Source organism: Oceanobacillus iheyensis HTE831, from assembly GCF_000011245.1.
Taxonomy (GTDB): domain Bacteria; phylum Bacillota; class Bacilli; order Bacillales; family Amphibacillaceae; genus Oceanobacillus; species Oceanobacillus iheyensis.
The window spans coordinates 2,294,015-2,351,685 of record NC_004193.1; the positions used below are offsets into that span (position 1 = coordinate 2,294,015).

The 57,671-nt window shown below is 35.0% G+C and carries 57 protein-coding genes and 2 rRNA genes (2 of these 59 running past the window's edge); 20 read left to right on the forward strand and 39 right to left on the reverse strand.

The annotated features are described in order from the left end of the window. Together OB_RS11570 and OB_RS11575 are read right to left on the reverse strand one after the other, a co-directional pair. Window positions 1–166, reverse strand: the beginning of a protein-coding gene (locus tag OB_RS11570) for an exonuclease SbcCD subunit D (RefSeq protein WP_011066643.1). Its footprint begins 1,001 nt before the window's first position; the window shows 166 of its 1,167 coding nt (coding positions 1–166); its start codon is at window positions 164–166; its stop codon lies off the left edge, out of view. Window positions 167–248: 82 nt separating this feature from the next. Beyond that, window positions 249–1,466, reverse strand: coding sequence for an EAL domain-containing protein (locus OB_RS11575; RefSeq protein ID WP_011066644.1), 1,218 nt, complete (start codon window positions 1,464–1,466; stop codon window positions 249–251). 254 nt (window positions 1,467–1,720) lie between these two features. On the opposite strand from OB_RS11575, the gene qoxA reads away from it, so the two are divergent. The 4 genes from qoxA to qoxD are packed head-to-tail and all read left to right on the forward strand — an operon-like array spanning window position 1,721 to window position 5,487. Further along, window positions 1,721–2,605: a cytochrome aa3 quinol oxidase subunit II gene (gene qoxA, locus OB_RS11580; protein WP_011066645.1), complete on the forward strand. Its 885-nt coding sequence runs from the start codon at window positions 1,721–1,723 to the stop codon at window positions 2,603–2,605. A gap of 47 nt (window positions 2,606–2,652) precedes the next feature. Next, a complete protein-coding gene (gene qoxB / locus OB_RS11585; RefSeq protein ID WP_011066646.1) occupies window positions 2,653–4,605 on the forward strand; it encodes a cytochrome aa3 quinol oxidase subunit I in 1,953 nt (650 codons plus the stop codon). Continuing rightward, window positions 4,602–5,201: a cytochrome aa3 quinol oxidase subunit III gene (gene qoxC, locus OB_RS11590; RefSeq protein ID WP_011066647.1), complete on the forward strand. Its 600-nt coding sequence runs from the start codon at window positions 4,602–4,604 to the stop codon at window positions 5,199–5,201. The genes qoxB and qoxC overlap by 4 nt, the downstream gene beginning before the upstream one ends. Window position 5,202: 1 nt before the next feature. Continuing rightward, on the forward strand, window positions 5,203–5,487 hold the full coding sequence (gene qoxD, locus OB_RS11595; RefSeq protein ID WP_011066648.1) for a cytochrome aa3 quinol oxidase subunit IV: 285 nt from the start codon (window positions 5,203–5,205) through the stop codon (window positions 5,485–5,487). 50 nt (window positions 5,488–5,537) lie between these two features. Here qoxD and OB_RS11600 read toward each other — a convergent pair whose 3' ends face one another. After that, complete coding sequence (locus tag OB_RS11600) at window positions 5,538–5,771, reverse strand: hypothetical protein (RefSeq protein WP_011066649.1); 234 nt, start codon at window positions 5,769–5,771, stop codon at window positions 5,538–5,540. 202 nt (window positions 5,772–5,973) lie between these two features. On the opposite strand from OB_RS11600, the gene OB_RS11605 reads away from it, so the two are divergent. Further along, window positions 5,974–6,699 (forward strand): processed acidic surface protein, encoded by a 726-nt coding sequence (locus tag OB_RS11605; RefSeq protein ID WP_011066650.1) that lies wholly within the window; start codon window positions 5,974–5,976, stop codon window positions 6,697–6,699. A 147-nt stretch (window positions 6,700–6,846) separates the two neighbouring features. On the opposite strand, the gene OB_RS11610 is transcribed toward OB_RS11605, so the two are convergent. From OB_RS11610 to OB_RS11640, 7 genes are all read right to left on the reverse strand, one after another. After that, the gene (locus tag OB_RS11610) at window positions 6,847–7,578 is read right to left on the reverse strand and encodes a YkgJ family cysteine cluster protein (protein WP_011066651.1); all 732 of its coding nucleotides are present in this window, start codon (window positions 7,576–7,578) and stop codon (window positions 6,847–6,849) included. Window positions 7,579–7,707: 129 nt separating this feature from the next. Then, window positions 7,708–8,631, reverse strand: coding sequence for an oligopeptide ABC transporter permease (opp4C, locus tag OB_RS11615; RefSeq protein WP_041544232.1), 924 nt, complete (start codon window positions 8,629–8,631; stop codon window positions 7,708–7,710). An 11-nt stretch (window positions 8,632–8,642) separates the two neighbouring features. Then, window positions 8,643–9,611 carry an ABC transporter permease gene (locus OB_RS11620; protein ID WP_011066653.1) on the reverse strand — a complete coding sequence of 323 codons (969 nt, stop codon included), beginning with the start codon at window positions 9,609–9,611 and terminating at the stop codon, window positions 8,643–8,645. A gap of 76 nt (window positions 9,612–9,687) precedes the next feature. After that, window positions 9,688–11,487 (reverse strand): peptide-binding protein, encoded by a 1,800-nt coding sequence (locus OB_RS11625; protein ID WP_011066654.1) that lies wholly within the window; start codon window positions 11,485–11,487, stop codon window positions 9,688–9,690. 93 nt (window positions 11,488–11,580) lie between these two features. Then, window positions 11,581–12,573, reverse strand: coding sequence for an ABC transporter ATP-binding protein (locus OB_RS11630; RefSeq protein ID WP_011066655.1), 993 nt, complete (start codon window positions 12,571–12,573; stop codon window positions 11,581–11,583). After that, window positions 12,570–13,556: an ABC transporter ATP-binding protein gene (locus OB_RS11635; RefSeq protein ID WP_011066656.1), complete on the reverse strand. Its 987-nt coding sequence runs from the start codon at window positions 13,554–13,556 to the stop codon at window positions 12,570–12,572. Before OB_RS11635 ends, OB_RS11630 begins: the two co-directional genes overlap by 4 nt. Window positions 13,557–13,765: 209 nt before the next feature. Then, window positions 13,766–14,407 carry a PAQR family membrane homeostasis protein TrhA gene (locus OB_RS11640; protein WP_011066657.1) on the reverse strand — a complete coding sequence of 214 codons (642 nt, stop codon included), beginning with the start codon at window positions 14,405–14,407 and terminating at the stop codon, window positions 13,766–13,768. A gap of 157 nt (window positions 14,408–14,564) precedes the next feature. On the opposite strand from OB_RS11640, the gene OB_RS11645 reads away from it, so the two are divergent. Both OB_RS11645 and OB_RS11650 read left to right on the forward strand, forming a co-directional pair. Continuing rightward, entirely contained in the window at window positions 14,565–14,786 is a 222-nt protein-coding gene (locus OB_RS11645) for a hypothetical protein (protein WP_041544235.1), read from the forward strand. Window position 14,787: 1 nt separating this feature from the next. Next, window positions 14,788–15,111 carry a YolD-like family protein gene (locus OB_RS11650; protein WP_011066658.1) on the forward strand — a complete coding sequence of 108 codons (324 nt, stop codon included), beginning with the start codon at window positions 14,788–14,790 and terminating at the stop codon, window positions 15,109–15,111. Window positions 15,112–15,312: 201 nt separating this feature from the next. Here OB_RS11650 and OB_RS11655 read toward each other — a convergent pair whose 3' ends face one another. The 4 genes from OB_RS11655 to mmgD all read right to left on the reverse strand — a co-directional run bounded on the left by OB_RS11655 (window position 15,313) and on the right by mmgD (window position 19,224). Continuing rightward, complete coding sequence (locus tag OB_RS11655; RefSeq protein ID WP_041544237.1) at window positions 15,313–15,543, reverse strand: hypothetical protein; 231 nt, start codon at window positions 15,541–15,543, stop codon at window positions 15,313–15,315. A 188-nt stretch (window positions 15,544–15,731) separates the two neighbouring features. Further along, window positions 15,732–16,637: a methylisocitrate lyase gene (prpB, locus tag OB_RS11660; protein WP_011066659.1), complete on the reverse strand. Its 906-nt coding sequence runs from the start codon at window positions 16,635–16,637 to the stop codon at window positions 15,732–15,734. A 13-nt stretch (window positions 16,638–16,650) separates the two neighbouring features. Beyond that, on the reverse strand, window positions 16,651–18,087 hold the full coding sequence (locus OB_RS11665) for a bifunctional 2-methylcitrate dehydratase/aconitate hydratase (RefSeq protein ID WP_011066660.1): 1,437 nt from the start codon (window positions 18,085–18,087) through the stop codon (window positions 16,651–16,653). Between the two features lie 24 nt (window positions 18,088–18,111). Then, window positions 18,112–19,224, reverse strand: coding sequence for a citrate synthase (gene mmgD, locus OB_RS11670; RefSeq protein WP_173338117.1), 1,113 nt, complete (start codon window positions 19,222–19,224; stop codon window positions 18,112–18,114). A 159-nt stretch (window positions 19,225–19,383) separates the two neighbouring features. On the opposite strand from mmgD, the gene OB_RS11675 reads away from it, so the two are divergent. Then, on the forward strand, window positions 19,384–20,253 hold the full coding sequence (locus OB_RS11675) for a LysR family transcriptional regulator (RefSeq protein WP_011066662.1): 870 nt from the start codon (window positions 19,384–19,386) through the stop codon (window positions 20,251–20,253). 171 nt (window positions 20,254–20,424) lie between these two features. Here OB_RS11675 and chbG read toward each other — a convergent pair whose 3' ends face one another. Both chbG and OB_RS11685 read right to left on the reverse strand, forming a co-directional pair. Further along, on the reverse strand, window positions 20,425–21,117 hold the full coding sequence (gene chbG, locus OB_RS11680; protein ID WP_011066663.1) for a chitin disaccharide deacetylase: 693 nt from the start codon (window positions 21,115–21,117) through the stop codon (window positions 20,425–20,427). Window positions 21,118–21,134: 17 nt separating this feature from the next. Then, entirely contained in the window at window positions 21,135–21,863 is a 729-nt protein-coding gene (locus OB_RS11685; RefSeq protein WP_011066664.1) for a GntR family transcriptional regulator, read from the reverse strand. A gap of 187 nt (window positions 21,864–22,050) precedes the next feature. On the opposite strand from OB_RS11685, the gene OB_RS11690 reads away from it, so the two are divergent. The 6 genes from OB_RS11690 (at window position 22,051) to OB_RS11715 (ending at window position 26,446) form a co-directional block, all read left to right on the forward strand. Next, window positions 22,051–23,361 (forward strand): 6-phospho-beta-glucosidase, encoded by a 1,311-nt coding sequence (locus OB_RS11690; protein WP_011066665.1) that lies wholly within the window; start codon window positions 22,051–22,053, stop codon window positions 23,359–23,361. Window positions 23,362–23,373: 12 nt separating this feature from the next. Next, window positions 23,374–24,666, forward strand: coding sequence for a PTS sugar transporter subunit IIC (locus OB_RS11695; RefSeq protein WP_011066666.1), 1,293 nt, complete (start codon window positions 23,374–23,376; stop codon window positions 24,664–24,666). Further along, entirely contained in the window at window positions 24,666–25,001 is a 336-nt protein-coding gene (locus OB_RS11700) for a PTS lactose/cellobiose transporter subunit IIA (RefSeq protein ID WP_011066667.1), read from the forward strand. Before OB_RS11695 ends, OB_RS11700 begins: the two co-directional genes overlap by 1 nt. Window position 25,002: 1 nt before the next feature. After that, entirely contained in the window at window positions 25,003–25,308 is a 306-nt protein-coding gene (locus OB_RS11705; RefSeq protein ID WP_011066668.1) for a PTS sugar transporter subunit IIB, read from the forward strand. A 198-nt stretch (window positions 25,309–25,506) separates the two neighbouring features. After that, window positions 25,507–25,950: a DinB family protein gene (locus OB_RS11710; protein WP_231846944.1), complete on the forward strand. Its 444-nt coding sequence runs from the start codon at window positions 25,507–25,509 to the stop codon at window positions 25,948–25,950. 85 nt (window positions 25,951–26,035) lie between these two features. Further along, complete coding sequence (locus tag OB_RS11715; protein WP_011066670.1) at window positions 26,036–26,446, forward strand: thiol-disulfide oxidoreductase DCC family protein; 411 nt, start codon at window positions 26,036–26,038, stop codon at window positions 26,444–26,446. 255 nt (window positions 26,447–26,701) lie between these two features. Here OB_RS11715 and OB_RS11720 read toward each other — a convergent pair whose 3' ends face one another. The 12 genes from OB_RS11720 to OB_RS11770 all read right to left on the reverse strand — a co-directional run bounded on the left by OB_RS11720 (window position 26,702) and on the right by OB_RS11770 (window position 40,364). Continuing rightward, window positions 26,702–27,148 (reverse strand): hypothetical protein, encoded by a 447-nt coding sequence (locus tag OB_RS11720; protein ID WP_011066671.1) that lies wholly within the window; start codon window positions 27,146–27,148, stop codon window positions 26,702–26,704. Between the two features lie 100 nt (window positions 27,149–27,248). Beyond that, window positions 27,249–28,673 carry a carbon starvation CstA family protein gene (locus OB_RS11725; RefSeq protein ID WP_011066672.1) on the reverse strand — a complete coding sequence of 475 codons (1,425 nt, stop codon included), beginning with the start codon at window positions 28,671–28,673 and terminating at the stop codon, window positions 27,249–27,251. A gap of 195 nt (window positions 28,674–28,868) precedes the next feature. After that, the gene (locus OB_RS11730) at window positions 28,869–30,539 is read right to left on the reverse strand and encodes a thiamine pyrophosphate-binding protein (protein WP_011066673.1); all 1,671 of its coding nucleotides are present in this window, start codon (window positions 30,537–30,539) and stop codon (window positions 28,869–28,871) included. A 1-nt stretch (window position 30,540) separates the two neighbouring features. Continuing rightward, entirely contained in the window at window positions 30,541–31,719 is a 1,179-nt protein-coding gene (locus tag OB_RS11735; RefSeq protein WP_011066674.1) for an aminotransferase class I/II-fold pyridoxal phosphate-dependent enzyme, read from the reverse strand. Window positions 31,720–31,895: 176 nt separating this feature from the next. Further along, the gene (locus tag OB_RS11740) at window positions 31,896–32,183 is read right to left on the reverse strand and encodes a DUF378 domain-containing protein (protein ID WP_011066675.1); all 288 of its coding nucleotides are present in this window, start codon (window positions 32,181–32,183) and stop codon (window positions 31,896–31,898) included. A gap of 126 nt (window positions 32,184–32,309) precedes the next feature. Next, window positions 32,310–33,338 carry a spore photoproduct lyase gene (gene splB / locus OB_RS11745; RefSeq protein WP_011066676.1) on the reverse strand — a complete coding sequence of 343 codons (1,029 nt, stop codon included), beginning with the start codon at window positions 33,336–33,338 and terminating at the stop codon, window positions 32,310–32,312. Then, window positions 33,331–33,588 carry a transcriptional regulator SplA domain-containing protein gene (locus tag OB_RS11750; protein WP_011066677.1) on the reverse strand — a complete coding sequence of 86 codons (258 nt, stop codon included), beginning with the start codon at window positions 33,586–33,588 and terminating at the stop codon, window positions 33,331–33,333. The genes splB and OB_RS11750 overlap by 8 nt, the downstream gene beginning before the upstream one ends. Before the next feature lie 17 nt (window positions 33,589–33,605). Then, window positions 33,606–33,764 carry a hypothetical protein gene (locus tag OB_RS18490; protein WP_011066678.1) on the reverse strand — a complete coding sequence of 53 codons (159 nt, stop codon included), beginning with the start codon at window positions 33,762–33,764 and terminating at the stop codon, window positions 33,606–33,608. A 404-nt stretch (window positions 33,765–34,168) separates the two neighbouring features. Then, the gene (locus tag OB_RS11755) at window positions 34,169–35,113 is read right to left on the reverse strand and encodes a phosphoglycerate dehydrogenase (protein ID WP_011066679.1); all 945 of its coding nucleotides are present in this window, start codon (window positions 35,111–35,113) and stop codon (window positions 34,169–34,171) included. Window positions 35,114–35,174: 61 nt separating this feature from the next. Beyond that, window positions 35,175–36,371, reverse strand: a complete 1,197-nt coding sequence (locus tag OB_RS11760) for an ornithine--oxo-acid transaminase (protein WP_011066680.1) — start codon at window positions 36,369–36,371, stop codon at window positions 35,175–35,177. 267 nt (window positions 36,372–36,638) lie between these two features. Continuing rightward, window positions 36,639–37,196 (reverse strand): O-acetyl-ADP-ribose deacetylase, encoded by a 558-nt coding sequence (locus tag OB_RS11765; RefSeq protein WP_011066681.1) that lies wholly within the window; start codon window positions 37,194–37,196, stop codon window positions 36,639–36,641. Between the two features lie 12 nt (window positions 37,197–37,208). Continuing rightward, on the reverse strand, window positions 37,209–40,364 hold the full coding sequence (locus OB_RS11770) for a DEAD/DEAH box helicase (RefSeq protein ID WP_011066682.1): 3,156 nt from the start codon (window positions 40,362–40,364) through the stop codon (window positions 37,209–37,211). Between the two features lie 141 nt (window positions 40,365–40,505). Here OB_RS11770 and OB_RS11775 point away from each other — a divergent pair, with 141 nt between their 5' ends. Continuing rightward, a complete protein-coding gene (locus OB_RS11775) occupies window positions 40,506–42,077 on the forward strand; it encodes a peptide chain release factor 3 (RefSeq protein WP_011066683.1) in 1,572 nt (523 codons plus the stop codon). Between the two features lie 94 nt (window positions 42,078–42,171). Next, complete coding sequence (locus tag OB_RS11780) at window positions 42,172–42,372, forward strand: YjzC family protein (protein WP_011066684.1); 201 nt, start codon at window positions 42,172–42,174, stop codon at window positions 42,370–42,372. A gap of 86 nt (window positions 42,373–42,458) precedes the next feature. Here the strand turns inward: OB_RS11780 and helD are convergent, their stop codons facing one another. The 3 genes from helD to trmB all read right to left on the reverse strand — a co-directional run bounded on the left by helD (window position 42,459) and on the right by trmB (window position 47,091). Beyond that, window positions 42,459–44,774, reverse strand: coding sequence for an RNA polymerase recycling motor HelD (gene helD / locus OB_RS11785; protein ID WP_011066685.1), 2,316 nt, complete (start codon window positions 44,772–44,774; stop codon window positions 42,459–42,461). 198 nt (window positions 44,775–44,972) lie between these two features. Next, complete coding sequence (gene uraA / locus OB_RS11790) at window positions 44,973–46,232, reverse strand: uracil permease (RefSeq protein WP_011066686.1); 1,260 nt, start codon at window positions 46,230–46,232, stop codon at window positions 44,973–44,975. Window positions 46,233–46,449: 217 nt separating this feature from the next. Further along, a complete protein-coding gene (gene trmB / locus OB_RS11795; RefSeq protein WP_011066687.1) occupies window positions 46,450–47,091 on the reverse strand; it encodes a tRNA (guanosine(46)-N7)-methyltransferase TrmB in 642 nt (213 codons plus the stop codon). Between the two features lie 76 nt (window positions 47,092–47,167). Between trmB and OB_RS11800 the strand changes: the two genes are divergently transcribed. Next, entirely contained in the window at window positions 47,168–47,455 is a 288-nt protein-coding gene (locus OB_RS11800) for a YtzH-like family protein (protein ID WP_011066688.1), read from the forward strand. Here OB_RS11800 and OB_RS11805 read toward each other — a convergent pair. The 5 genes from OB_RS11805 to OB_RS11825 form a co-directional block, all read right to left on the reverse strand. Beyond that, window positions 47,447–48,259: a phosphotransferase family protein gene (locus OB_RS11805; RefSeq protein WP_011066689.1), complete on the reverse strand. Its 813-nt coding sequence runs from the start codon at window positions 48,257–48,259 to the stop codon at window positions 47,447–47,449. The two genes, OB_RS11800 and OB_RS11805, sit on opposite strands and share 9 nt — an antisense overlap. A gap of 254 nt (window positions 48,260–48,513) precedes the next feature. Next, window positions 48,514–49,434, reverse strand: coding sequence for an NERD domain-containing protein (locus OB_RS11810; protein WP_011066690.1), 921 nt, complete (start codon window positions 49,432–49,434; stop codon window positions 48,514–48,516). 12 nt (window positions 49,435–49,446) lie between these two features. Continuing rightward, window positions 49,447–50,016 (reverse strand): RNA 2',3'-cyclic phosphodiesterase, encoded by a 570-nt coding sequence (gene thpR, locus OB_RS11815; RefSeq protein WP_011066691.1) that lies wholly within the window; start codon window positions 50,014–50,016, stop codon window positions 49,447–49,449. Window positions 50,017–50,032: 16 nt separating this feature from the next. Beyond that, complete coding sequence (locus OB_RS11820; protein ID WP_041544244.1) at window positions 50,033–50,743, reverse strand: pseudouridine synthase; 711 nt, start codon at window positions 50,741–50,743, stop codon at window positions 50,033–50,035. Between the two features lie 11 nt (window positions 50,744–50,754). Next, the gene (locus OB_RS11825; protein ID WP_011066693.1) at window positions 50,755–52,374 is read right to left on the reverse strand and encodes a putative polysaccharide biosynthesis protein; all 1,620 of its coding nucleotides are present in this window, start codon (window positions 52,372–52,374) and stop codon (window positions 50,755–50,757) included. Between the two features lie 201 nt (window positions 52,375–52,575). Here OB_RS11825 and OB_RS11830 point away from each other — a divergent pair, with 201 nt between their 5' ends. From OB_RS11830 to OB_RS11840, 3 genes are all read left to right on the forward strand, one after another. Then, complete coding sequence (locus OB_RS11830; RefSeq protein ID WP_011066694.1) at window positions 52,576–53,841, forward strand: NAD(P)/FAD-dependent oxidoreductase; 1,266 nt, start codon at window positions 52,576–52,578, stop codon at window positions 53,839–53,841. Continuing rightward, entirely contained in the window at window positions 53,810–54,100 is a 291-nt protein-coding gene (locus tag OB_RS18655; protein ID WP_011066695.1) for a hypothetical protein, read from the forward strand. The genes OB_RS11830 and OB_RS18655 overlap by 32 nt, the downstream gene beginning before the upstream one ends. A gap of 133 nt (window positions 54,101–54,233) precedes the next feature. Further along, on the forward strand, window positions 54,234–55,412 hold the full coding sequence (locus OB_RS11840; RefSeq protein WP_011066696.1) for a dicarboxylate/amino acid:cation symporter: 1,179 nt from the start codon (window positions 54,234–54,236) through the stop codon (window positions 55,410–55,412). A gap of 276 nt (window positions 55,413–55,688) precedes the next feature. On the opposite strand, the gene OB_RS18660 is transcribed toward OB_RS11840, so the two are convergent. From OB_RS18660 to OB_RS11850, 3 genes are all read right to left on the reverse strand, one after another. Continuing rightward, complete coding sequence (locus OB_RS18660; protein WP_160162354.1) at window positions 55,689–55,829, reverse strand: hypothetical protein; 141 nt, start codon at window positions 55,827–55,829, stop codon at window positions 55,689–55,691. A gap of 159 nt (window positions 55,830–55,988) precedes the next feature. Beyond that, window positions 55,989–56,104, reverse strand: a 5S ribosomal RNA gene (gene rrf, locus OB_RS11845). Window positions 56,105–56,376: 272 nt separating this feature from the next. Further along, window positions 56,377–57,671, reverse strand: a 23S ribosomal RNA gene (locus tag OB_RS11850) (it continues 1,627 nt past the right edge of the window).

A 57,671-nucleotide genomic window follows, 5' to 3' on the forward strand; every position in this document is an offset into this window, starting at 1 on the left:
GGGGAACTGCCCGATCATATAGATCTCCGGCAATAATTACTACATCCGGTTGTTCCCTTTCAACTTCTGCAACAAATTGATTTAGTATATAATTTTGGTCTTCTGTCATATATATTCCTTGAACCAGCTTCCCCAGATGCCAATCTGCAGTATGGAATATTTTCATTATTTCACCCCTTGTACGTGCTTTTTATTCCGATTATTAAACTCTCAGTTAAAAATATTTAACTACTAATTTTAGCTTTCTCTTATAACAGTCCCTCTTGTTCAAATAAATAACGATAAGGGATATCTAAAAATATATAACGTCCATTTGTAAGTGGATATGAATATGTACGAATTAATTCCGATTTATCTATATCCGTATACAAATCAGAAAGCAAACCTTTCTTCTCTAAGTTCATCCGCATCACATTTTCAAAAAAATATGGTCGCCAACTCCAGTTTTTATTTAACCCCTCTTTTACGAGATTCCACCTATCTTCCTGATCTTTTTCTGCGTTGGAAGATAGTTGAATTCCTTCACCATTACAAATATAAACACGAAACGCGAATTCCTTACACGCTTTACCTACATTTAATATAAATTCGTCATAGTTATCTGTTAGTGTAGATTGTGTTAATATACTGGTAAATGTAGCATGAATTTTTTCAAGAAGTTCAAGTTGAGCCTTACCTTTTTTTCGTTCATATGTAATGAATTGTTTAAAACTATCTTGAATGATAGATTTACAGCTATCAACTTCTACAAAATCAGGTTGGGGTTGTATTAAATACCTGCCTTGATAATATTGGCCACCACTTCTCCAAGCATAATTAAATTGATTATAATTATTTATCCCTTTAAATAAAAGAGACGCACCAATTTTACGTGACAACATGGAGATTGCATAGTATACATCTTTGTACAGATGAGGTAGTAAATCATCCTTTAGAAAACTCGTATCCACTTTTAATACGTTTGGATGTAAGGTAGCTAGTTGGTCTAGGATACCATTGGGATTTTCCAGGTGAATACTTACTTTAACACCTAATGTTTTTAAATATTTTATCAGGTTGGCTAGTTGGTCCAAATCCTTCGGAAAATCAGTGTCTTTCACTTCTAATATAATTTCATTTAATTTTAATCCTTTTAATTGATATTCTTCAAGTATTTCAAGTAACTGTTCACCATTATTGCGAACTAGTAAATCAGCGTCATAATAAAAAGATAGAAAACTATTATTTTTCTTTTCCAGTTTATTCTCTATCGCTTTGCGTTGAAGATACGTATTTACTTCTAAACGAAATTCATCTGGAATGGATACATCATCAAAAAACCAATCCATTCGTTGTAACTTTCCATTCTTATTTTGAAAATAAGCAATCACTTCATATCCAATAATCATTTGCGTATCTGCACTGACGATCGGCTTATAATAAGGAAGTAATTGGTCCATATCTAACATAACATCTAACGGATCCATATCTAATCCCCCTTTCGGCTATTATATCACAGCAAACAATTACCTCACTTCCTTTTTATTTAAAAAAGATGTCAAGCATTCTGTTACAACTTTTTTTGTTATCCATATAAATTCCACATATTCATGAACATTTTGTGAAGCATTTCTCAAACTCTTGTTATTTTAGTTTACGAGTATTAAGATTGTCTCTGACATGTTAACTTGATAGGATTTTACAAACTATCCATAAACATACCGATGAAAGGGGTATCTACATGAAGAAAAAGTGGGCCTATATAATGTTATTAACAGCAACAGCTATGTTCTTAGCGGGTTGTGAACCATTACTCGTACTTGATCCTAAGGGGCCACAAGCAGCAACGACCGCAAATGTTATATGGATTTCAATTATAACAATGGCAGTAATTGTAATTGTTGTAATAACAATGCTAGCAGTTGTTTTGTTTAAGTATAGAGCTTCAAAACAAAGTGACGATTATGAGCCACCACACATAGAAGGAAGTCCTATTGTAGAAGGAATTATTGTAGGGGTTCCAGTATTAATTGTAACATTCTTAGCAGTTGTTTCTGTTATTTCTACGTATCAAGTAGAATCAGTACCTGAAGGGTATGAAGATGAAGAGCCTTTAGTTATTTATGCATCGTCTTCTAACTGGAAATGGCACTTTAGTTATCCAGAACAAGATATTGAAACTGTAAACTATGTATTTATACCACAGGATAGAAATGTTGAATTTAGATTATATTCTCATAGTACAATCTCTAGTTTCTGGGTTCCTCAACTAGCTGGTCAGAAATATGCAATGGCTGACATGGTAAATACATTGAACGTAGTTGCAGATCACCCAGGCGATTTTGTAGGAAGAAACTCTAACTTTAATGGTGAAGGTTTTGCAGAAAATATGTTTAATGTAACCGTTATGCCTCATGACGAATTTGACACTTGGATAGAGGAAATTCATGCTACAGCAGATCCTCTTACAGAAGATAAGTTTGAAGAGTTACTAGAACCAGGCCATCTTGGTCAAATGACATTCACAGGAACACATCAAGAATTCAAACCTGCTCCTGAAGGTGAGAATAGTCCTCATAATCATGGACCATCTGAGTCTGAAGATGAAGGGCACGATCACCACTAATTTTTAAGATTCATGCAACAAGAGCATCGAAAGGAGATTCATAAAATATGAATATATTAGAAAGATTTGCCATTCCTCCGCATGACGATCCGATGCTTTATGCATCCTTAGTTGCCATTGCACTTGTTTCTATTGCGGTTGTTGTAGGCATTACCTACTTCAAAAAATGGGGATACCTTTGGAATGAATGGTTGACTACCGTTGACCATAAACGTATAGGAATTATGTATATAATTTCAGCACTTCTCATGCTTTTCCGCGGTGGTGCTGATGGAGTTATGATGCGTCTACAAACTTCAGTACCTGACAACAGTTTCTTAGATGCACAGCATTATAATGAAGTATTTACTACCCATGGTGTGGTTATGATTTTCTTCATGGCCATGGCATTTATTATAGGTTTAATGAACTATGTTATTCCATTGCAAATTGGTGCGCGAGATGTTGCATTCCCTCGCTTAAACGCACTAAGTTTCTGGCTATATTTTGCTGGTGCAATGTTGTTCAATATTTCATTCGTTGTTGGAGGATCACCAGATGCTGGTTGGACCAACTATTATCCTCTAGCAGGACCAGAATTTAGTGAACATGTTGGTGTTAACTACTACAACTGGGCATTACAGATATCCGGTATTGGTACACTGATGACTGGTATTAACTTTGTAGTCACGATAATGAAAATGCGTGCACCAGGTATGAAATTGATGAAAATGCCGATGTTCACTTGGTCTGCTTTAATTACCAATATTATTATTGTATTTGCATTCCCTGTATTAACAATCGCCCTATTAATGGGTACGCTTGACCGTCAGTTCTTTACGAATTTCTTTACAACATCCGACGGCGGTATGGATATGATGTGGGCAAACTTATTCTGGATATGGGGACATCCGGAAGTATATATCTTGATATTACCTGCATTTGGTATTTACAGTCAGATTATCTCGACATTCTCACAAAGAAACTTATATGGTTATAAATCGATGGTAGCTTCCATGGTTATTATCTCACTATTATCCTTTGTTGTTTGGGTTCACCACTTCTTTACAATGGGTCAAGGTGCACTTACAAATAGTATCTTCTCCATTACAACAATGGCAATAGCAGTTCCAACCGGAATTAAGATATTTAACTGGCTACTGACGATGTGGAAAGGTAAAATTCGATTTACCACACCAATGCTTTATTCCATCGCATTTATTCCTTTATTTACAATTGGTGGAGTAACTGGTGTAATGCTTTCAATTGCAAGTGCAGACTATCAATATCACAATACGATGTTCTTAGTTGCTCACTTCCATAACGTAATTATTCCTGGTGTTGTATTTGCGATGATTGCAGGATTAATTTATTACTGGCCAAAAATGTTTGGCTTCCTATTAAACGAAAGAATTGGTAAATGGGCATTCTGGAATATCGTTATCGGTTTCTGTCTATCCTTCTTCCCAATGTACATTACAGGATTAGACGGGCAAGCAAGACGTATGTATACGTATTCGGAAGCTTCTGGTTTCGGTCCATTGAACTTACTATCGTTTGGTGGAGTAGCATTATTAACCCTAGGATTTATCCTTCTGGTTTACAATATATATTATAGTTTCCGTCATGCACCAAGAAATGTTGGAGATGATCCATGGAACGCTCGCTCTTTAGAATGGGCTACGCATAATCCAGTTCCAGAATATAATTTTGCTGTTACACCAACTGTAGATTCAGAAGAAGCATTTTGGGATTACAAGAAAAACGGATATAAATTGTTTAAAGAACCAATTAGTGACATTCATATGCCGAATAACAGTGGTTGGTCCATTATATTAGCAGGTTTCTTCTTTATCTTTGGTTTCTTCTTTGTATTCCATGTATGGGCAGGAGTAATTGTCGGAGCAATCGGAATACTAGGCTGTCTTCTATACCGTACATTTGAAAAAGATGATGGTCATCATATTCATAAAGAAGAAATTATCGAGACCGAAAAGAAATTTGGAGGTGACAAGAAATGAAAATAGATTCTAATCAACCTCTTGAATATAGTACAGAACAAAATAAGATGAATATCCTTGGATTTTGGATATTTTTAGGTGCAGAGATAATGTTGTTTGCCACCCTGTTTACAAGCTACTTTATTTACGAAGGTCGTGGTGTTGGATCAGGTCCAAGTTCGGCAGAAATCTTTGAAATAGGACCTGTTATCATTAATACAATGATCTTATTAACAAGTAGTTTTACAATTGGATTAGCGATACATGCCATGCGAATCCAACGTACTAAAGCAATGATCGGTTTTCTGATTGTTACACTAGTACTTGGTGCAGCGTTTGTCAGTGTTGAAATTTATGAGTTCATTCATTTCTATCACATAGGCGCTACATTACAAACAAGTGGTTTTACTGCTACATTATTTACTACCCTAGCAACACATGGAGCGCACGTTACATTTGGTCTATTCTGGGGAACAATGATTATTATTCAATTGGTAAAGCATGGATTAACAGCTCAAACAGCGAATAAATCATTTATATTCTCATTATATTGGCATTTCCTTGATGTAATGTGGATCTTCATCTTTAGCTTTGTGTACTTGAAAGGAATGATGTAACATGAGAGAATTATTTCCTATGAAGCAGGTTAACGGCTTTATCTTTTCCCTGCTCCTCACAGTGATTGCACTGAGTGTCTACTTTTTAGACATGTCCTTTGCAATGGGCTTAACAATTCTTATTGTTACAGCATTCATTCAAGCTGGAGTACAATTGATTGTATTTATGCACGCAGGAGAAAGTGAAGATAAAGGCACCATATATACAAGTATTTATTACGGTGCATTGATTGCATTGCTCACTGTATTCGGATCATTACTTGCAATGGTTTGGGGATATATGTAAATTTAAAAAGCCAAAGGCACATTGCCTTTGGCTTTTTTATATTCGTATCATTAATATAAATTTGTTCGTTGTTCTTTCTTACTAACAAAAGATTCCTCTGTTGCCACTAAGAAAATCCCCATTATAAAGATGAATGTTGCCCCCATTACCAACCCAATACCAATAGCAGTCACTGCAGGTAAACCGCTTACAAAATAACCATAAATAAATAGTAATGATCCTATTGTAATTAACGTACCACAAATAATTGACACATATTTCAGTAATTTTTGATTGATATCCATGAAATTTCATCCCCTTTGTCTACATTATGCAATACGTTCATAAAGTTGTCAATATTTTAGTTACAAATTTATGAACTATTATATTTAAACTTGACATCAGGACTTTAGGTTTATTTACTTTCGTTTCACAGGTTATTTGTAGCGTTTTTAATTTTAACAATTTATACTAAATTTGTATTTTAATTCTTATAGGAGGTTTCATATGCGACACAAATTATTAACTGCACTATTTATTATGATTCTTGGTTTCACTATTATTCCAACGATTGCATTCGCAATTGAAGCAGATGACCCGGAAGTGGAAGCATTTATTGAAGAAATTGGTTGGGATAAGGAAGAGTATGTTGACTATTTAGACAGTAAGTATTTTTCCCTTATTGATTTTCCTAGTATAGAATACTTAGGTATCCCAGTAACCGAAAAAACATTAGAAGAAATTTATAATACCTATGACATTACACATGAAGAATTAAATGAAAAACTAAGAGAGACTGGACAACTTTTGGAAGATGAGGATGTAGTGGATTCAACTTGGTTTTTATTCATTGAAGATGTAGCCTTTGCTCTAGAACAAGATATGGATAATACTGGTGAATTAACGGATTGGGAAGAAGAAATTACAGAAGAAAATATCCAGGCCTTACTAGATTTTTATGAATTCAAGTCATCTGAAGAATTAGAGCAGTACTTGAATAGTATGAACGATTCTATTGATAACTACGAGACTATTTGGGAGCTCGATTTAGCAGTTGACTCTTATATTGGTGGTCAAGATATTACTTTAGATTTGACAGATGATCTTTCTGGAGATTTCGGTAGCGGAATGGACATGGGTATATGGAATGCGGAAAGTATTTTCCCAACAGATCCTTACCTTAATGTGTTTATTGGACTGACTCCAATTGCTTTGCAAGCAATCTTCTTTTAGTAAACTAGAAATAAGTATTTACATCTATTAAAACGCGAGGGGTTAGACAAAAAATGAAAAAAGAGTACTTTTTATACAACACTATGGATATACATCATGTTCATTTACTTTCTGAATTCACCTTTATATCTGTCTAACCTCTTTTTGTTAAATTAATGATTTTTTCATCCAATTATGTAAGTAATCCGTCTCATATAGATCATTGGGGTATGTTATTTCCCCTGTACTTCCATCCTCGTAGGCCCATTGAAGAAATTCGTTTAATGCTGAGATATATGGTTCATAAAGAAATTCAAAACTAACCGTTTCCTTTGGAAGTAAATTTTGTTTACATAATAGCGGATCAGAATAACTCATATACGTTCTACAAGGAATTGGACGTACTTCATATGCCATACATTGATTTTTTTCTGTATCTAGTAATACACATGGAAGTTGTAATTTTTTATATGCTAGCTTCACTTCACTCATTTCCTCCACCCAGTTATCAGGAACTTGCTCAAGTATATGTTTATATTTACTAAAGTATTGTTCAATGTGATTAAATAACTTTTCTCTTTGTTCGAAATCAAAATTATTGATAGACATCTGTAGTAATTTCGCTTCTAATTTCGTTATAATAATTGGAAAGTAACAACAGAAAGCACAACCCATTTGACATGTCGCTTGCAAAGACACTTCTGCTTCCATTTCAGTAATTTCATTTGATACTAATTTTAATAAATTTTGGAATACACCTTGTAATTTATCATCAATTGGCTTCTCAACTTCATCCCAGTCTTCAATTACATCATAAAATAATTCTTCATTTATCTGATAAGTATTACTAATTTCTTCACATTTTTTTCTTACCTGTTCATAATTCAAACCATTTTCCATTCTTTCTATCTCCTTATATCCGTCTCCTTCCTATTGTTACGCATTACATAAAGAAAGTAAATCATTTATGTAATGCAAAATAATACCGCAAGAAATCAACGTACTTGATGCTGACTTCTTGCGGTATATTTATCGTTGGTTACTTTTTGGATCAAATGCATCTCGTAGACCGTCTCCAATAAAATTTATGGCTAGTACAGTAATAAAAATAGCCAATCCTGGCGGTATCCAAGCTTCTGGATGGTCACGTAAAATCCGAATATTTTGCGCTTCAGATATCATATTCCCCCAAGTTGGTGTTGGTTGTGGAATTCCAAATCCTATAAAACTAAGACCGGATTCTATGATAATATAAGAAGCCATCATAAGCGTGGCATTTACAACAATTGGACCAATTGCATTAGGAATAAAGTGCTTAAAAATAATCCGAAAATCATTCGCACCAATGGCATGTGCACTTAGCACAAATTCTTGTTCACGCAAGGATAAATATGACCCCCGGATAATTCTTGTTAGATTTGGCCATGACGTTAATGCGATTGTTGTAACAAATAACCCAATGGTTACATTATCAATTACCGCCATAATGGTAAGTACTAATACTAAAAATGGCAACATTAACATAATATCTGCTCCACGCATGATAATACTGTCTACTTTACCGCCATAATATCCAGCAAGTGACCCCAAAACAACACCGATTGCTAAAGTAAAGAACATTGCGCTAAAACCAACGATCAAAGAAATTCTTCCTCCATATAACAGTCGAGAAAAATTATCTTGTCCAACTCCATTGGTTCCTAATATATGCTCTTCACTTGGACCTTTCTCTATCTTTAAAAGATCTGTTTTCTCAGGATCAAGATCAGTAAATAATGGTGCAAATATACAGATTAAAATAATTAATACCAAAATGATAAGACTAACTACTGCTAATTTATTTTTTAGAAATCTACTAACTCCTATTTGAAAGGGGCTTTTACTTTTTTCTTTCTTGACTATGACACCTTCTTTAGGAGTATTAGGTACTGGTTCCTGTGGCATTGATTGCATTTTCACTCACCTCAATCATAACGAATTCTAGGATCAATAACACTATACATAATGTCAGCAACTAAGTTTCCAACTAAGACTAAAACACCTAGAATCATAGCAATTGCCATCACAACTGGATAGTCACGATTGGTAACAGAGCTAAGAAATAGCGTCCCAAGTCCAGGGTATTGAAATACTTGTTCCGTAATGACTGCGCCACCAAGTAGAACTCCAATTTCAAATCCCATTAAAGTCACAATTGGTAATAATGCATTTCGAAGTGTATGTTTATATAGAACATTTCGCTCAGACATCCCTTTCGCTCTTGCAGTTCGAATATAATCACTACCTAAAACACCCAATACTTCGGATCGCATATACCTCATGTATGTTGCCGTACCAGCTAGTCCTAATGTTATTCCCGGTAGAATCATATGATGAATTCGATCAGCTAAACCGCTAAAACCTGTTGCTCCAGGAGACGACAATGTCCCTTGCGCAGGAAACCATCCCAGGTTAATAGATAAAAAGTAGATAGCCATTAAACCAAAAAAGAAGTTCGGTATAGCTAGTCCTAAAAATCCAAATCCTGTAGCAGCATAATCTATTAACGAATAAGGCTTTCTAGCAGAATAAATACCTATTGGTATAGATACAACTAATGTAATAAATAATGCAAATACTCCTAAGTATACTGTATTCATTATCCTATCCTTAATTAATTCCATTACAGAACGTCCATTAAATACAAGTGAATTTCCTAGATCACCTTGTGCAACATCTGCTATCCACCTGCCATATCGAATAGGAATAGGATCATTTAAGCCTAGCGCTTCCCTTTGTTTTTCATACACTTCTGGATCTATATTTGGGTCCGAAAGTTGCTGCCCTGTCAAAGCGTCTCCAGGAGCTAATTGAGCAATTGTAAATACAATTATAGTTAGAGCTAACAACATTGGGAAAAAGACTAGCACTCTTCGTATAATATATTTGGTCATGTTATTCCCACCTTAATGTATCTTTCTAGTAAAAATAGATGGGAGCATACGCCATCTAACGCACGCTCCCATACTATTACTCAGAAACCCACCATAGATGTGGATCGTTTATAAACCCATATGGCATTGGGTCTATACCATTTAGGCGTTCATGATGACCGTAAATTTTATTTTGTGCGTAAAGTAGTAGAGCGGGAAGGTCATCAGAGAATACTCCCTGCCATTCACCATATTTTTCCTCACGATAACTTTGCTCAAATGCATCTGGAGCAGTTAATGCATCTGCAATTAACTGATCTGATTCTTCATTGTTCCAGCGACCAAAGTTATATGGATCAACAGATCTCCATAAACCAGATGGATCTGGATCTCCACTTCCTAGACTCCAACCAAGCAAATATAAATCCCAGTCGGTATTATCATTTGTTAACTCTTCTACATATGCTGACATTTCTTTCGGTTGTCGTAGATCAATTTTAATTCCAGCTTCCTCTAAGAATTGCTTTAATATTGGAGCTGATTGTTCACGAAGTGCATTCCCTGTTGGATAATTCAGATTTACGATCCACTCTTCACCATCCGGAGTTTCACGGAAGCCGTCATCGTTCGTATCTACATAACCTGCCTCGTCTAATAATTCTGCAGCTTTGTCTGGATCATATCCATAAGAAGTTGTTGCTGCTTCATCATACGCCCAGAACTGTTGTGCAATTGGAGCATTAATAACGGATCCATGCCCATACAGTAAGTTATCAACAATTGCTTGACGATCAATTGCATATGCCATTGCTTGTCGAATAAGTTTCTCACCCATATCTTCATTTACTTCCCAATTTGCTGGATCAATTGTTCCACTCTCAACATCCGCATCCGTTCTATGATTAATTTTGAAGCCCATTAACTGATATCCAAAATCAGGCTGTTCAATAATTTCCACATGTTCCATTGCATTTACATCTTCAAAATCGGCAGCTGGAACACCATTTGGATCAGAGATAAAATCAATTTCACCGTTTTCTAAAAGTCCAAGCATAACTGACTGATCTACAATTCTCCATACAATTTGATCTAAGTATGGTTCGTCCTTCCAATAATCAGCATGCTTTTCTAAAATGTACTGCTCACGTTCAAGCATTTCAGTAAATTTAAATGGTCCAGTACCGATTACTTCACCAGCATTTAACGTAGCTGGATGAGAAGGCATCTCTCCAATTGGAACATCTGCAAAGATATGTTCAGGTATAATTGGAAATGCCACATCCTTCAAAATAGTTACATTTGGTTCTTCGAATTTAAAGGTTACTGTATAGTCATCTTGTGCTACAACACCTTCGAATTCATCTGTTTCCCCACTATTGAATGCTGTATAGCCAACTAATTTCTCTGCATATTCTACACGTACGCCCCCAGCTTCAATATAACCTGGAGATGCAATCGATTTATAGGTAAATACAACATCATCTGCAGTAAATTCTTCTCCATCATGCCATTTAACGCCTTCCTCTAAGTTCAGCGTGATTTCTGTGTTATCATCATTGATTTCCCAATCGTTAGCTAAGTTAGGTCCATATGCTAATTCTTTATCTTGACTTAATAAACCTTCGTGTGTGAAGTCTAAGATATTTGCTTCATATGCTTCTTCATAAAATATTGGATTAAAGACTCCTGATGGAGCAGTATCCATTGCACCAGTAATGGTTCCACCTGATTGTGGTTCACCAGTAGCCTCTTCATCGCCATCCCCTTCTTCTTCCTCTGCAGTAGCAGGTTCCTCTGTATCCCCTTCACCTTCATTATTACTTGTGCAAGCTACAGCAAATACAGATACAAATAAGATTAGAATAGCAAGCACCAGTATTCGTTTCCACTTTTCCATTAAATTTCCCCCTTTTAAATATCTTTGATAGACGAACTAACTTAACCATTTGATAACAGAGACATCACCTCCTAATTATGTACGCGCCTTTTGTTAAGCATGTAAATGGCAAGCAATGTAATGCCCTTTTTCTTTCTCTATTAGTGGAGGTTTTTCCCTTGCACATTGTTCAAAAGCAAATGGACAACGTGTTCGGAATGTACAACCACTAGGAGGATCTGCTGGAGAAGGCAAATCTCCAGTTAATCTCATTCTCTCTTTTGTTGGTGCTACCTCATCATGTTTTTTAACTACAGGGATTGAAGAGAGTAAGGCTTGAGTATAGGGATGCATAGCATTTTCATATAGCGATTGCTTATCCGCAATTTCTACAATTTTTCCTAAATACATTACCGCAACTCGATCACTAATATGTTTTACTACACTTAGGTCGTGCGCAATAAATAAATATGTTAAACCTAATTCATCCTGTAAATCTTTCATTAAATTAAGAACCTGAGCTTGAATAGATACATCCAGCGCTGAAACTGGTTCATCACAAATCACAAATTTTGGATTCGTGATTAATGCCCGCGCTATACTTATACGTTGCCTTTGTCCACCAGAAAATTCATGAGGATATTTTAAGCTGTCTTCTGCTCGGAGTCCTACTTTCTCAATAATGTCGATTACTTTTTTCTTTCTCTCTTCTTTAGACAGGTTGGTTTGTACAATTAAAGGTTCTTCTATCAACTCTAAAATACTCATTTTAGAGTTGAGCGATGCAAATGGATCTTGGAATACCATTTGCATATCTTTTCTATGAAGTCGTAATTTCCTCCTACTTAAATGAGATATATCAGTACCATTAAATTCAATTTTTCCTTCTGTTGGATCTAAAAGTCGTAACATCACTCGACCTAGTGTCGACTTACCGGAACCAGATTCTCCTACAATCCCTAGTGTCTCTCCTTCATAAATAGAAAATGAAACATCATCAACTGCTTTTAAATGACCAATAGTTCGTTTTAAGACGCCACCTTTTATAGGAAAATACTTTTTCACTTCCTTCACATCTACTAAAACGTTAGAGTCGACCTGCTTCATTTCTTCACCACCTCTTCTTGATAGAGATAACAACGTACAGCTTGGTTATTCACTTTTGTCAGTTTTGGAATAGCTTGAATACATTCCTCCATGACGTACGGACATCTCGTAGAAAAGCGACAGCCGATCGGAAAATCATAAGCGGGTGGCACAGACCCCTGTATTGTACCTAATCGATCTATATCTTCATTGATATCTGGTAAACTTTCTAATAATCCTCTCGTATAGGGATGTTTCGTATCATGTAGTATCTCTGAAACAGTCCCTTCTTCTACTATTTGCCCACCGTACATAACGATAATTCGATCAGCATACTCTGATACTACGCCTATATCATGTGTAATTAGTAGTACTCCCATATGAAATTTTTCTTTCATCTCTTGTAATAAATCTAAAATTTGTGCTTGTATGGTTACATCAAGGGCGGTAGTAGGTTCATCTGCAATTAATAGTTTAGGATCACAAGATATTGCCATTGCAATCATGACTCGTTGACGCATACCACCAGACAACTGATGTGGATATTCATCTATGACTTGTTCTGCACGCGGGATTCCTACAAGTTTTAATAAGTGTATTGCTTTTACTTTTGCTTCTTGTTTATTTACCTTTTTATGTTTTCTTAACATTTCGATAATTTGATTTCCAATTGTATATACAGGATTTAAAGATGTCATCGGTTCTTGAAAAATCATCCCTATATCATTTCCTCTAATTTTCGTCATTTGCTTCGAAGTAAGATTTTGGATTTCATCATTATGTAATTTAACAGTTCCTTCAATGATCTCCCCTGGTTTGTTAATTAATTGCATAATAGATAATGCGGTAATACTCTTTCCGCTCCCTGATTCTCCTACGATAGCAACTGTCTCTCCTGGAGATACATGAAATGAAACTCCATCCACAGCCTTTGCAACTTTTTCTTTCTCTAAATAAAAATATGTTTTTAAATTTTCGACTTTAAGCACTGATTCGTTTTGCATTTGCACTCTCCATTCCCAAACCTTTTTTTGAACATTCTTAGCTAGGGATATTTAACTAGTTAATAAATTTGAATTCATATTATACTATAACTCGTAAACTGTCAACAGAATATACAGAATTTTATTAAGTGTTACAAAATTCGACATAGTCAAATAAAAATGCACTTCTTTACAAAAAGAAATGCATTCAAAGAGTATTTTATGATATTTTATGGTAGTAAAAAGAATAGTACACAAAAGTAATGAAAAATTGTACCCGCAATAACAAATAAGTGCCAAATCATATGATGAAATTTAAAACCTCTCCACATATAAAAAATCGTTCCTAATGTATAGCATAATCCCCCTGCGACGAGAAGATACACCCCACTACTTTCTAAGTTATTTGTTATTTGTGTCCATCCTATTACAATTAACCAGCCCATAGATATATATAGTAATGTAGAGGTAAATAGAAACCTTTTTACAAAATATATTTTAAATACAATTCCAAATAACGCTATCCCCCACACCACACCAAATATACTCCAACCCATTGCTCCTTGAATGACTAGAAGTGTAAATGGGGTGTATGTCCCAGCTATAAATAAGTAAATGGAAGAATGATCAAGTATCTCAAATATATCTTTTGCCTTCCCTTTTGGTAGAGCATGTACAAATGTCGAAGAAGTATATAAGATCACCATAGTCGCACCAAATATAGTAAATGTAACAACATGTAATGCTGTTCCATTAAATACTGATGAAACAATCAACACAACTAACCCAGCTACACTTAATAAAGCTGCAATACCATGAGTTATTGCATTTGCAATCTCCTCTCCTTTTGTAAAAATATGTGTATTTGCCAATTTAACCATCCTTCTTTCCAAACAATAATTCATCTACTGTAAAATATTACATGTTCAAAAAAGAAAAAGCGAATAAAATCGTATGTATATTTTTTTCTAATCATGATATACTTTTAATACAGAACATTTGTTCTATATTAAAAGGAGGGTTCGTTCGATGTACCCATTACTTCTTCATTCTTTAAAACAAAGGAAAAAAGTAATAATGATATATATTGATCAGAACGATAATATAACACAACGAACTGTTCAAGTAGTAACGATAAAATCTGATTCGATACTTGCATTCTGTTATTTTCGAAAAGAAATCCGATCTTTTCATTTGGACCGGATATTGTTTGTTGGAAAATCATCTAAGCGAGTGAAGTACGGTGCATAATATGAATGATCGCGGAAGTATAAAATGGACAGCTATGATGCTGCCAGAGCATGTTGAATACCTTAGAAAGAAGAAAAAAGAATCCCAAAAAATATCTAAACCTGTTATTGATGCCCAGCAGCTTGATTATATGGAACAGCAATTACAATTTGCTACTATCAATAATTCCAGTATCACAATTACTTATTATGATGATGGAGAAATGCAAACCACTACATGCCAAGCATCGAATATAAAAGTAACAAAAAAACACCTTCAACTAAATATGGATAATGATACACTAGAATTCCCTCTAAACAACCTTTTGAATATAGAATCAGAGTGAGGTTGAGACAAGAGTATCCACACCAAAAGGAAAAACCGATTGTTCGGCCTTTGAAAACCTACATCAGAAATATTATCCACTTATTGGCTAATGAGCCTCCAAATGCTTATGCATTTGGACGACTCTTTAATCTTTTTTTATAAGGAGTTTTCTTAAGGTTATTCCAGCTATCAATCGTCTTTTTGTTATGGCCAAACCTAGTTATCCAAAAGCCGTATGCTGGAGTAAGCTTTCAATTTCAGTCCAATCATATTCTTCTTCTATTTTTTCTTTAATAAACGACAATATATGAACGGCTTCTATTTCAAAATACAGAATTTGGTCCATAGACGTCATTGGTATATAGGAATCAAATAGCTGAATCCATTTTTTTATTTGATGAACAGGTGCTTCAATCACCTTACTAATTCCCATTAGGCTAATAACATACATGGTTTCCACCAACCTTATACCTTTTACTTATTAGAATGTATATATTGAACAATTCTATACTAGCGTGCAATAGTGGAAGTACCATGTGATAAGTCTAAAAAAAGTAAGTAATTTATATAACAGCTAACAAAAAGAAATATGTACCCCTAGGGATCAAACCTAAGAGTACATATGAAAAACAAATACTATTATTTATCTTCTAGAACTGTTTTCGCAATACCTTCATCTAAATCTTCAAATTCATCATAGGAAATTGTCTGATATAATTCTTTCCTTGTTTGCATTTCAGATAAACCATTTTTTTGACTACCTTCTTTACGAATTAATGAAAAGATTTTTTCATAGGCCTTCGCTGCAACTCGTAAAGATGTTACTGGATAAATAACAATATCAAAGCCCATTTGTTCAAATTCCTCTGCAGTTAGATAAGGAGTTTTCCCAAATTCAGTCATATTAGCAAGTAGTGGTGCATCAATTTTTTCTGAAGCAAGTCGAAATTCTTCTTCATTTTGTAATGCCTCTGGAAATATAATATCCGCTCCAGCTTCTACGTAGGCTTGAGCTCTTGAAATAGCATCATCTAAACCTTCAACTGCACGTGCGTCGGTTCTAGCAACTATCACAAGTGTTGGGGCTACCTCTTTAATCGCAGTAATTTTTTGAACCATTTCTTCTGTGCTTACTAATTGTTTTCCATTTAAATGGCCGCACTTTTTAGGCAACTTCTGATCTTCTAATTGTACTGCCGCCACATGTGCCTCTACCATTTCACGTGCTGTTCTGACCACATTCAAAACTCCACCGAAACCGGTATCTATATCAACGAGAATAGGCAAATTAGTAGCGCGTACAATATCTCTAGCTCTTTCAGCTATCTCGGTTGAAGTAACAATACCTAAATCCGGTAAGCCACGACTTGCGGTATATGCTGCTCCTGAAAGATAAAGAGATTGAAATCCTGCTTCTTTGGCAATCAGTCCGGCCATCGCATCATGTGCACCAGGAATTTGAGCAATTCCTTGTTCACTTACTTGGGATCGAAACTGACTTGCTAACTCTTGTTGTGATATAGGTTGGTCTACTATCCAAGCCATTTATAAGTCCTCCTTAATTTACAAATAAATCAACAAAATCCGTTGTATTCATTTGTTGTACCTCATCAAAATTATTCGTAACCTTCTGTATACGTTCACTCTGTTTAACCGTATATTGAGTAGACAAATTATGCGCATACTTCTCCAAAATCTTAGGTATTGCTTCCTCACGACGGAAACGATGCCCTAATGGATATTCACAATCAATAACATCTGTAGAAGTCCCGTCTACAAAGTGTACTTGTATTGCATTGGCAATGGAGCGCTTCTCAGGATCTAAATAATCCGTTGTATAAGATTCTTTCTCCACAGTCACCATTTTTTCACGTAATTCATCAATACGCGGATCAGCAGCCACATCATCTTCATAATCTTCTGCAGTAATATTTCCTTTTAAAAGACCAATAGCGGTAATATATTGCAAGCAATGATCTCGATCAGCTGGATTGTGTAACGGACCTGTTTTATCAATAATTCGAATAGCAGATTCATGCGTTTTAATCGTTATTTCTTTAATTTCATCAAGACGTCCTATTATCTCTGGATGTAATTGAACAGCTGCTTCAGCTGCAGTTTGCGCATGGAATTCTGCAGGATACGATACTTTAAATAAGACATTTTCCATAACATAACTTCCTAAAGAGCGACTTAACTTCAGCTCTTGTCCTTTAAAAAGAACATCCTGGAATCCCCAACCATTTGCAGTAAGAGCTGTTGCATATCCCATTTCACCTTTGATTGCCATTAAAGCTAATCGAACTGCTCTACTTGTCGCATCTCCCGCAGCCCAGGACTTTCTGGAACCTGTGTTTGGAAAATGACGATACGTACGTAAACTTGAATTATCAATCCAAGCATTGGATAACGCATTTTGTATCTCTTCTTTGGTTCCCCCTAGCATTTTGGTTACAACGGCCGTAGTAGCGATTTTTACATATAAAACATGATCTAACCCAACTCGATTTAAGCTATTTTCTAATGCTAATACACCCTGAATTTCATGTGCTTTAATCATCATTTCAAGTATTTCTTTTACCTTTATTGGCTCTTCACCTTTACTTAATCTTTCTTGGCTCACATAATCTGCAACAGCTAAGATTCCACCTAGATTATCTGAAGGATGTCCCCATTCTGCCGCAAGCCAAGTGTCATTGTAGTCTAACCAACGAATCATTGTACCAATATTAAAAGCACCTTGTACTGGGTCTAGTACATATGAGGTACCAGGAACCCTACTACCATTAGGTACAACTGTACCTGGTACAATCGGTCCTAATAATTTAGTACATTCCGGATAGTTCAATGCTAAAATTCCACAACCGAGTGTATCAATTAATACATGATGTGCAGTTCTATAAGCTTCTTCACTCGTAATTTCTGTATGAACTACATAATCAGCTATTTCTTCAATAATTTTATCTGTTTGATTTATCGTTTTTACTTGTGTCATATAATAAAACTCCTCTCTTATCCCTTAATAATCTTTTCCGATATATTTCACTCTTGGACGGAATATACGATTGTTTGAATGTTGCTCAACGATATGGGCTGCAAGTCCAGCGGTACGTGCACTAAAAAAGATTGGTGTATACAGCGAAATCGGTATACCTAATTTCCAATAAACAGGTGCTGCATAATAATCTAAATTAGGATACAACCCTTTTTCTTTTTTCATTACTTCCTCTCCGGCTTCACACATCTCTAATAAAGTATAGTCATTATCTTTCTCACAAAGTTTTTTTAGTGCTTCTTTTGTAATAAGGGCGCGTGGGTCCATTTTTTTCATATAGACACGATGTCCAAACCCCATAATTTTCTCTTTATTTTCTAACTTTTTATATAGTAATTGTTCAAATTCGTCGGCTGTTTCTACTTCATTTAGCATGTACATAACTGCTTCATTTGCACCACCATGTAAATTCCCCTTTAACGAAGATATAGCTCCAGTTAATGCACCATACATATCAGAATTGGTCGAAGATATTACTCTAGCAGTAAACGTAGAGTTTGGCATTTCATGTTCGCTATAAAGCAACAATAATCGATCAAAAATTTCCACTTGTAAATCTGATGGTTCTTTTCCTGTAATCATGTATAAAAAGTTGGCACTATAAGATAGTTCTGTGGCTGGTTGCACCACTTCTTGATTATTCAAAATTCGATAGCTATTTACTGTAATTGTCGGCAATTGGCCAAGCAACTGATATGCACGATCTTTGTTCGCACTAGCTGAGCGATCTTCGATATTTTTATCGTATCCTGCAAGTACAGATAAAGCCGTCCGCATTCCATCCATTGGATGTGTTTCCTTAGGTAATAGTTTTAAGATATCCAATACTGCTTGAGGAACTTCATAATGATCTTTCAATAATTTCTCTGTTTTTGTTATCTCTACTTTTTTTGGCAGATCCCCTTCCAAAAGTAAATAAAGAATATCTAAATAATCCTGTTTTAATGATAATTCGATAAGATCATGTCCATTAATGATAATTTTTTCCTTTTCAACATCTAAAAAAGAAATTGCTGTTTCCGATGCAATCACACCATCTAAGCCTGGAACAAATTTTTCATCTGTCTTCAATTTCATTCCTCCTCAAATTTATATTGAAAGCGCAGTCAAATAATAGAAAGAATCCTTCAACTATTCTACCTATATTATAATATTGATTAGAAAATTAGAAAAATATATAATATTAATAAATAAACATAAAAAAAATCTATATCATATTCTATAGGGGGATTATTAATGCATCTACAGGATTGGGAAATGTTATCTACTTTATATGAGACAGAAAATATAACGCAGGCTGCCCATCAATTGTTTTTAACACAGCCCACTCTTACATCACGAATAAAAAAATTAGAAGCATATTATGGCATACAAATTATTATGAGAAAACGTAGAGGGATTGCATTTACTCCTGAGGGAGAACAATTGGCACATCATGCTCAACAAATGTTAAGAGAACAGAGAAAAATCGAGGAAAAAATAGACAATATGAAAAATCAAGTTACAGGAACATTACGTGTAGGGGTTTCAAACTTTTTTGCATCCAATAAAATGCCTAAACTGCTTCAATTATTTAAACAAGAATTTCCTGATGTAGAGTGCCAGGTAGTTACTGGATGGAGCAGCGAAATGCATCGCTTGTTACTAAATCATGATGTACATATTAGTTTTATAAAAGGAAATTATCCATGGAAAGAGCGGAAACAATTATTGTATGAAGAAGAAATTTGCATCGCATCCCCTTGGGAATTTACTTGGGAACAGCTACCACAACTTCCTAGAATTGATTATTATACAGATGATCATATGCGAATGCTTGTTGATAATTGGTGGCATCAGCATTATACACAGAGTCCTAATATCACTATCCATGTGAATCAAGTTGAAACTTGCAAGGAAATGGTTGTACATGGCTTAGGATATGCAGTAATAGCTAATTTAGTAGTTAGAAATAACCCAGAATTAATTGTTAAACCAATCATAGATGAAGATAATGAACTAATTAAAAGACAGACATGGATGTATTACCCAGAAGATGCATTACAAATGAATGTTGTTCGTGCATTTGTTAATTTCATTCAGACGATTGATGTTAAGTCCTTATAGTATATTAATTATAATCAGACATAATAAGTCTATAAAAACAACCAAGATGAGACAATGCAAATCTGGATTTCTCAAAATGTATACATTTCGAGAAATCCTATAGTTCATTCTTGTCTCATCTTAGGAATACTATTGTCGGACACAACTAGCTCTTAAACTATAAAATTATTTTCATTCCACCCATTCAGGAATTTGGATACTACAAAGAACATCGACTTCCTTCTCCCGTGTAAACAGATAGGAACTATTTTCTTTTAAATCTTCATCTACAAAGCCTGGGTGAGTCATAATCTCTAAAGATCGAACCTTTTCCTCTTTTAACTGTTCAAACAGATTATCATTAACTCCATCTTGATAAAATTGAACCCATATCTTCTCTGTCCAACATATTTCTGGATAATCCTTTAGCGTATCTGCATACCTTACAGGTACCTCAAATTCCTTCGCTAATTTTATAATAACATCTGTTAATGGTGACCAAGCATGAATGTGATGATGACTATCTATATGGTTAAGTGTTAAACCCGTTTTTTTAAATTCTTCTATTTGAGCTCGCCATTCCTTTTCAACATCAGCTAATGAAGGCGGATCCATTTCTCTGTAACTACTCGTATATCTAAACTTACCATTTGATTGCACTAAAGAAGCAACATCATTTGAAATTGGCCTCCCCCAAGTTAAAACGAGATGAATTCCCACTTTTAAAGCAGGGTTGCTTTTTGCTTGTTCAACAGCATATTCAACAGATAAACCATTCATCATAAGTGTAGTTGATGTAACACATCCTCCTCTATGTGCTTTGATAATACCGTCGGTAACACCTTTCGTTAAGCCATAATCATCAGCATTAATCTCCACCCTCATTGATATCCCTCCATCATTTAATTTGATTCTGGATAAGTTCGTTCTATCGTAAAGTTAGTCTTATCACCACGGAAAAATGACTTTGAAAATTCTATTTTCCTTCCTTCTTCATCTTCTGCAATTGTTTCTATGTAAAAACATGGAAGCCCAGGTTCACATTCAAGATATTTACAAATTTGATCATCTGCAAAAGTTATTTCCATATTTTCATAAGTTTTAGCTATAAAAACATTAAACTTTTCCTTAAGCGATTTATATAAAGAAGTTTCCGCATCTGTGTAAGTAATTCCTGATGCAATGGACCAAGGAATAAACGCAATTTCATACTGCGTTGGCTGACCATTTGCTTTACGTACTCGTTCAATTCGCTGTATTGGGTCTTTTATATTTACATTCAGACTGGAAGTTATCATTTCATCAGCAGCAATAACAGAAATATCTAATACATTAATATCTGACACTTTCCCCTGAACAGCTAACTGATCACTATATCGTTTAACAGTCTGCGTTAATGTCTGCTTCACTTTCTCATCAGCTACATATGTTCCACTTCCTTGCTGTCGAACTAAGTAACCTTCTAGTGTAAGTTGATTTAACGCTGTGCGAACAGTAGTACGGCTTACATTAAAATCTTTGCAAAGTTCTAACTCAGGTGGGATTTTTTCTCCTTTTTTGTATTGATTAGTCTTAATTCGTTGTAACAGCTCCTGCTTAATATAAGCATGTAAAGATTGGTTTTTCTCCATTACCGTACTCCTTTTTCACTGTTTTTATTTAGTTTACAAGATTTAAAACTAATTGACAATAAATTGTGTTATAACAAATTTTATAAATTTGTATGGACAATAAAAAAATTGTATGATACATTTTATTTAAGTTATCGAAACATTTTTAATGTTAGCGATTACATTAATGGTAAAGGAGCACTTAATAATGGCATTAAAACTCGTAATTATCGGTGGTGGTTCAAGTTACACTCCTGAAATTCTAGAAGGGATTATTCAACGACAGGATACCTTTCCTGTAAATGAGATTGTTCTCGTTGATATTGAACCAGGTAAAGACAAACTAGAAACCATAGGAAATCTAGGGAAACGGATGATTCATCAAGCGAATGCGAATATTAACCTTTCTTGGACATTGAACCGTAGAGAGGCATTAGTCAATGCAGATTTTATTACTACTCAAATTCGTGTTGGTGGCCTCCAAGCACGTTCAATAGATGAACGAATCCCCCTAAAACATGGTTTCATTGGACAGGAAACAAATGGCGCAGGCGGTATAATGAAAGCATTTCGAACGATACCAGTATTGATGGAGATTGCAGAAGATGTACAAGAAATTTGCCCGGATGCATGGATTGTAAACTTCACAAACCCGGCAGGAATCGTTACAGAAGCATTATTAAATTACTCTAATCATAAAAAAGTCATAGGTGTTTGTAATATCCCTTTTAATACTCAGCATTCCACTGCCGAACTATTAGATGTGAAACCTGAAGAGGTACTAATTGAATTTATCGGACTGAACCACTTTATTTTTGGAAAGAAGGTGCTTGTATCCGGCAAAGACCGAACGGAAGAAGTATTTGATCGTTTAATACATAGGGAAACCAATTATACACCTGCAAATATAATGCCGTTAGATTGGTCAGAAACATTTATTCAATCAACAAAACTACTACCTAATCCTTATCATCAATATTATTTCCAAACAGAGACGGTTCTTGAAAAAGATTTACAATCATATCAAGAAAATGGTACTCGAGCGGAAGTAGTACAAGAATTAGAAAAATCACTATTCGAATTATATCAACAACCTAATTTAAAAACGAAACCAAAAGAACTTGAAAAAAGAGGTGGAGCGTTCTATAGCAAAGTTGCATGTAGTTTGATGGATTCCATCTACAATAATAAGAACGATGTACAAACAGTGAATACACAAAATAATGGTACGATTACTGATTTACCAGCTGATGCAGTTATTGAAGTTAATTGTGTGATAACCAAAGATGGACCAAAACCGATTTCCATTGGTAAGATTCCTAGCCCAGTAAAAGGGATCATCCAAAATATGAAAGCAATGGAAGACCTCACTATTCAGGCTGCTTTATCGGGAAATTATCAAGATGCCTACAATGCGTTTGTTATGAATCCATTAATTCAAGACGAAAAAAAAGCAAAAGTGTTACTTGATGAACTTTTAGAAGCTCACAAAGCTTACCTACCACAATTTAAACAATAGGAGGAAATAAGCATGAATAACAAATTTATGCAGAAATTCATTGAAATAGCTGGTCGTATTGGTTCACAAAGACATTTAGTTGCCATACGTGATGGTTTCGTTGCTATTATGCCTTTAATTATTATTGGATCTTTAGCTGTATTAATCAATAGTTTCCCAAACTTCGGGAATTTTAGTCTAGTAGAAATGCTAAATGGTATATTTGGTGAAGGTAAATGGCAAGTAGTTGGAGGAAGCATATGGAATGGTACTTTCGCTGTATTAGGACTACTCATATCATTTTCTATCGCATATAATTTAGCTAAGTCCTATGAAATAGACGGTTTGTCATCAGGTCTAATTTCTGCTGCAGCTTTTATTATGCTCGTTCCGACGACAGGCGATGGAGGATTGAATATTGCTTGGCTAGGAGCACAAGGATTATTCGTCGCTATTATTCTATCTATATTAGCAACCGAATTCTTCCGTTTTCTCATTAAGTCGAATATTACCATTAAGATGCCAGAAGGTGTCCCCGAAGGTGTTTCTAGATCCTTTTCTGCTTTAATACCAGCAATTATTATTCTTTTCCTTGTTGGCTTATTCCATGCATTAGTTAGTGTTTTCTCTGGAATTAGTATATTTGAAGTCATATTCAATGTAATACAAGAGCCTCTACAAGGACTTGGGAATACCTTACCTGCAGCCATCGTAGTTGCCTTCTTAAATCATTTATTGTGGTTCTTTGGGCTTCACGGTACCAATATTATTGGATCAGTAATCGAACCGGTATATCTACCGCTGATTGAACGTAATGCAGATTTATTCCAAAATGGTATGTCCGCTTTTGATGTGCCAAATGTAGTAACAAAACCATTTTTAGATACATTTGTCTTTATGGGTGGATCTGGAACAACAATTGCTTTGCTAATTGCCATATTTATTGTTATCCGACATGAAAAAAACCATCCATATCGAGAGGTAGCAAAGTTATCAGCACCAGCTGGGTTGTTTAATATTAATGAACCAGTAATTTTTGGTTTGCCAATTGTATTAAATCCAATCTTTTTAATACCTTTTATTCTTGTACCTGTTACTTTAACCATAACTTCTTATTTTGCTTTGTCTTTAGGTCTTGTACCAAAAACCGTCGCCATACTTCCTTGGACGACTCCACCTATTTTAAGTGGATACCTTGTCACTGGAGGAAGTGTACGTGGAATCATATTACAGCTCATTAACTTAACCATAGCCGTACTATTATATATTCCATTTATTATGGCTGGTGTTCGTTCAATGAAAGAAAAGATCGGAGGGCAAAAATAATGGCCACACAACAGGAAGAATTACAAATGCTTTCATTTCAAATTATATTACATGCTGGAAATGCCAGATCAGAAGCAATGGAAGCATTACAGCTTGCTAGAAAAGGAGAATTTAAAGAAGCAGAATTAAAATTAGAGGCTGCTGATAAAGAATTTACCGAAGCGCATCATATACAAACTTCCTTATTACAGGATGAAGCTAATGGAAACAGCCCTGACTTTTCTATAATTCTTATCCATGCTCAAGATCATTTAATGAATGCTCTTACAGTTAAAGATTTAGCAATCGAAATGATTGCAATGCAAAAACAAATAAAAAAATTGGAGGAGAGATAACATGAAAATTCGTCTCGTATGCTCTGCCGGAATGTCTACGTCCATGCTTGTGAAAAAAATGGAAATTGCAGCAACAGAGAAAGAAATAGAAGCAGAAATTGATGCTATTCCTGAATCACAATTAAAAAATCATTTAACAGATCTAGATGTTGTATTAATAGGCCCTCAAGTTCGTTATTTAGAGAATAAAATCCGTGAATTTGTTGAACCAAAAGGGATTAAAGTAGCCGTCATTGACCAGATGGCTTACGGCTTGGTTCAAGGAGATAAAGTATTAGAACAAGCGATAAAATTAAAACATTCTTAATAAGACTAGTTTCTAAGTGTAATAACAACAAGTTGTAGTTTAGAAGATTCCAGTTGTCCTTTTGGATAACTGGAATCTTCTTACATTTAGCCATAGAAGTTCTAAATTATTTACTAGAAAAAAGAGGATTTTATAGATAAATTATTGAAGTTATATAAAATGGAGGCGATCAAATTGTATGAAAACATATCAAATCATATGAAACGAGTACGTGGAATCACTTTAAAATCTCTAGAAAAAATTCCTGAAGACTTAGCTGATCATATCCCCAACACGTACAAGAATAATATTAGATGGAATTTTGGACATATAATAGTAGTTCAAGAAAAGCTTGTTTTTGGAGTTATGAATGAGAAACTACAAATCCCTACAACCTTTATCGAGTACTTTAAACCTGGTACTAGTCCGAATGATTGGAATGGGACACCACCTAGCTTTAATGAGTTAGCTAAAGAATTAACCCTTCAAATTGATAGAATTGACAACTATGCACCGTATCATCTTGACGAGGCGTTGCCTACACCTTTTATCAATAGTTCAAAAATGCAATTTGATACTTTTTCTGAGACACTATTGTTTAGTTTTTATCACGAAGCTCTTCATATGGAGACCATTAAGCGTATTTATCGACTTGTGAAATAATAGGTTGTTTAATGGATAACTTGGGAAGGAATATAACCAATATAAATTCATGTTGATGAAATAGTATAATTATAGGAGGCTTACTTTGCATATAATCCTTTTTGATGGTGAATGTAATGTTTGTGATTCGAGTGTGCAGTTTATTCTAAAACGAGATCAAGAAGGTGTATTCTCTTTTGCCTCTCTACAAAGCGAAGCAGGTAAATATTTACTAGAAAAATATAACATCCCTCGTAATACAGACAGTATGGTACTTGTAAAAGAAAATAATGATGTCAAGATAAAATCAAATGCGGTACTAGATATTTGTAGAAATTTACCATTTCCATGGAAGTTATTATATTCACTTTCGATTGTTCCATCCTCTTTTCGAGACAAAACTTATGATTGGTTCTCCAGCAATCGATTTAAATGGTTCGGTAAAAAACAACAATGTAAACTCCCTACCCCTGCCGAAAGACAAAGATTTATCGAATCCGTAGAAGATATAAAATAAAGGAATTGAGATATAACAAAATTTTTTCAAAAGAGGGGTGAAAGCTAGCATAAGCGAAGAATTATACGGAGACTCCTTGAAAATCAAAAATCGATTTTCTGCTTGCGAAGCAATGCTGTCGGAGTCTTCCTTGTCCTGTGAGAGGAAGGCCTAGTTGAGGCCCTGATGCATAAGCAACCGGAGCCTCTTCAGCCGCCCACGGGAAGCATAGTATATTTCTGTATCGGGTTTCAAAAGCAAACCATTCGATTCACATTATTTTTTGGGTTTTGGGAACATGATGACATTCCCTTTCTTCTGTTGGTATATTTCTTTTAACATACTAACAACTAATAATCCATGCTCACCTACTAGCTCTAAAAGATAATCGATGCCCTCTTTATCACCAAAAATCCAACGATCTAATTCTTTGTCATCGTATTCTGGATGTGTTAATTGATAATATAAACCTATACGGGTAGATTCATTCATTAAATTGTCATAAGAAGCATTGTAAATATAATAATCATTAAAATGGTTTGTTCGGACTATCCCAAGACCTAACTTTTCAATCCAATCATAGTCCAATTCATGATTCTCTACTCCATATAGTCTTTCCACCCGATTAAAATCAAATTCCGTATGGGTCATTACTTCTATATCTAAATAGTTTTGTAATGCAGCTGCATCGATATAAAACATTTCTTTTCTTTGTTGATTCATCATTTTTCCCCCTTAACGACATCTACTTACTTTAATAGACGGCAAACTATACGAAAAAGAAGCAAAAAAGCCATAGAAAATTCTATGACTTTTTCATTCATTACTCCATGTCTACTTGAAGGTTATTCTTTTTATTACTTTTTGCTTTAATAAAGAATAATATGGTTAAGATTACTGTTAATACAAGTCCAATTATAAAGGATATATTCAAATCTAATTGGAATCCAATCTTCGCATTAAGGATATATACAAGAACCATGTATGTCATAAAAATGGCTGGTACCATGGATACGAAGAAGTTTTTCCCTTTTACATAGAGATACATTGTTGCAATCCATAATGCAAGCATTGCTGTTGCTTGGTTTGCCCAAGAGAAATATCTCCATAGCACATTAAAATCAATCGTAGTTAAGAAGTAGGCGATAACGAATAATGGCATAGCAATCATGAGACGATTAGCAACTTTCTTTTGGTTAATATTTAAATAGTCCGCAATAATAGTTCTTGCTGCACGAAATGCCGTGTCCCCTGAAGTAATAGGTAAAATAATCACACCAATTACCGCTATCGTACCCGCAACAGCACCTAGTAAAGTAATAGCAATTTCACTAACAGCTGCTGAAGCTGTTCCTTCTGCAATAACTTGACTTAGTGTTTGGCCATCAAAAATACTCATCGCTGCCGCTGCCCAAATCATTGCAATAATTCCTTCTGCAATCATCATTCCATAAAATATATATCTCCCCTGTGATTCTTTTTGGGTTGTTCTGGATATAATTGGAGATTGTGTTGCATGGAATCCAGATAAAGCCCCACAGGTAATCGTAAAGAATAATATAGGGAAAATTGGTAAGTTATCAGGATGCATATTTTGAATTGTCAGTTCCGGTATTTTATAATCCGAGAATACTAGAGCTACACCAATTAACACTGTTCCTATTAATAAGATTGCTCCAAAAAAGGGATAAATTCTACCAATAATTTTATCAATTGGTAAGATCGTTGATAGAAAGTAATAGAGTAAAATAGCTGCTAATATATATATAAATGCAACTTGTCCATCTAGTAAAATATCAATCAATGAAGCTGGAGTAGTTAAGAAAACGGTTCCAACTAAGATTAATAAAAGAAGAGAAAAAGCATTAACAATATGCCTTGAAAAGCTTCCTAAAAACTTTCCTGCAAGTTGCGGGATGTGTGCACCACGATTTCGTATAGAAATCATACCAGTTAAATAGTCATGCACCGCTCCTGCGAAAATTGATCCAATGACAATCCATAAAAAAGCAACTGGTCCAAATAAAGCCCCCATAATAGGTCCGAATATTGGTCCTGTACCGGCAATATTTAATAATTGAATTAAAGCATTTTTTTGTTTATGCATTGGAAGGTAATCTACTCCATCATTCTGTGATACTGCTGGAGTTTGTCTCTTATCTGACGGTCCAAATAACTTTTCTATAAATTTTCCATACGTAAAATATGCAATAATTAATAAAATAATCGCTGTAAATAGTGTTATCATGTATATCCCCCATACTTCTCATCTAGTGTAATCGCTTCCATAACACTATTATATCTATAAAACGATAAATATCAATATATTTTCGCTAATTAAATGTATATTCGAAATTATAACCATAAAAAAATCAAGAATAACAAGGACTGTATTCTTGATTACCAAATATTGCTAATACCTGTAGCAACTTCATATTCTAATTTAGGTATGAAAGTCATTTATTTTTTTACTTACACTAATTTGTTCGCGATCTGTAAGTATTTCAATGACAACAGGTGCATGTTTTGCATGTTCGAGTGCTATAGGATAGACATGTTCAAATTCTTGAAAGCTGGTAACTTGATACCCTTTACCTCCAAGACTTTGAATATACGATTTAAATGAAATATTTCCTAAGTCTGTTGCTATTACTTTTTTTGGATAATGTATTTCTTGATGCATTCGAATTGTTCCATACATCTGGTTATTAAAAACAAGACTTAACATACCAACCTTATATCTTACTGCTGTTTCTAACTCTTGTGCAGTCATCATGAATCCGCCATCTCCAGATAATGCTATTACCGTTTTATGTGGACTTGCTATAGCAGCTCCAATTGCAGAAGGTACTCCATACCCCATTGCTCCTGATGTCGGTCCAATATAAGAGTTTTTATGGTTAAACTGGAAATACGTATGTAGCCAACCTGCAAAATTACCCGCATCATTTGTAATAATAAATTCATGGTTTAACTGTTGTTGTAAATAACCTATTATTTTACTTTGAATATCCTGTTTTTGATATAATTGTTTTATCGATTCTTTTTGTTTAGTGTATCTATTCTCTGCCCATTCTTTCCAAATAAAGTCTCCTGAACCCTTTACCTCGTCAATATTAATCGTCTTTAATGCCAATAAAGCTTCTTTGATATCTGCGACAATGCCTAAATCTGGTGAATATATATTTCCTATCGTTTCAAAAGATATATCAATATGGACAAGTCGTTTTTCATCTGTAATAATCGAATAATCCTGTGTCGTAATTTCCGATAATCTTGTACCAAATGCAAAGATAACATCTGCTTCATCTACAGCTTCACGTATTTCGGATGTAATACCTAATCCTAAATGTCCGAGATATAAATCATTATTGTTTGGAAATACATCATGCCTCCGAAAGGCTGTCATCACAGGTATTTGAAATGATTCGGCAAATTCAAGAAGCGCATCTTCAGCACCAGAAAACCGAATACCTCCTCCAGCGATAATCAATGGTTTTTTTGCAATTTGTAAAAAATGCTGAAACATGGATATTTCTTTTATCGATGGTGCCGGACGTGGAATACTCACAGGTGCTCTAAAAGTAAATTCTCCTTGTTCGTAAAGGATATCTTCCGGTAGAGAGATTACTACTGGTCCTGGTCTACCGGTTTTTGCAACTCGAAAAGCTTTAGCTAGTATTTCAGGTATGCGCAGTACATCGGTTATTTCTACCGCCCATTTAGATATTGGACGAAAGAAACTTTCTAAATCCACTTCTTGAAAGCCTTCTCTCCCTCTAAACTTTGTACTTACTTGCCCTAACAGTACAACCATTGGAGTAGAGTCTTGATGAGCGGTATGTACACCAATGGATAGGTTACTTGCTCCCACTCCTCTTGTTGCCATAACAATTCCCGGTTTTTTTGTAGCTTTTGCATATCCTTCTGCCATAAATGCAATACCACCTTCATGACGACCTGAAATGACTTGTATATCTTGCTCATCATAAAGTGCGTTTAATACAGGAAGATAACTTTCACCCGGAACACAAAAAATATGCTTTACTTCTTCTCTTCGTAATCCTTTTACAATAGCTTCTGCCGCATTTAAATCAATTCCATTTTGATTCAAATCACTTTCCTCCATTCAACCAAGAATCAATACGTTGAACTGCTTCAATCAACCTTTCTTCTGGTACTGTTAATGCAATTCTAAAGAATCCTTCACCTTGTTCGCCAAATGCTGAACCAGGGGTTACAATCACATGTGCTTGATCCAAAACTTGTTCAGTAAATGAGCTTGAGGTATATCCCTTTGGAACTTTCACCCATAAAAAAATTGTCCCTTTGGTTTTCTTAACTTCAAAGCCAGCATTCTTTAATAGTTTCCAAGTTTTTAACATACGTTTTTCCATTGTGTGATGAATTGTTCGAATCTCATCTTCACTTTGCTCTAAAGCTTTTATTGCAGCAATTTGAACGGGTATAAATTGGCTGGTATCTATATTACTTTTTAATGTTGCTAACGCTTGAATGACACTTGAATTTCCTACAATATATCCAATTCTCCAACCAGTCATATTGAAATTTTTTGATAATGATCCTAATTCTACCCCTACCTTTTTAGCTCCATCTACTTGTAATAGGCTAGGAGATTTATAGTCAGAAAATGTTACATGATCATAGGCAGCATCATGTGCAATACAGATATTATATTTATTCGCAATTTGTACAGCTTTCACAAAAGTTTCCTTTTGAGCTGTCGCACCTGTTGGATTATTGGGGTAATTCAAAAATAACAGCTTTGCTTCTTCTTTATCTTGCTCACTTAACATTTTCCAATTCGGTTTATATTCCTTATTTTTATCTAACGGTAAATAAACAGCTCTTCCTTGAGTCATATGAACACCCATTTTATAGACCGGATATCCTGGATCTGGCAAAATCACTTTATCTCCTGGATTAATAACGGACTGTATTAAATGAACGAGTCCTTCTTTGCTACCAATCAAAATGAGAATTTCTTCTTCGGGGTCCAGTGTTACATTGTATTTTTCTTGATAAAAAGTAGCTACAGCTTGCCTTAATTCGGGAATACCTTGATATGGAGAATAACGATGTAGATGTCTATTTTTTATATGTTTAGATAATTCCTCAATTATGTACGAGGGGGGAGGTAAATCAGGTGCTCCGATACCTAGGTCGATAACATCGCTTCCCTGTTCCATTAGTTTTTGCTTTTTCTTTTGAATATGAGCAAATAAGTAAGGTGGCATATTTCGAACTATATTCGATTTATATAATGACTGCATATGATCCCTCCAGAGTAATAGTTACTTCTAAAGTATATGTTCATTACGCAATAACCTATGCCTTGTTTATAATTACTCACAGTGTAGCATGTGAAAGGTAAAATATCTATCATTTTTCAGAATTATTATGCAATAATGAGACCCAAGGGCAAATAATCCACCCTTGAGTCGTCTTCTTATCGATCTTCTAAATCATCATCTATATTATTTTCCTCTGCAAATTCTGTTCCGTAGTTTACTCTGCCAGTATTTACAGTATCTTCTTCTACTTCTTCTCCAGCAAATAATGTCGCAACATAATAAACAGCACTAATACCAACTAGACCATAAATAATTCGCGATATTACTGAAGCTTGACCACCAAAGATCGCAGCAACTAAGTCAAACTGAAAAAATCCAATTAATCCCCAGTTGATTCCTCCAATTACTAATAAGGTTAGAGCGATCGCATGCAATGTTCTCATCTTACAATCACCTCCTTATACATAGCATTTGTTGTTTTTATAATTTCATACTTCTTAACGATTATCCTCTTGAAAAAGAGCATACCAATATAAGAAAATTTAAGGAGGTGTGGCAAGTACGAGCCATTACGTGAAATACTCGATAGTGCTAGCTGGGAAATAGTCGTTTATCCAACCACCCAATGTGTTTTTTATATCCTGTTGTTCTTGATCTTGGTACACATATTTATAAATACCATATCTGCCCCATTTGGTTTTTCTTTTTGATTCATCTAACTCCAATTTAGTCATCGGATAATTTTTCTCGATTACACGTTTTGCAGGCTTTGTGAATCGATGTTGAATCATTTCAAAGGTTAAATCTTTCCTTGCAAATGGTGGAAGAGCTTCATCGAGTTTTTCAAACATTTCTTTATACCCTTCTTTCCAACCATCATGCAAGTAGATAGGAGCAATAATAAAACCTAAAGGATATCCCGCTTCAGCAACCTTAACAGCAGCTTCTATCCTTTCATTTAATCGAGACGTACCAGGCTCAAAGTATTTAATAATATGGTTATTATTAATACTAAAACGAAATCTTGTTCTCCCTTTATGATCCGCATCAAGTAAATGATCTACATGTGCAAACTTTGTAACAAATCGAAGTTTACCGTGTTCGCTTTTCCCAAAATACTCGATGGCATGTTTTAACGTATGCGTAAGATGATCAACACCTACAATATCGGAAGTACATGATGCTTCAAATCTTGTATCCAATGGAGCTCTTTCTTGCATATACCCTTCTGCAGCATCAAAAATTTCATCAATATTTACATACGTACGAATATAGGGCTTACTCCCCATAGTTGTTTGTAAATAACAATAATGACAATGTCCCATGCAACCAGTAGCAAAAGGAATTGCATATTCAGCAGAAGGTTTTGATGTATCAAACTTCAACGTTTTTCTTACACCGATAACTAAAGTAGATTTTGCGTTACGATACTTTTGAAAATCATTGTCTCCTGGCAAATTTCGAATTTGATTATGAGAAGTTGTTTCTCTAATTTCAATTCCCATATTTTCAAACTTCGTTACTAGTGATTTACCCAAGCTATACTCCATTGCTTTTGGTTCTACATATATTAATTGAGGGACAAAGGGTCTAACCATAAAATTGTCCCTCATCATCAGATAAAAATGCTTCTCTAAAAGCATTCTCTGCTGCTTCTTCTGAAGTAAATATTGCATATTCATCTGTAAGCGGGTAATACGACTCATGGACAAATAACGCAAGTTCTAATGGATTATCAGGATGCTGCACTACGGCAGCTTGTTGTACTTGCGCAACGTCCTGAGCATGGGGATTTCTTATAATCATATAAACGATATCACCAGGGAAAAAAGGATGATTCATATACATTTTCTCCTCTCTTATACTTATCCATTAGGACGAAAACGTTTATTTCTCTTGCCATTAACGTTAAGAAATTCGGTTTCTTCTGCAATTTCTACATCTTGTTTTGGTGATGTATCATACTTTCGTACGTTTCTTTGTTTACCTTTATCTTTTTCACGATTTTTGTTTTCTTCAGACATACATTTCTTCCTTTCAATCATTGACTTGTCAATATCTTTACCAGAAACGTCAAAATTATGAATATGAATACAGTCGAATGAAATAGCAAAAAATAAAAAATAAAGGAGGGGATTTAAGATGGCTAAAGGAAAAAAGAAAAAAAATAAGTCAAAAGAAGAATTAAATGAAATGAAAGATGATCATAAATATAAACAGAACAGACCACCCAGATAAAAAGAAACTTCATCCAGTGTTTCGTTATCCTCCACTAATTATTCGAATGATCCATGGGGTAATCTTAACTCCTTTAAATCAGGAAATCATTGCCCATGCGAAATAAACCAAAATAACCGAACTATAAAGGCAGCATTAGCTGATTTATAGTTCGGTTTTTATTCATTCTACTTAAATTGTTCAGTTACTATTAATTAACCACATACAACAAAGGAAGGTCATTTTTCAAACGTTGTACATTTTCTAAAGCAACACTTCCTGTACGTTTTATTGCTTCATTTGTAGCAGCGCCAATATGGGGGGTTACCGTTGTATTCGGTAATGTTAACAAAGGATGATGGGATGGTTCTTCTACAAATACATCTAAGCCAGCACCTTTAATCTTGCCGTTTGTAAGAGCTTCATACAAAGCATCTTCATCTACTAATGCTCCTCTTGAGACATTTATAAACAAGGCATCTTTTTTTATTTCATTTAGTGTTTTTGCGTTAATTAACTGATAATTATCTTTGCGAAGTGTTGTAGAAACAACTACAATATCACTTTCATTCAAGAGTTTATTAAGGTCTACAAATTCTACATTTAAACGATCGGCTATCGTTTGATCCTGGAAAGTACCATAAGCTAAGACTTCCATTTGAAATCCTGTCGCCCTCTGTGCAATGGCTTGGCCAATTGCACCAAATCCGATAATTCCTAATTTCTTTTGAAATATTTCAATTCCCATAGATAATTCCCAATTCCCATTCCGTAATTCCTCATTCTTTGCAGGAATATTACGTGCAGTGGCTAGCATTAATCCAATTGCAAGATCTGCAACAGCATCTGCATTCTGACCAGGAGTATTTGTAACTGGAATACCTTTCTCTCTAGCATACTTAAAATCAATATTATCGTAACCAGCTCCAAACTTCATAATATATTTTAAATTTGGAGCTGCATCAATTATTTCTTTATCAATTTGAACAACAGCTGTTATAATAACCTCTACTTCTCTTACTGCCTGCTTTAGTTTCTCTTTCTCGATACCATTATCCGTATCTAAAATAGTAACATTACCTAATCGATTTAAATTTTCTACAAAGTCTGGAACCGCTTCAATAAATGGAGTTCGCACCATCAATAATATGTTCATGTTGATTTCCTTTCTGTAATAAATAAAGGGAAGGAACCGAGCTCTGCTCCCTCCCCCAATATTAATTAGTAAGTACTTCTTCTATTCGCTGTATTGCCCAATCCATTTCATCTTTTGTAATTACTAATGGTGGAGCAAATCGTATCGTATTTACATGTGTTTCCTTACATAGGATTCCTTTATCTTTTAATTTTTCACAAATTTCTCGTACAGGTTGGTGAAATTCCATACCAATAAATAATCCTCTTGCACGAACTTCTTTAATCCCTTCAAAATTAACCGCTCGTAACTTATCTGCAAAATATTTCCCTGATTCTAATGACTTATTAACTAAGTTTTCTTCTTCAATAACATCAATTGCTGCCATTGATACAGCACAAGCTAATGGATTCCCGCCGAATGTAGAGCCATGAGAGCCAGGTGTAAATACATCCATAATTTCATTATTAGCTGCAATTGCAGATACCGGAAAGACACCACCACCTAAAGCTTTCCCCATAACATAGATATCTGGTTCTACATTTTCCCATTCACACGCAAACATTTTCCCTGTCCGTGCAAAACCAGTTTGAACCTCATCTGCTATAAATAATATATTTTTTTCTGAGCAAAGTTCTCTTACTTTTTTCAAATATCCTTCAGGAGGTATAATAATTCCTGCTTCACCTTGAATGGGTTCAAGAATGATGGCGGCAGTATTTTCTGTAATAGCTTTTTCGATTGCATTTATATCTCCATAGCTTACTTTATTAATTCCGGGAACAAACGGTCCGTAATTTTTTGTAGCATCTGGATCATTTGATAATGAAATTGCATTTAAAGTACGTCCGTGGAAGTTACCATCAGCAGCAATTATCTCCGCTTGATTTTCCGTAACTCCCTTCACTTGGTATGCCCAACGTCGTGCCGCTTTAATCGCTGTCTCAACAGCCTCCACACCTGTATTCATCGGCAAAACTTTATCTTTCTTCGTTAACTTCGCCATTCGTTTTGTCCACGGGCCTAGTAATTCATTATGAAATGCCCGGGAAGTCAATGTTACTTTATCAGCTTGATTTTTTAGTGCCTCAATAATCTTAGGATGACGATGTCCTTGATTCACCGCTGAATATGCACTTAACATATCCATATAGGAATTTCCTTCAGGATCTTTCACCCATACGCCATTAGCTTCAGAAACAACTATAGGAAGTGGGTGATAGTTATGAGCACCATAATAATTAGTTTCTTCAATAATATTTGTTGATGTAATTGTCATCAAATACCCCTCTCATTCAATTATTTCTATATTTAAGAATTATCATTAAGTTCAAGAAACGTCAACCTTAAAATAAAAATCAAGCACAACCCCATTTAAAAAAGCAATGAGTGCGTGCCCCGATTATTCAGAGGTGGTTTGATAATGCTAGAATTTCCTTTTGAGATAGCGGTAGCGAGCTGATGATGACGATAACACAAGAGTTAAAGTGGCACTAATCCTCATAAATAAAAGACCGAACTATTTATTAGTTCGGTAATCCAATGCTTAGATTTTTTCTATTAAATACTTCAATTTTTCTTGATAAATGCTATAGTCTCTTTCACTAAATAAAACGACCTTTACAAGCCCCACATCATTTTCTTGTAGAAATTGAATAATTGTCTGTAAAGCGATTGCTGCTGCTTCATGAATAGGATAACCATACACTCCTGTTGAAATCGAAGGGAATGAAATGCTAGATAATTTCTTTACTTTTACTAATTCCAAAGCATTACGATAACAGTTAGCTAATAATTCTTCTTGTAGGTCAGGAGTCTGATTCCAGATTGGCCCTACCGTGTGGATAATAAAACGAGACGGTAATTGGAATCCGGAAGTAATAATAACTTCACCCGTTGGTAATTCTTCACCATTAAGTTCGTTATTTCTCATCTCTTGACATGCTTTTAATAATTCTGGCCCTGCGGCATGATGGATAGCCCCATCAACACCTCCACCACCTAATAAGCTTCCGTTTGCTGCATTTACAATAACATTCGTTGTTTCCTTCGTTATATCACCAACAACTATTTCAAGCGTATTATCATTTATATTATGTTTCATCGTCTCACCTACCTAATCCTTTGTTTCGTTAAACAATAAATCCTGTATATCTTCATCTGTAAGCTGATAATTCACGGTAGATTTTCCGTTAACCAAATAGTTCATTAATTCGCGTTTCTTACGCTGTAACTCATACATTTTCTCTTCAATTGTTCCTTCAGAAAGAAGACGTATAACAGTTACTTCACTTTGTTGTCCAATTCGATGAGCACGATCTATAGCTTGTTCCTCTACAGCTGGATTCCACCAAACATCATACAAGATTACTGTATCGGCACCGACCAAATTTAGACCAGTTCCACCGGCTTTTAGAGAAATAAGACATACTTCTCTATTACCTTGATTGAAAGCACGACATATTTCTACTCTTTCTTCGGCTGGAGTCTCTCCATCAATATAATAATACAAAATATCCTTATTCCTTAATTCCTTACCAATTAATTGCAACATACTTGTAAATTGTGAAAAAATGAGTAATCGCTTATTTGCTCTACTAGCATCTTTTATTAACTGCTTGAGTCTTTCTAATTTTGCTGATTTATCATTATATTTTCTAACAAATAGAGACGGATGACAACAAATTTGTCTTAATCGTGTAATCCCAGCTAATATTTTTATTCGATTTTTTCGGATCGTTTCTTTATCTAAGTGCTTAAAAGAAGGATGTCTAAGTTTTGCTAAGTAAGACACATATAACTGCTTTTGTTCCTCTGTTAAAGAAATTCGCTCAACATATTCTACCTTTGTCGGCAGCTCCTGCATTACATCTTTTTTCTCACGTCGAAGCATAAATGGTGTAATACGTCGAATAACTTGGTCATTTGTAAGCCAGCTAAAATCTTTTATATTACCTAATAGTTCTGGAAATACAACATGGAAAATAGACCAAATATCTTCAATTTTATTTTCTAAAGGCGTACCGGTTAGAGCAAAACGGTGCTCAGAACGAAGCTTTTTTACAGTTCGAAAAGTGTGGGTGGCAGGATTTTTAAACACTTGTGCCTCATCAAATATTACCGTATGAAATTGATCCACTTGGTTTTGTAACCAATCTATTTCATTTCGTAACATCCCATATGAAATAATCCAAACATCATAATTACGTAATTCCGTTTTCTTTTGTTTTCTTTCTGCTTTCGTACCATCTATTATCATGACAGACCAGTCAGGAGCGAATGTCATCCATTCTTGTTTCCACTGATAACAGACAGAAGTTGGACAAACAATGAGAATAGGTTGCTTCTTATCCTTCCGCTCTTTTTCTATCGATAGACAATATGCAATACTTTGTATCGTTTTTCCCAGCCCCATCTCATCTGCAAGAACACCGCCGAATCCCATGTCTGCTACCGCTCTCATCCATCGAACACCCTCTAGCTGATAATCTTTTAAAAGAGATGAAATAGGTTTGGGAATAGGATAGGACTGTTCATCTGGTTGTTGAATTTGCAACAACATTTGTTTAAAAGAGTCTTCCGCTTCAAGTATACCGCGTTCTTCTAACCGATTAGCAATCGTAAATCCTTCATTTAATGGTTTTTCCAAACCTTCTAAGATCTCTGTAGATGACATCGGTGAATCAATTAAAAAGGATTGTAACTCCTCTAGTTCTTTTGTTTCAAGTGACAATAAGGATCCATCTTTCAAACGATAATATGGTCGTTTTTCTTCTAATGCATCCAAAACTTCACGAACCTCTTGATCTACAAAACCTTTCATTTGAAATGTGAATTCTAACCAATTTGTACGATCGCTTTTATGTCGTACACGTATAGTAGGTTGAAAATGTTTTTTACTTAATCTATTTCTAACTGCAGTGGTAGCGAAGACCGTTGCTTGATTTTGTAGATCAGATAAATGATGATATAAAAATTCGTATTCTAGTTTTTCATTTTGAAGCACATACCCACCGTCCATATGTGCAAATCCTTTATCTTGTAAAAATTGTATAATTTCCTCTTCTTTTTCCTCTTGCCGATATAATGTCATCGGAGAAGGTTCAAACGGTTGAAACTTTACTCCACCATAATGAAATTCTACGCCAGCCAATAAACGATTACTTATTCGATCTAAATATATTTTTGCAGTTAGCGGTTTTTTACTTTTAGCAATTATACCCGTCGTATCATCTATTTTTGCTATTTTAGTTATGAGAGGTATAAGTTGCTCTGCTTGTTCTAAAGAAATCAATAAACTATTTTCATTATTCTCTCTCCATAAACGATCACATAGATCGATGGTAGTTACTTCTTGTTCTGTCAAAATATGGACAGATTGCTGTGTAACAAAAAGCCGGTAAGAAGGTAAACATACATAGGACTGAAATTCCGTCCAAGTAATTCGAAGCAAGCTTGCCGCCTTCTCAATTTCAAAATGCAACGGAGGTAAATTATCAACTATAGAAAAGCTAGGTAATATCCAATTGCGATTTGCCTCTGCTATAATTAATTCCGTATTAACAGCAAGTTGAAATATTGTCTCTAGTTTATTCCAAATCGTTGGAGTAATGACAAGCTTACTTTTGTCATTACTTTTGAAGTTATTTGTTACATAATTCTCCTGATTTAATTGTATCAAATGATGTATTATAGCTTCATCATTTGAATTAAAATAATGATTTGATGGAGAATAGGTAATAGCATTCGAAATCTTATATGATTTACCTTGTTGAACTGCTAATAAAAAATCAGATAACTGTTTAACTTCATGGTGGTTTATGTCGATAGATATTGCTATTACTGGATTTTTACTTATTGTTAGTATGTGACAACGAAATAATGAATGTATTTCTTGTCTTTTTTCAAAATAGCCTTGATGTGTGTACTCATGATTTTCCGAATCGTTTTTCTGTAAAAATCCACGCATGATTTCATCCGTACGATTAATACTCTTTGTACTTGTTTCACAAATACCGATTAACACCGCAGCAATGTGTTGACAATCTTTTTTGAAAGAAGTTAACGATGGACAATTACATTTTGTTTCTTTTATTTCTCCATCCTTCCAAGTGATTTGCACTTGAAAATCTTTCGTACTTGTAACCGTAGCAGTTGTTTCATTCTGATTATTTACCATATGGACCCGATTACCATTCCATAATCGCTCACCATATTTAAATGAAACGTCTCCACACAGTTCTCGTATTTTCTGTTTGGTTAAGGAATACATATTTAATCACATCTTTCTTTTCCTTTACTACCATCGTAAAATATAAAATTCTATAGTATAGTATGGAGGTGTCTCTTTATTATAAAACATCTGAATAAGAACATCTATTTGTATATAGAAATGAAAGAAGGTTAAGACGGTATGTCGATAAATAATGAAGTATCAAAACGAAAAACGTTTGCAATTATATCTCACCCAGATGCCGGGAAGACAACGATGACGGAAAAACTATTGTTGTACGGAAATTTAATACGTTCAGCAGGTACTGTAAAAGGAAAAAAATCTGGTAAATTCGCAACCTCAGATTGGATGGAAATTGAAAAACAACGTGGGATTTCTGTTACATCTAGTGTAATGAATTTCACTTATGATGATTTGCATATCAATATTCTTGATACACCTGGTCATGAAGATTTTAGTGAAGATACCTATCGTACATTAACAGCAGTCGATAGCGTGGTTATGATTATTGACTCTACAAAAGGTATCGAGGCTCAAACCATTAAATTATTCAAAGTTTGTCGGATGCGAGGTATTCCCATTTTCACTTTTATGAACAAATTGGATCGCGAAGGAAAGGAACCCCTTGCTCTTTTAGAAGAACTTGAAGAAGTCTTAGAAATTGACACCTATCCAATGAATTGGCCAGCAGGTATGGGAAAAGGTTTCTTAGGAATTTTTGATAGACATGGAGAGCAATTTGTTCAGCATCATCCTGGTGATACAGAGACGTATATTCCAAACAACGAATTATCTAATCATAAAGATCTTGTAGAAAACCCAACATTTAAAGATGCACAACAAGAATTAGAATTAGTAACGGAAGCGGGAAATGAGTATTCTGAAGAAGCTATTTTGCGCGGGGAATTAACACCTGTATTCTTCGGTAGTGCTTTATCTCCATTTGGAGTACAAGTGTTCTTTGATACATTTATTCATCTTGCACCTAGCCCAACATCACGAAAAACGACAACGGGACCAATTAAACCAGACAATGAAGACTTTTCAGGGTTTATCTTTAAAATTCAAGCAAACATGAATCCTGCCCATCGTGACCGAATTGCTTTCTTACGAGTATGCTCTGGTAAATTTGAACGTGGTATGACTGTTCGCTTAGCACGAACAGGTAAAGAACTAAAACTAGCACAGTCACAACAAATGGTCGCTTCTTCTAGAGATACAGTTGATGAAGCATATGCTGGAGATATTATAGGTGTATATGATCCAAATGCCTATCAAATCGGAGATACACTTCTAGTTGGAAAAAACATGTATGAATACGATGAATTGCCACAATTCCCTCCGGAACTATTTAAAAAAGTTAGTGCAAAAAATGCTTTAAAATCAAAACAGTTCCGAAAAGGAATAGAGCAGTTAGTTCAAGAAGGTGCTATTCAATTATTCCGCGATCAAATGACAGATGCTTTTATATTAGGTGCTGTAGGAGAATTGCAATATCAAGTCTTTACTTATCGGATGCAGCATGAATATAATGCAGAAGTTATGCTGGAATCTATTGGTGAACGTATTCCTCGTTGGTTAAAAGAAGAACAAGTTGATAGAAAGTTATTTGATAGTGGTAATTTACTTGTTAGAGACCGAAACAATCAACCACTTGTGTTATTCCGAAATGAATTTGCGTTGAACTGGTTTAAGGACAAAAATCCTGAAGTCGACTTAATTGATCTTTTCGAAGTTAATGATTACACATAAGTTTCCATTACATGTTGGGATAAAATTCCCATTCATGATTATAGATCATTCTTTGCATAATAAGGTTATCTTTAATCAAAAGGAGTGGAAACTTATGGGAGAAAGATCTGAATTTCGAGCTGGTGAAAAAGCGCCGAATAATGGTGTTTATATGGAAATTGGAGAAACTGGTAGTAATGTAAATGACCCACAAATTGTAGAGTTGCAGGCAGGAGATTCGTTTCCAGATAATACGAATAAAGATCGTGTTTGGGTAAACAAGCGAAAACGCCATCACCCTGGAGTACAAGGATAAATATAAAATGGCTGGGACATAATTATTTAGAATTACCAATTGGTTTTAACCATAAAGGTCTTAGTTATGTCCCAGACCCTAAAACTCTAATTTCTTTCAAATATTGTTCTAAATGAGTATCTTTCTTTTGGTATTTCTTTTATAAATGGACTTGGTTTATCCATAAAAACTGTTGTTAAATCATGCATTGCTCTTGTACAGGCAGTATAGAATAAATACCTATCTTTTTCGGTGTGGTAGTTAGTTTCAGATGCGTCAGGAATAATGACAGCGTCAAATTCAATACCTTTAGCCAAATAAACTGGTATAAAAACTACACCATGTTGATATTCCTTCGTATTCGTACGAACAAGATTAATCTCTACATCCTCATCCAGTAACTTCTTATATTTCTTACATTCCTGCATTGATTTACATATCACAGCAATTGTTTCATGGCCCTCTTTTTTCCTGGTTTCAATCATCTCCAGCAGCGCATTCTTATAATTAGATTCTTCCGGTAGTTGAATTACAGAAGGTAGTGTTCCATGACGCTCAAAAGCACTTATACCTTCATTACTTGGTGCGAAATAAGTGGTGAAATCGGTTATAGGCTTAGTCGATCGATAACTCTTGGTTAATACTATACGTTCGATATCTTTTGAGTCTGCTTGTTCCTGAATTGGATTATCCTTAGACGCATAGGAATAAATTGATTGATTAATATCACCTAGTAACGTCATTCTTCCATAAGGATACACATGCTGTAAATAAGCGAATTGAAATGGTGTATAATCCTGTGCTTCATCAATCACAATCAATCGTGTTGGTTGATCAACATCATGACCTATTATTTCTCCTTTAAAAAATCGATATGCTACTGCATGCTCCCAGGGCAATTTATTCTGTTGAAGGTCACATAGTACATACTTCGAATATGTTTTCCATTCATTCTCTCTGTCCAAAGGCGCCCATTGGTTGAATAATTTTGTATACATTCGTAATGTGTGTACAAAACGATTTTGTTTTATACTCTTTGTTAACGGTGCAAATGCTTTATACACTATTTTTTTGCGTAAAATTAACTCTTCATCTTGAATGGAACTTTCCTCTTCCTCAGCTTCAGCCTCATGATAAGCTTCCATATAATCTTCTTTTTTTAATAATTCCATTTGATCTTGCACCCAATTTGCTGCAATTTCTTTGACCTGAATCTCTTTTATTTTTTGTAATAACCAACGTTGTATCTTTTCAATTTTATTTGATAACTTCATGGATTTAGGAAGCTCATGAAAGTACGTATTGATTTCTTCTTTTGAAATAAGGAGTTCATTTCGAAATCGAATATGTCGAAACTGCAAACCATCTTTATTTATAAAGGATAAATACGATTGAATATCTTTCATAAATTGTATGCTTGTAAAAAACTTTACTGCGTTTTCTTTTTGTTGTTTATCTTCACCTATTAATAATAGTTCCATTTGTTCAAAAGGTGTCTCCACTTTTAAGTTACTTTCCAGCCCTTTTATAAGAAAATTATAGAACGTTTGTTGATTCACTGGCTCTTCACCTAACTCGGGGAGTACGTTAGAAATATAACTTGAGAATATATCATTTGGTGATAGCAGCAGTACTTGATTTGCCTGTAAACTTGAACGATGGTGGTATAATAAATAGGCAATTCTTTGTAAAGCAGCCGCTGTCTTTCCACTTCCTGCTGCACCTTGTACAACTAAAATTTTACTACCTTGATGACGAATAATTCTATTTTGCTCTTGTTGAATAGTTGCAACAATTGACTTCATTGTTGCATTGGCCGACTGACTCAAGCTTTCTTGAAGCAATTCATCAACTATCGTTACAGCTGTATCAAAAATACCTTTCATTTTTCCTTGCCTTATAACAAATTGCCGTTTTAAAGTCATTTCCCCTTTTACGAATTCTTCTTCGGTTTCATACTCAACAGGTCCAGGTGCATAATCATAATAAATACTTGAAATCGGTGCTCTCCAATCATAAATGTAGAAATCAGAGCCCTCTTCATCCATTAAAGACGAAGTACCAATATAGATTTGATTTTCATCACTTTCAGTTGCATCCTTAAAATCTACTCTTCCAAAATAAGGTTGACTTTTTAATCTTTGCAATTGTTTTAGCCGCTGATAATTCTTACCGTAATGTCTCTCTTTTTGTGCTAAAACACTAGATTGTTGTTTAATACTTTCTTGTGTTTCTATTACATCATCCATTTCTTCTAAATTAATTGTAATATCATCCCAAAAGTTTTTTCTAAATTCTACGACTTCCTGTTTAATTTTTGAAGATTGCTGTGTAATTGCATTTTCCCTATCCTCAATTATTTGAAGAATACGGTCTAAACGTTGATGCTCAAAAATATGTTCATTATTGTTGGAAGAACTCATAAATATCCCCCTAATTAAATATGATGTATTTGTTGACAAATCATTTAATTGACCTTATAATATAATTAGGAATAGTTTATACAAAAATCAATTAATATGATGTAACTATATTATTGTAGCATTAAAGACGACAATGGTGCAATAAAAAAACCTGATGATTTTTTCATCAGGTTTTTTCTATATTTAAAATCTCCTGGTTTACTCATTCGATAATTTTAATACGTCGAGTAACTTAAAGAATAAACTTACAACAATTGCTATAATTGTTGCTAATCCCATCCCTTTTAATTCTACAGAACCTACGTTAATAGCAGCACCACTTACTCCAATCGCTAGAACTACACATGTCAGAATTAAATTCTGTGATTTACTATAATCAATTTGCTGTTCTACTAACATACGCAATCCACTAACAGCAATTATTCCAAATAGTAGTAATGAGATCCCTCCCATTACAGGTGTAGGTATAGAAGAAATAAGTGCAGCTAACTTACCACAGAAAGAAAGTACTACAGCAATGATCGCAGCTCCTCCAATTACCCATGTGGAATATACTTTACTTATTGCTAATACCCCAATATTTTCACCATAGGTGGTATTCGGTGTTGATCCAAGAAAACTAGAAATCATAGTTGAGAACCCATTTCCGAATAGAGAACGATCCAAACCTGGTTCTTTCACCAAATCTTTTTTCACGATATTACCTGTAACTACCAAATGGCCAATATGTTCAGGAACTAATACAAGAGCTGCAGGTAAGATGATTAATATATCCGACCAATTAAACTCAATTTGATAGTACGTTGGCATTTGTATCCAGGACGCTTCTCTAACCGCACTGAAATCTACAATACCAAACATCGTAGCGACAACATAACCAGTTATAATTCCCAGTAAGATAGGAATTATTTTCAAAAACCCGCGCATTGTTACCCAATAAATGATCGTTGCACCCAAAGTTATTAAAGATACCAAAATTGCGGTAGTATCTCTTGGTACATCTGCTTGTGGTAGTAAACCAGCCATGTCAGCAGCTGTCGGTACTAACTCTAATCCAATAACAGCTACGATTGCCCCCATAGCTGCTGGAGGAAATATAACATCAATCCAGCTGGTTCCAGCATAACGAACAATCAAACCAACAATGACTAGCACTAAACCTACTACAAAGAACCCACCTAAAGCTGCGCCATACCCTCCACCTTCTGTAAGTACCATAGTTACTGGAGATATAAATGCAAAACTTGATCCTAGGTAAGCAGGAATTTTTCCTTTTGTAATAAATATATATAACAATGTCCCAATACCATTCATTAACAAGATCGTTGCTGGGTCAACACCAAACAAAATTGGCACTAAAACTGTTGATCCAAACATAGCAAATAAATGCTGTAAACTTAAAGGAAAACTTTGTAATAATGGTAAACGTTCATCTACTTGAATTTCTCTATCCTTCAATGTCCTAACACTCCCTTATTTTATAAAAAACACCTTGCCCGTAAAAATTTGGCAAGGTGCAGGGGAAAGTATAAGATAACATCAACACAAATAACGATGAAGTGTTTACTTATACTATATTTATCTTTTCCGCACAACCTTGCCAGCCTCACAGGACTGAATTAAAGGTGTCTAGATTTCTTTTATATTATGACAAATTTCTAGAAAAAGTCAAGCACTACTTTTCAAATGCTGCTTTACAGCGATAAATTGGTTGTCCTTTTGTAGAAAATTTCTCTTCATATTCTGTCATAACATTAGTCTCATCTTGAATAGCATGTAAATCAACATTAATTTCGTTTATGTTCATTCCATTTTGTGAAAAGCTAACTACAGAGTACTCAAATAATCCTCGATTATCTGTCTTTAATATAACTTCTCCATTAGCACCCAAAATATCCTGATATTGTTCTAAAAATCGGCCGTAAGTCAAACGTCGTTTTTCATGTCTATTTTTTGGCCATGGATCTGAAAAATTCAAATAAATCATAGAGATTTCATCGTCAGCAAACATTTCACGTACATCTATAGCATTTTCATTTAACATAAAAACATTCGCTAAATTTTCTTCTTCTATTTTCTGAACAGCAGAAACAATAATACTTTTAGCTAATTCTATTCCAATAAAATTAATCTCTGGATACTGCTTCGCCATTCCCAAAATAAATTGCCCTTTTCCAGATCCAATTTCTACATGAATTGGATTATTATTATTAAAAAGCTGACTCCAATTCCCTTTTTTGCTTTTTGGATCACTAATGACAATATGATTATTTTCTTGTAAATACTCGTCTGCCCACGGCTTGTTTCTTTGCCTCATGCTGTATTACCTCACTTTTATTTCATTTTGTATAGAAAACTTTATTCAGAAAAAACTAGTTTAGAGGTGATAAAAAATGACATTAAATGTATCAAATCAATTAGCGTTATTATCAGACATACTCGACGAACAACATGGAGAATGCTGTGCTTCAATCAGCGAGTGTCAACAGATCGGAAGACTTGTTCAATCCATTCTTGATCAAGAGCAAATTACGGACGAACAACTATTAACTATTCTGCCTGAAATATATAATTATGGCAGACAAGGCGAATACGCACAAAGTCTGCCAAATCATGTTAGTTCAAATAAAAATAATATAAGACATTGGATAAATGCAATTGAACAGACTAACTTAGAATAAATTTCTTATTTGCGCATTTAATTCCTGTAAATCCCATAGACGTTGACGAACCTTCTCTGGTTCATTTCTGGAATTATGCCAACTTAAAAAATGCAAGGAATCATGCAATAAATACCAATACATGCGAGTAAATAAATTCTGGCTTGGTTCTATGCCATATTGTTTTAACCATGGAACCCAGTCTTCTTTTGGTAAGTACCATTTTAAAAGCATACCTATATCTGTTGCCGGATCAGCAATCATTGCGTTATCCCAATCAACTAAAAAGATATTTTTTTCACTAGTCAGTATAAGGTTATTATGATTAATATCACAATGACATACTGCAAGTTGCTGATCGCGAGTTTCCGGTAACAATTTCTCTAGGTAGTGGATAGCTTCAATTACTTCACTATAACTATCGATCATACCTTGTTTATGAAGTTTCTTTTTTATTGATTTTAAACTTTCATCGGAAGTAACTGGTTTCTTGCCCATTCTAAGCAGCATATGCAAAAGCTCTGTAGAGTGATGTATTTTATATAATAAATTAGCCACATTTTGTTGTTGCATTTCGTATACATTTAGCGAACGACCTTCTAACCACTCTTGCGCAGTAATAACATCACCATTTTCCATACGTTTTGTCCAAATTAATTTTGGGACAATTCCTTCTGCAGATAATACAGCAAGAAACGGTGAAGAATTACGTTTTAAAAATAAACGTCTCCCGTTTTTTTCCGCTATAAAAGCATCACCAGTGAGACCTCCTGCTGGTGTAATATTCCACCCTGTGCCTAGAGCTTGCTCAAGCCACTTAATCATAACTTCTTCACATCTTTCAAATTTAGCGTTCAAGTATACATTGTATCTAGATTTCGATTAAAATACAATTATTGCTTTTTTATTTCATTATAATTGAGATAAAACTTTCATTTTTCTATATGTGTGAATGATTATACCATACATTTATTTTTAGCATGGAATAATATTTTTAATCTTACTTCTTGCAATTGCAACGTTTAGATTTTGAATTATATATACTTGCACCAGGTTAAGTTACTGGTTAATAAATTGCTTTATAAATCGTTCTCCGCTTCCCATTCAGGACGTCGAATAGAGTGAGATATCGAATGTTTTAATAAACACTCTGCTACATGGAGTTGTGTTTTTTTCAAAGGAGATGAAAGGTTTCTTTTTTCATTTAACCAACTTTCAAAATCTAACCGATCAACTACTTTTGTTTGATATGGTGCTGTCGCGTATAAGATACGATTGGTCCGAGAAATTACCGTTTTCTTTATAGGAACCTCCATATTGTGTAGCCGAAGTATGCCTTGAATCCATCTCTCTGATCGTTTTAAAGAAATTAATGGATTAATGACTCTTTCGTTATCTTCACCTCTGGTCACCGTCCATGTACGTTCTTCTCCAGCCATAATAACAGCCTCATCATCTACTTCAATAAAATGGATAATTTCAATTTCTAAAGGACTAATTAGAAGAATATCTGACTCAACAGGAGCTTGTTTTATTTCGAATACAGGCATATACATGATGAAATATGTATCAGGGAAACGCTGTAATAAAAAACGAAGAAGTTCATCATGGTAGAACTTTGAATCTACAATTGAAACTCTAGAGACTGTAGAAGTTGCCCATTTCATTTGAATATCAAATAACCGATCCAAAAAATATTGCTTTAACTCTCTTTCAGTACCGGGAAGGGATTCATATTCATCTGTTTGATTGTTTATCGATTCAATGGACTCTACATATATATCTTTTCTTTTGATACGTTTTTTCCATCTTTGTATTATTCCTTCTTTAGATGCTTCTTCATGCTCTTCTACAACTGATTTTTTCATCTCAGGTTGCTGCCATATTTCATAGAGTCGTTCCCATTGACCTTTTTTTTGACGTATGTATCGCGTAGGATAACGATAAGTATCCCACTCATAACGTGATATATAATCTTGTAATTTAATTAATTGCGCCATATATACAACCCCTTAACCACGTAATGAAAAACTCCTATATTTTTGGTATTTTGGCATTTGTTGTGGATAAATTTTAAATAAATGAATGGTTTCTACTTCAAAACTCGTTTCAACAGATTGTCCAATCTGTTGCATGCGATCCAATTGGTTACTATCCAAGAGAATAGTTGAATCATTCCATTTCTTCGCTAAAGTAATATGCGGTCGATATGGCCGATTATCTTTAGATAATTCTAGCTGTGTTAACATATGACTAATCTGATGATGAAGTTCATGTAATTCATTAGAATGTTCCAGACCAGCCCATAGAACTCTCGGTTGCTTTTGATTACCAAATACACCTAACTGATCCAGGGTTAGAAAAAAAGGCTTCTTTTCCAAATTATTTAGATATTGCTCTACGTTCGTTAATTGTTTATCGTCTATTTCACCTAGAAATGTTAGTGTTATGTGAAAGTCAAATTTATGTGTCCATTGTTTATAAGAAAAGGAGGATGGAAGTTTTTGCTGAACTTCTATTAAGTTTTGTTTTACATGATTAGGCAAGTCTATACCGATAAAATAATGAGACAATATTTCCATCTCCTTTTTACTTTAGCTAATTTAATGATTTACAATACTGTAATTCATCTTCCGTTAAAGGACGAAAATCACCTATTGGCAAGCTATCATCTAATTGTAAGTTTGCCATCTGAACCCTTTTTAAATAAGTCACTTTACACCCGACAGCGATAAACATTCGTTTAATTTGATGATATTTCCCTTCTGTTATTGTAACTTTTACTTCCTTTGATTGTTTATTTAATATTTCTAATTTAGCTGGTTTCGTTTGATATCCATCCTCTAAAGTTAAACCCTCTTGAAATTGTTCAACAATATTTTCCGGGAATTCACCACTAATATGAGCAATATATACCTTTTCGACATGTTTTTTTGGTGAGGTTAATCGATGAGCAAGTTCACCATCGTTCGTAATTAATAGAAGTCCTTCTGTATCTTTATCGAGTCTACCTACAGGGAACGGTTCGAACTTCTTCTCATCGGCTGATAATAAGTCAATTACAGTACGATCTCGATTATCGACAGTCGCAGATACTACACCAGGCGGCTTATGCATCATAAGGTAAATATGTTTTTGATAAGATATTAATTGATCATCAACAAATATTTGGTCATACTCCGGGTCTACATGCATTCCACTGTCTTTTACTATAACTTCATTAACTGTTATTCGCTTTGATTTTAGGAGTTGTTTCACTTCTTTCCGAGAACCAACTCCCATGTTAGAGAGTAATTTATCTAGACGCATCATTCTCTCTCCTATCTTTTCATAAATTTGCCAAGCAACGGTACTTTTCCATCAAACACATGATCTAATAATGTTGATTTATAAGCTAATAGTAGGTAGACTCCGCCACCAACTGTTACTCCAATTATTAGCATAATAATTGCAGCCCATCTCTCTTCTTGGAACGGTAAGAAAATACCAAAAACTACTTTTAACGTTAAGATTACCACACACATAATTGCAGTAAATATTGTAATAAGCATCGTTCGTTTTATCGTTTGTTTAAACGAAAAATCAATGGTCGTTTTCAATCTCCATAAATTCATCATTACTGCGATTAATGCGGCTAGTGCTGTACCAAATATGGCACCCTTTCCACCGAACATATGAATAAGTTGACTATTTAAAAGTATTTTTACAAATAGTCCCGTAAGTAGACTAATTACCGCATAATTCTGCTGATCGATACCTTGTAACATTCCAGCAGTTACGGTTATAAATCCAAATAACAAGGCTACTGGTGCATACCAAGCCATTAATTCTGCTCTTGCTCCTAGATCATCCATTGTAAATAACGAACCATAAATTTCACTAGCTAACATTGCTATTCCTGCTGAAGCAGGCACAACTAATACAAGAATGACTTGTAAGGCTTGATTTAAAAGCTTTGTATACGTTTCTCGATTATTATTCGTATAAGCTTCTGTAAGTGAAGGCAACATTGCTAATGATAAACCTGTTGCAATTGTCATTGGAATAATGATTATTTTATGACCATAGTTCATAATTACAGAAGAAGCTAGTATCCATTCATCTTCTCCTCTTCCACTTGCGTTCATTGCTGGTTCAAAAGTAAACTGATCAACTAACTGATATAACGGTATAGCTAACCCGACTAAAACAAATGGACCTGCATATCGAAAAAGCTCTTTAAATAAATCATTTGTTTTGAAATCATACGTATACCGTTGTGTTTCGATTTGTTTTCGTAAATGTGTTTTTCTTTTTTTCCAATACAAAAACAATACAACACATGAAGCAAGTGCTCCCAATAATGCAGCAAATGCAGAGAATCCAACAGCTGTTGTTCTAGAACCGTTCAATACGTAAACGATTACGAATGACCCACTCAAAATAAATAGAATGCGAACAATTTGTTCAATTACCTGCGATACAGCTGTCGGTCCCATGGATTGATGACCTTGGAAAAACCCACGAACTATACTCATCGCAGGAATTATAATTAAAGCGAAACTAACCATACGTATTACGAATGCAACATCATCAGATGTAATGGCTGCATTATCTCCTCTAATTTGCAAACTAGCTATCCAGTCAGCAGTTGAGAACATAATAATAAATGCCATAAGTCCGGTAAATAACATTAATGTACTTCCTGCCTTAAACATTCGCATACCGGTTTCATAGTCACCTAATGAATTATATTTAGATACAAATTTTGACACTGCAAGTGGTATACCTACAGTAGATAGGCTAATAAATATACTATAAGGTGTGTAAGCATAGGTAAATAAAGTCCCGCCTGCATCACCAACAATATAATAAAATGGAATAACATAAATCATTCCTAAGAATTTGGATAAAAACGATGCCCCCGATAGAAGCATCGTTCCACGTACCATTTTTGACATTTAAATAGTTCACCCACAATTACGATTCACTCGTTAAATATTTCATTTCTATGTATTTCAATCCTTATTAATTTTATCATACTTTTAAACAGCTTTCTTATATAAGATTCTTCACTTAGGGGGATTTTTTGACAATATGTACTGGTATTTGTCGTCAGACTTGGGAAAATGGTAAGATACTAAAGAAAGGAATGAAGATAATTGAAATATGATGTAACTGTAATTGGTGGTGGTCCATCTGGTTTAATGGCAGCTTTATCCGCTGCAGAACATGGGGCAAAAACACTTCTTATTGAAAAAGGAAATAAACTCGGTAAAAAACTTGCTATCTCTGGTGGCGGTAGATGTAATGTCACTAATCGACTACCTCAAGAAGAAGTTATTCGACACATTCCAGGGAATGGTAAATTTCTTTATAGTGCTTTTTCTATATTTAATAACTACGACATTATTGATTTTTTCGAGAATTTGGGTGTTGCACTAAAAGAAGAAGATCACGGCAGAATGTTTCCCGCTTCCAACAAAGCGATGGATGTTGTTAACATTTTAATAAATGAATTAAAACGATTAAATGTAACAATTGAAATGAATACAAAGGTGAGCTCCATTTCTTATGGAAAAGATCAACATACTATACAATTGGATGATCATACAAATATACAAACGACTGCTATTGTGATTGCTTCTGGCGGAAAAGCAGTACCACATACTGGATCAACTGGTGATGGTTATGAGTGGGCGAAAGCTGCCGGACATACAATAACCAAACTATATCCTACCGAAGTTGCTTTGACTTCAAAAGAATCCTTTATTATAGAAAAAAAGTTACAAGGACTTTCCTTGAGAGATGTTAATCTCAGTGTTTGGAATAAAAGAGGAAAAGCTATAATTACGCATAAAATGGATATGATATTTACGCATTTTGGAGTATCCGGACCAGCAGTTCTACGATGTTCACAATTTGTTGTTAAAGAACTAATGCGGAAAAGAGAGTCCGTAACGATGCATTTAGACGTACTGCCTGATAAATCAGAACAAGAAATCAGACAGTGGGTGAAAAACCAAATAAAAAATCATCCAAAAAAATCGTTTAAAAATAGCATAAAAGGATTAGTGCCAGAAAGGTTTATGGAATATTTATTAGATAAATATGAAGTGACTGACGAGCAAAAATGTGCAAATATCTCTAATGAAATTATCAATGATATTATACATGATATTAAACATTTTACTTTTGAAGTGAACGGCTCTTTACCAATGGAAAAAGCTTTCGTAACAGGCGGTGGTGTTTCAATCAAGGAAATTATACCAAATCAAATGCAATCGAAAGTAATGGAAAGATTATTCTTTTGTGGAGAAATTTTAGACATACATGGATATACAGGTGGATATAATATCACTTCTGCTCTTGTAACTGGTCGGTTAGCAGGAATGAATGCTGCAAAAGCATCCATCACTTCCAATTGATACCGCTTATGAAATGTCTGTAATACGTCTATTCTATAAATGTCTGATATTTTATAGAAAGGGTGATTTACTCTTGAATAATCAAAGTAAATGGTTACCAATTATTGCCTCTGTAGGTATGGGAGCTGCAACCTACTACACCATGACAAAAAACAATCAAAACATCGGGCAAACCGTTCAAAAATTCGCGCCTTTTTTATCAGATACTGGAGGAAATAATGGTAACAGTGGACAAATGGGACCGTTTGGAATGAGTTAAGGTTAACAAGGGTTCAGAGGAGTACAACATATACTCCTCTTTTTCCTTTTTTATACACTAGCATATAGAAATAATTATGTGTATAATTGTTAGAATAATTACATCATCATTGAATTAAGGAGAGAGAACTATCATGAAACAATTTGGACTACTTATCCGAATCATCCTAGCTATAGTTCTTGGTATAGCTTTCGGAACATTTGCCAATGAATGGCTTGTACGATTATTTGCTACTTTTAATGACATTTTTGGTGGCTTTTTAACTTTCATTATTCCCCTTATTATCATTGGGTTTATTGCACCAGGTATAGGTTATATGGGGAAAGGGGCAGGAAAACTTCTCAGCATAACAGCACTTATGGCTTACATTTCTACAATAATTGCAGGAATTGTAGCGTTTCTATCTGCTAAGGCACTATATCCTAGTATTTTAAGTGGACACAGTTTAAAAATGTTTGACGATCCAAGCAGTGCTTTAGAAACTGGCTTCTTATCCTTTGAACTTACTCCACCTTTAGAAGTCGTGACTGCACTTATATTAGCCTTCGTACTAGGTATTGGAGCTGCAGCAATTAAAAGTGACTCGTTGCTAAACGTAATGACTGATTTTAGGTCTATCATTGAATTAGTTATACAAAAAGTTATTATTCCATTACTCCCAATTCATATTTTTGGAATCTTTACAAATATGACTTATGCAGGTCAAGTAGCTTCCATATTAAGTGTATTTGCAGTTGTTTTTGCGATGATTATTGTATTACATATCATATACTTGATAATTCAATATACGATTGCTGGAACATTAAGTCGACAAAATCCATTTAGTATGCTCAAAAAAATGATACCGGCATATTTTACAGCTTTAGGTACCCAATCTTCTGCTGCCACCATTCCGGTAACATTACAGCATACGAAAAAATTACATGTAAAAGGAAATGTTGCTGATTTTACTGTACCCCTATTAGCAAACATACATTTATCAGGGAGTACCATTACGATAACTAGCTGTGCATTAGCTGTAATGTTTTTACAAGGATCTGTTGCTACAATTGGTTCGGTATTGCCATTTTTACTTGTATTAGGAGTAACAATGATTGCTGCACCTGGCGTTCCTGGCGGCGCTGTAATGGCTGCTATAGGATTATTAGATACTATGTTAGGTTTCGGACCTACAATGGTTTCATTAATGATCGCTTTATATCTTGCACAAGATAGTTTAGGAACAGCTTGTAATGTAACAGGCGACGGAGCAATTACAAGTATCGCAGATTCAATAAATAATAAGTGGAAAATAACAAATGATGATGCTTAATTTTCACTAAAATATTTTACTAAAAACAGCCTTTTCCGACTTGGAAAAGGCTGTTTTTATATGGTCTAAGATAATGATTAAGTTAAAAAGTCTCTAGAGTATACTTTTATGTTCATCTTTATTACGTTTTTAAGGGTCTCTAATGGTTTTCTATTAATTAATCAAGCTATAACCCTTTGATACTTCTCGTTCGTGGAGATGTACGAAAACGTATTGCTAAATCTCGGAAGCTTTTTTCATGAACATCTCTAATAATACTACTTGATTAAACTCTAATTATGCACCGTTTATCCAATAACCATACTGACAGCGATGAGAGGCACTCCAACTCCATCTAATGTAATAAATACCTTCTCGTACTTCTGTATCTAATATATTTCCTTCTTCCAACCCAGGTAATGTTATGTTAGAATTCAATTGCACGCATCTCCTTTTTGTTTGGTTTAGTGGTTTAAACAATGATAACAAAAATAGGAGATTGCGTGTTTTTTATTTTTCTTTTACCCCAACAAATATTATAGAGCCAAAAGAAAAGACGGATTAGATATTTAAATCTAATCCGTCTTTTCTTTCGTTGCCTGGCGGCGTCCTACTCTTGCAGGGGCAAAGCCCCAACTACCATCGGCGCTGAAGAGCTTAACTTCTGTGTTCGGCATGGGAACAGGTGTGACCTCTTCGCTATCGCTACCAGACCTACAGGATGTAGGTCGTTCGGTGTTGTTCACAGGACGTGAACGGTTTTAAACGAACTTCCTTATTTTTTTAGGATTGTACCCTAAAAACTAAATAAGAGTAACGTGACATCAATATATTCTAGCTCCAGTCTCTATCAACTATCAGACTTCCTTCTCTTCCTTGCGATAAGTCAATAACAAATCGTCTAACGACTCTTTGTATTTCCTTTATCTCATTCAGAGAATGTCCAGTCTGTACGTTGATGTACAGAGCCTGTCGCTTTATATACTTAGATAAGTCCTCGATCAATTAGTATCCGTCAGCTGCACGTGTCGCCACGCTTCCACCTCGGACCTATCAACCTCATCGTCTCTGAGGGATCTTACTCACTCGAAGTGATGGGAAGTTTCATCTTGAGGGGGGCTTCATGCTTAGATGCTTTCAGCACTTATCCTTACCACACGTAGCTACCCAGCCATGCTCCTGGCGGAACAACTGGTACACCAGCGGTGTGTCCATCCCGGTCCTCTCGTACTAAGGACAGCTCCTCTCAAACTTCCAACGCCCACGACGGATAGGGACCGAACTGTCTCACGACGTTCTGAACCCAGCTCGCGTACCGCTTTAATGGGCGAACAGCCCAACCCTTGGGACCGACTACAGCCCCAGGATGCGATGAGCCGACATCGAGGTGCCAAACCTCCCCGTCGATGTGAACTCTTGGGGGAGATAAGCCTGTTATCCCCGGGGTAGCTTTTATCCGTTGAGCGATGGCCCTTCCATGCGGAACCACCGGATCACTAAGCCCGACTTTCGTCCCTGCTCGACTTGTAGGTCTCGCAGTCAAGCTCCCTTCTGCCTTTACACTCTACGAATGATTTCCAACCATTCTGAGGGAACCTTTGGGCGCCTCCGTTACTCTTTGGGAGGCGACCGCCCCAGTCAAACTGCCCGCCTGACACTGTCTCCGAACCGGATCACGGTCCTGGGTTAGAATGTTCATACAGCGAGGGTGGTATCCCACGGGTGCCTCCACGTAAGCTAGCGCTCACGCTTCAAAGGCTCCCACCTATCCTGTACAAGCTGCACAAACATTCAATATCAGGCTACAGTAAAGCTCCACGGGGTCTTTCCGTCCTGTCGCGGGTAATGCGCATCTTCACGCATAGTATAATTTCACCGGGTCTCTCGTTGAGACAGTGCCCAAGTCGTTGCACCTTTCGTGCGGGTCGGAACTTACCCGACAAGGAATTTCGCTACCTTAGGACCGTTATAGTTACGGCCGCCGTTTACTGGGGCTTCGGTTCAAAGCTTCGCTCCGAAGAGCTAACTCGTCCCCTTAACCTTCCAGCACCGGGCAGGTGTCAGCCCCTATACTTCGCCTTTCGGCTTCGCAGAGACCTGTGTTTTTGCTAAACAGTCGCTTGGGCCTATTCACTGCGGCTCCTCCTATGAAGGAGCACCCCTTCTCCCGAAGTTACGGGGTCATTTTGCCGAGTTCCTTAACGAGAGTTCTCCCGCTCACCTTAGGATTCTCTCCTCGCCTACCTGTGTCGGTTTGCGGTACGGGCACCTATGATCTAA

What these genes read in the sequence shown, in the direction of transcription:
- OB_RS11575 (WP_011066644.1), bottom strand. Translation starts at nt 1,466, where the DNA reads ATGGATCCGTTAGATGTTATGTTAGATATGGACCAATTACTTCCTTAT.
- qoxA (WP_011066645.1), top strand. Translation starts at nt 1,721, where the DNA reads ATGAAGAAAAAGTGGGCCTATATAATGTTATTAACAGCAACAGCTATG.
- qoxB (WP_011066646.1), top strand. Translation starts at nt 2,653, where the DNA reads ATGAATATATTAGAAAGATTTGCCATTCCTCCGCATGACGATCCGATG.
- qoxC (WP_011066647.1), top strand. Translation starts at nt 4,602, where the DNA reads ATGAAAATAGATTCTAATCAACCTCTTGAATATAGTACAGAACAAAAT.
- qoxD (WP_011066648.1), top strand. Translation starts at nt 5,203, where the DNA reads ATGAGAGAATTATTTCCTATGAAGCAGGTTAACGGCTTTATCTTTTCC.
- OB_RS11600 (WP_011066649.1), bottom strand. Translation starts at nt 5,771, where the DNA reads ATGGATATCAATCAAAAATTACTGAAATATGTGTCAATTATTTGTGGT.
- OB_RS11605 (WP_011066650.1), top strand. Translation starts at nt 5,974, where the DNA reads ATGCGACACAAATTATTAACTGCACTATTTATTATGATTCTTGGTTTC.
- OB_RS11610 (WP_011066651.1), bottom strand. Translation starts at nt 7,578, where the DNA reads ATGGAAAATGGTTTGAATTATGAACAGGTAAGAAAAAAATGTGAAGAA.
- opp4C (WP_041544232.1), bottom strand. Translation starts at nt 8,631, where the DNA reads ATGCAATCAATGCCACAGGAACCAGTACCTAATACTCCTAAAGAAGGT.
- OB_RS11620 (WP_011066653.1), bottom strand. Translation starts at nt 9,611, where the DNA reads ATGACCAAATATATTATACGAAGAGTGCTAGTCTTTTTCCCAATGTTG.
- OB_RS11625 (WP_011066654.1), bottom strand. Translation starts at nt 11,487, where the DNA reads ATGGAAAAGTGGAAACGAATACTGGTGCTTGCTATTCTAATCTTATTT.
- OB_RS11630 (WP_011066655.1), bottom strand. Translation starts at nt 12,573, where the DNA reads ATGAAGCAGGTCGACTCTAACGTTTTAGTAGATGTGAAGGAAGTGAAA.
- OB_RS11635 (WP_011066656.1), bottom strand. Translation starts at nt 13,556, where the DNA reads ATGCAAAACGAATCAGTGCTTAAAGTCGAAAATTTAAAAACATATTTT.
- OB_RS11645 (WP_041544235.1), top strand. Translation starts at nt 14,565, where the DNA reads ATGTACCCATTACTTCTTCATTCTTTAAAACAAAGGAAAAAAGTAATA.
- OB_RS11650 (WP_011066658.1), top strand. Translation starts at nt 14,788, where the DNA reads ATGAATGATCGCGGAAGTATAAAATGGACAGCTATGATGCTGCCAGAG.
- OB_RS11655 (WP_041544237.1), bottom strand. Translation starts at nt 15,543, where the DNA reads ATGTATGTTATTAGCCTAATGGGAATTAGTAAGGTGATTGAAGCACCT.
- prpB (WP_011066659.1), bottom strand. Translation starts at nt 16,637, where the DNA reads ATGGCTTGGATAGTAGACCAACCTATATCACAACAAGAGTTAGCAAGT.
- OB_RS11665 (WP_011066660.1), bottom strand. Translation starts at nt 18,087, where the DNA reads ATGACACAAGTAAAAACGATAAATCAAACAGATAAAATTATTGAAGAA.
- mmgD (WP_173338117.1), bottom strand. Translation starts at nt 19,224, where the DNA reads ATGAAATTGAAGACAGATGAAAAATTTGTTCCAGGCTTAGATGGTGTG.
- OB_RS11675 (WP_011066662.1), top strand. Translation starts at nt 19,384, where the DNA reads ATGCATCTACAGGATTGGGAAATGTTATCTACTTTATATGAGACAGAA.
- chbG (WP_011066663.1), bottom strand. Translation starts at nt 21,117, where the DNA reads ATGAGGGTGGAGATTAATGCTGATGATTATGGCTTAACGAAAGGTGTT.
- OB_RS11685 (WP_011066664.1), bottom strand. Translation starts at nt 21,863, where the DNA reads ATGGAGAAAAACCAATCTTTACATGCTTATATTAAGCAGGAGCTGTTA.
- OB_RS11690 (WP_011066665.1), top strand. Translation starts at nt 22,051, where the DNA reads ATGGCATTAAAACTCGTAATTATCGGTGGTGGTTCAAGTTACACTCCT.
- OB_RS11695 (WP_011066666.1), top strand. Translation starts at nt 23,374, where the DNA reads ATGAATAACAAATTTATGCAGAAATTCATTGAAATAGCTGGTCGTATT.
- OB_RS11700 (WP_011066667.1), top strand. Translation starts at nt 24,666, where the DNA reads ATGGCCACACAACAGGAAGAATTACAAATGCTTTCATTTCAAATTATA.
- OB_RS11705 (WP_011066668.1), top strand. Translation starts at nt 25,003, where the DNA reads ATGAAAATTCGTCTCGTATGCTCTGCCGGAATGTCTACGTCCATGCTT.
- OB_RS11710 (WP_231846944.1), top strand. Translation starts at nt 25,507, where the DNA reads ATGAAACGAGTACGTGGAATCACTTTAAAATCTCTAGAAAAAATTCCT.
- OB_RS11720 (WP_011066671.1), bottom strand. Translation starts at nt 27,148, where the DNA reads ATGAATCAACAAAGAAAAGAAATGTTTTATATCGATGCAGCTGCATTA.
- OB_RS11725 (WP_011066672.1), bottom strand. Translation starts at nt 28,673, where the DNA reads ATGATAACACTATTTACAGCGATTATTTTATTAATTATTGCATATTTT.
- OB_RS11735 (WP_011066674.1), bottom strand. Translation starts at nt 31,719, where the DNA reads ATGCAGTCATTATATAAATCGAATATAGTTCGAAATATGCCACCTTAC.
- OB_RS11740 (WP_011066675.1), bottom strand. Translation starts at nt 32,183, where the DNA reads ATGAGAACATTGCATGCGATCGCTCTAACCTTATTAGTAATTGGAGGA.
- splB (WP_011066676.1), bottom strand. Translation starts at nt 33,338, where the DNA reads ATGGTTAGACCCTTTGTCCCTCAATTAATATATGTAGAACCAAAAGCA.
- OB_RS11750 (WP_011066677.1), bottom strand. Translation starts at nt 33,588, where the DNA reads ATGTATATGAATCATCCTTTTTTCCCTGGTGATATCGTTTATATGATT.
- OB_RS18490 (WP_011066678.1), bottom strand. Translation starts at nt 33,764, where the DNA reads ATGTCTGAAGAAAACAAAAATCGTGAAAAAGATAAAGGTAAACAAAGA.
- OB_RS11755 (WP_011066679.1), bottom strand. Translation starts at nt 35,113, where the DNA reads ATGAACATATTATTGATGGTGCGAACTCCATTTATTGAAGCGGTTCCA.
- OB_RS11760 (WP_011066680.1), bottom strand. Translation starts at nt 36,371, where the DNA reads ATGACAATTACATCAACAAATATTATTGAAGAAACTAATTATTATGGT.
- OB_RS11765 (WP_011066681.1), bottom strand. Translation starts at nt 37,196, where the DNA reads ATGAAACATAATATAAATGATAATACGCTTGAAATAGTTGTTGGTGAT.
- OB_RS11770 (WP_011066682.1), bottom strand. Translation starts at nt 40,364, where the DNA reads ATGTATTCCTTAACCAAACAGAAAATACGAGAACTGTGTGGAGACGTT.
- OB_RS11775 (WP_011066683.1), top strand. Translation starts at nt 40,506, where the DNA reads ATGTCGATAAATAATGAAGTATCAAAACGAAAAACGTTTGCAATTATA.
- OB_RS11780 (WP_011066684.1), top strand. Translation starts at nt 42,172, where the DNA reads ATGGGAGAAAGATCTGAATTTCGAGCTGGTGAAAAAGCGCCGAATAAT.
- helD (WP_011066685.1), bottom strand. Translation starts at nt 44,774, where the DNA reads ATGAGTTCTTCCAACAATAATGAACATATTTTTGAGCATCAACGTTTA.
- trmB (WP_011066687.1), bottom strand. Translation starts at nt 47,091, where the DNA reads ATGAGGCAAAGAAACAAGCCGTGGGCAGACGAGTATTTACAAGAAAAT.
- OB_RS11800 (WP_011066688.1), top strand. Translation starts at nt 47,168, where the DNA reads ATGACATTAAATGTATCAAATCAATTAGCGTTATTATCAGACATACTC.
- OB_RS11805 (WP_011066689.1), bottom strand. Translation starts at nt 48,259, where the DNA reads ATGATTAAGTGGCTTGAGCAAGCTCTAGGCACAGGGTGGAATATTACA.
- OB_RS11810 (WP_011066690.1), bottom strand. Translation starts at nt 49,434, where the DNA reads ATGGCGCAATTAATTAAATTACAAGATTATATATCACGTTATGAGTGG.
- thpR (WP_011066691.1), bottom strand. Translation starts at nt 50,016, where the DNA reads ATGGAAATATTGTCTCATTATTTTATCGGTATAGACTTGCCTAATCAT.
- OB_RS11820 (WP_041544244.1), bottom strand. Translation starts at nt 50,743, where the DNA reads ATGCGTCTAGATAAATTACTCTCTAACATGGGAGTTGGTTCTCGGAAA.
- OB_RS11825 (WP_011066693.1), bottom strand. Translation starts at nt 52,374, where the DNA reads ATGTCAAAAATGGTACGTGGAACGATGCTTCTATCGGGGGCATCGTTT.
- OB_RS18655 (WP_011066695.1), top strand. Translation starts at nt 53,810, where the DNA reads ATGCTGCAAAAGCATCCATCACTTCCAATTGATACCGCTTATGAAATG.
- OB_RS11840 (WP_011066696.1), top strand. Translation starts at nt 54,234, where the DNA reads ATGAAACAATTTGGACTACTTATCCGAATCATCCTAGCTATAGTTCTT.